The organism is Candidatus Competibacter phosphatis, assembly GCF_012939995.1.
Taxonomy (GTDB): domain Bacteria; phylum Pseudomonadota; class Gammaproteobacteria; order Competibacterales; family Competibacteraceae; genus Competibacter; species Competibacter phosphatis.
In genome coordinates this window covers 57,672-105,395 of the sequence record NZ_SPMZ01000036.1, presented here as the reverse complement: position 1 = coordinate 105,395, position 47,724 = coordinate 57,672, and the positions used below count along the sequence as shown (strand labels likewise).

Annotated in this window: 43 protein-coding genes and 3 pseudogenes (1 of these 46 cut by a window edge); 32 read left to right on the top strand and 14 right to left on the bottom strand. The window is 61.1% G+C overall.

Annotation, left to right across the window (positions count from 1 at the left end):
* Together E4P82_RS13100 and E4P82_RS22210 are read right to left on the bottom strand one after the other, a co-directional pair.
* On the bottom strand, nucleotides 1-575 hold a 575-nt coding region (locus E4P82_RS13100; protein WP_312915008.1), incomplete at its 3' end, for a PKD domain-containing protein.
* Nucleotides 557-1,321 carry a PKD domain-containing protein gene (locus tag E4P82_RS22210; protein WP_478219231.1) on the bottom strand — a complete coding sequence of 255 codons (765 nt, stop codon included), beginning with the start codon at nucleotides 1,319-1,321 and terminating at the stop codon, nucleotides 557-559. The genes E4P82_RS22210 and E4P82_RS13100, both read right to left, overlap by 19 nt.
* Before the next feature lie 671 nt (nucleotides 1,322-1,992).
* Here E4P82_RS22210 and E4P82_RS13090 point away from each other — a divergent pair.
* The gene (locus tag E4P82_RS13090; protein ID WP_211203142.1) at nucleotides 1,993-3,288 is read left to right on the top strand and encodes a type III PLP-dependent enzyme domain-containing protein; all 1,296 of its coding nucleotides are present in this window, start codon (nucleotides 1,993-1,995) and stop codon (nucleotides 3,286-3,288) included.
* 34 nt (nucleotides 3,289-3,322) lie between these two features.
* Here E4P82_RS13090 and E4P82_RS13085 read toward each other — a convergent pair whose 3' ends face one another.
* From E4P82_RS13085 to E4P82_RS13070, 4 genes are all read right to left on the bottom strand, one after another.
* Nucleotides 3,323-3,751 carry a universal stress protein gene (locus tag E4P82_RS13085; protein WP_169249298.1) on the bottom strand — a complete coding sequence of 143 codons (429 nt, stop codon included), beginning with the start codon at nucleotides 3,749-3,751 and terminating at the stop codon, nucleotides 3,323-3,325.
* 11 nt (nucleotides 3,752-3,762) lie between these two features.
* The gene (locus E4P82_RS13080; protein WP_169249297.1) at nucleotides 3,763-6,360 is read right to left on the bottom strand and encodes a TRAP transporter permease; all 2,598 of its coding nucleotides are present in this window, start codon (nucleotides 6,358-6,360) and stop codon (nucleotides 3,763-3,765) included.
* 117 nt (nucleotides 6,361-6,477) lie between these two features.
* Nucleotides 6,478-7,449: a TAXI family TRAP transporter solute-binding subunit gene (locus tag E4P82_RS13075; protein WP_169249296.1), complete on the bottom strand. Its 972-nt coding sequence runs from the start codon at nucleotides 7,447-7,449 to the stop codon at nucleotides 6,478-6,480.
* Nucleotides 7,450-7,698: 249 nt separating this feature from the next.
* On the bottom strand, nucleotides 7,699-8,670 hold the full coding sequence (locus tag E4P82_RS13070) for a TAXI family TRAP transporter solute-binding subunit (RefSeq protein WP_420887114.1): 972 nt from the start codon (nucleotides 8,668-8,670) through the stop codon (nucleotides 7,699-7,701).
* A 617-nt stretch (nucleotides 8,671-9,287) separates the two neighbouring features.
* Here E4P82_RS13070 and nifB point away from each other — a divergent pair.
* The 6 genes and pseudogenes from nifB to E4P82_RS13045 all read left to right on the top strand — a co-directional run bounded on the left by nifB (nucleotide 9,288) and on the right by E4P82_RS13045 (nucleotide 12,633).
* Nucleotides 9,288-10,715: a nitrogenase cofactor biosynthesis protein NifB gene (gene nifB / locus E4P82_RS13065; protein WP_169249294.1), complete on the top strand. Its 1,428-nt coding sequence runs from the start codon at nucleotides 9,288-9,290 to the stop codon at nucleotides 10,713-10,715.
* A 57-nt stretch (nucleotides 10,716-10,772) separates the two neighbouring features.
* Nucleotides 10,773-11,060 carry a 2Fe-2S iron-sulfur cluster binding domain-containing protein gene (locus tag E4P82_RS13060; protein ID WP_169249293.1) on the top strand — a complete coding sequence of 96 codons (288 nt, stop codon included), beginning with the start codon at nucleotides 10,773-10,775 and terminating at the stop codon, nucleotides 11,058-11,060.
* Between the two features lie 29 nt (nucleotides 11,061-11,089).
* Nucleotides 11,090-11,437 carry a 2Fe-2S iron-sulfur cluster-binding protein gene (locus tag E4P82_RS13055; RefSeq protein ID WP_169249292.1) on the top strand — a complete coding sequence of 116 codons (348 nt, stop codon included), beginning with the start codon at nucleotides 11,090-11,092 and terminating at the stop codon, nucleotides 11,435-11,437.
* 12 nt (nucleotides 11,438-11,449) lie between these two features.
* Nucleotides 11,450-11,860 (top strand): annotated as a pseudogene (locus E4P82_RS23235) (nitrogen fixation protein NifQ); the annotation flags it as partial.
* Between the two features lie 73 nt (nucleotides 11,861-11,933).
* Nucleotides 11,934-12,053: a nitrogen fixation protein NifQ gene (locus E4P82_RS22200; protein ID WP_246327570.1), complete on the top strand. Its 120-nt coding sequence runs from the start codon at nucleotides 11,934-11,936 to the stop codon at nucleotides 12,051-12,053.
* Nucleotides 12,054-12,138: 85 nt separating this feature from the next.
* On the top strand, nucleotides 12,139-12,633 hold the full coding sequence (locus E4P82_RS13045) for a universal stress protein (protein ID WP_169249291.1): 495 nt from the start codon (nucleotides 12,139-12,141) through the stop codon (nucleotides 12,631-12,633).
* 59 nt (nucleotides 12,634-12,692) lie between these two features.
* On the opposite strand, the gene E4P82_RS13040 is transcribed toward E4P82_RS13045, so the two are convergent.
* From E4P82_RS13040 to E4P82_RS13025, 4 genes are all read right to left on the bottom strand, one after another.
* Entirely contained in the window at nucleotides 12,693-14,033 is a 1,341-nt protein-coding gene (locus tag E4P82_RS13040) for a TRAP transporter large permease (protein WP_169249290.1), read from the bottom strand.
* Nucleotides 14,034-14,038: 5 nt separating this feature from the next.
* Nucleotides 14,039-14,548: a TRAP transporter small permease subunit gene (locus tag E4P82_RS13035; protein ID WP_169249289.1), complete on the bottom strand. Its 510-nt coding sequence runs from the start codon at nucleotides 14,546-14,548 to the stop codon at nucleotides 14,039-14,041.
* Between the two features lie 144 nt (nucleotides 14,549-14,692).
* Nucleotides 14,693-15,850: a TRAP transporter substrate-binding protein gene (locus E4P82_RS13030; protein WP_169249288.1), complete on the bottom strand. Its 1,158-nt coding sequence runs from the start codon at nucleotides 15,848-15,850 to the stop codon at nucleotides 14,693-14,695.
* A gap of 332 nt (nucleotides 15,851-16,182) precedes the next feature.
* A complete protein-coding gene (locus E4P82_RS13025; protein ID WP_169249287.1) occupies nucleotides 16,183-17,058 on the bottom strand; it encodes an NAD(+)--dinitrogen-reductase ADP-D-ribosyltransferase in 876 nt (291 codons plus the stop codon).
* A 143-nt stretch (nucleotides 17,059-17,201) separates the two neighbouring features.
* Between E4P82_RS13025 and nifH the strand changes: the two genes are divergently transcribed.
* The 12 genes from nifH (at nucleotide 17,202) to E4P82_RS12965 (ending at nucleotide 27,404) form a co-directional block, all read left to right on the top strand.
* On the top strand, nucleotides 17,202-18,089 hold the full coding sequence (gene nifH / locus E4P82_RS13020) for a nitrogenase iron protein (protein WP_169249286.1): 888 nt from the start codon (nucleotides 17,202-17,204) through the stop codon (nucleotides 18,087-18,089).
* Nucleotides 18,090-18,118: 29 nt separating this feature from the next.
* Nucleotides 18,119-19,588: a nitrogenase molybdenum-iron protein alpha chain gene (gene nifD, locus E4P82_RS13015; RefSeq protein ID WP_420887113.1), complete on the top strand. Its 1,470-nt coding sequence runs from the start codon at nucleotides 18,119-18,121 to the stop codon at nucleotides 19,586-19,588.
* 86 nt (nucleotides 19,589-19,674) lie between these two features.
* A complete protein-coding gene (nifK, locus tag E4P82_RS13010) occupies nucleotides 19,675-21,240 on the top strand; it encodes a nitrogenase molybdenum-iron protein subunit beta (RefSeq protein WP_169249285.1) in 1,566 nt (521 codons plus the stop codon).
* Between the two features lie 63 nt (nucleotides 21,241-21,303).
* Nucleotides 21,304-21,516 carry a putative nitrogen fixation protein NifT gene (gene nifT, locus E4P82_RS13005; RefSeq protein ID WP_169249284.1) on the top strand — a complete coding sequence of 71 codons (213 nt, stop codon included), beginning with the start codon at nucleotides 21,304-21,306 and terminating at the stop codon, nucleotides 21,514-21,516.
* Complete coding sequence (locus E4P82_RS13000) at nucleotides 21,513-22,226, top strand: dinitrogenase iron-molybdenum cofactor biosynthesis protein (protein ID WP_169249283.1); 714 nt, start codon at nucleotides 21,513-21,515, stop codon at nucleotides 22,224-22,226. The genes nifT and E4P82_RS13000 overlap by 4 nt, the downstream gene beginning before the upstream one ends.
* Nucleotides 22,223-22,495 carry a DUF6129 family protein gene (locus tag E4P82_RS12995; RefSeq protein ID WP_169249282.1) on the top strand — a complete coding sequence of 91 codons (273 nt, stop codon included), beginning with the start codon at nucleotides 22,223-22,225 and terminating at the stop codon, nucleotides 22,493-22,495. The genes E4P82_RS13000 and E4P82_RS12995 overlap by 4 nt, the downstream gene beginning before the upstream one ends.
* Nucleotides 22,496-22,528: 33 nt before the next feature.
* A complete protein-coding gene (locus tag E4P82_RS12990) occupies nucleotides 22,529-23,053 on the top strand; it encodes a flavodoxin (RefSeq protein ID WP_169249281.1) in 525 nt (174 codons plus the stop codon).
* A gap of 145 nt (nucleotides 23,054-23,198) precedes the next feature.
* On the top strand, nucleotides 23,199-24,596 hold the full coding sequence (gene nifE / locus E4P82_RS12985; protein WP_169249280.1) for a nitrogenase iron-molybdenum cofactor biosynthesis protein NifE: 1,398 nt from the start codon (nucleotides 23,199-23,201) through the stop codon (nucleotides 24,594-24,596).
* Entirely contained in the window at nucleotides 24,589-26,016 is a 1,428-nt protein-coding gene (gene nifN, locus E4P82_RS12980; RefSeq protein ID WP_169249279.1) for a nitrogenase iron-molybdenum cofactor biosynthesis protein NifN, read from the top strand. The genes nifE and nifN overlap by 8 nt, the downstream gene beginning before the upstream one ends.
* 10 nt (nucleotides 26,017-26,026) lie before the next feature.
* Nucleotides 26,027-26,458 (top strand): NifB/NifX family molybdenum-iron cluster-binding protein, encoded by a 432-nt coding sequence (locus tag E4P82_RS12975; RefSeq protein WP_312914991.1) that lies wholly within the window; start codon nucleotides 26,027-26,029, stop codon nucleotides 26,456-26,458.
* A gap of 74 nt (nucleotides 26,459-26,532) precedes the next feature.
* Nucleotides 26,533-26,847: a ferredoxin III, nif-specific gene (gene fdxB, locus E4P82_RS12970; RefSeq protein ID WP_169249277.1), complete on the top strand. Its 315-nt coding sequence runs from the start codon at nucleotides 26,533-26,535 to the stop codon at nucleotides 26,845-26,847.
* A 128-nt stretch (nucleotides 26,848-26,975) separates the two neighbouring features.
* Entirely contained in the window at nucleotides 26,976-27,404 is a 429-nt protein-coding gene (locus E4P82_RS12965; RefSeq protein WP_169249276.1) for a TOBE domain-containing protein, read from the top strand.
* Nucleotides 27,405-27,438: 34 nt separating this feature from the next.
* Here the strand turns inward: E4P82_RS12965 and E4P82_RS12960 are convergent, their stop codons facing one another.
* Nucleotides 27,439-27,810 (bottom strand): VanZ family protein, encoded by a 372-nt coding sequence (locus E4P82_RS12960; RefSeq protein ID WP_169249275.1) that lies wholly within the window; start codon nucleotides 27,808-27,810, stop codon nucleotides 27,439-27,441.
* Nucleotides 27,811-28,173: 363 nt separating this feature from the next.
* Here E4P82_RS12960 and nifV point away from each other — a divergent pair.
* The 7 genes and pseudogenes from nifV to E4P82_RS12930 form a co-directional block, all read left to right on the top strand.
* Nucleotides 28,174-29,298, top strand: a pseudogene (nifV, locus tag E4P82_RS12955) (homocitrate synthase); the annotation flags it as partial.
* 66 nt (nucleotides 29,299-29,364) lie between these two features.
* Nucleotides 29,365-29,526 (top strand): nitrogenase-stabilizing/protective protein NifW, encoded by a 162-nt coding sequence (locus E4P82_RS23230; RefSeq protein WP_312915016.1) that lies wholly within the window; start codon nucleotides 29,365-29,367, stop codon nucleotides 29,524-29,526.
* A 46-nt stretch (nucleotides 29,527-29,572) separates the two neighbouring features.
* Nucleotides 29,573-29,677 carry a nitrogenase-stabilizing/protective NifW family protein gene (locus E4P82_RS23225; RefSeq protein WP_312914987.1) on the top strand — a complete coding sequence of 35 codons (105 nt, stop codon included), beginning with the start codon at nucleotides 29,573-29,575 and terminating at the stop codon, nucleotides 29,675-29,677.
* On the top strand, nucleotides 29,674-30,126 hold the full coding sequence (locus tag E4P82_RS12945) for a nitrogen fixation protein NifZ (RefSeq protein ID WP_312914984.1): 453 nt from the start codon (nucleotides 29,674-29,676) through the stop codon (nucleotides 30,124-30,126). The genes E4P82_RS23225 and E4P82_RS12945 overlap by 4 nt, the downstream gene beginning before the upstream one ends.
* A gap of 81 nt (nucleotides 30,127-30,207) precedes the next feature.
* A complete protein-coding gene (argA, locus tag E4P82_RS12940; RefSeq protein WP_169249274.1) occupies nucleotides 30,208-31,518 on the top strand; it encodes an amino-acid N-acetyltransferase in 1,311 nt (436 codons plus the stop codon).
* A 34-nt stretch (nucleotides 31,519-31,552) separates the two neighbouring features.
* Nucleotides 31,553-32,353 (top strand): 3',5'-cyclic-AMP phosphodiesterase, encoded by an 801-nt coding sequence (gene cpdA, locus E4P82_RS12935; RefSeq protein WP_169249273.1) that lies wholly within the window; start codon nucleotides 31,553-31,555, stop codon nucleotides 32,351-32,353.
* 20 nt (nucleotides 32,354-32,373) lie between these two features.
* A complete protein-coding gene (locus E4P82_RS12930; RefSeq protein ID WP_169249272.1) occupies nucleotides 32,374-32,931 on the top strand; it encodes a class II aldolase/adducin family protein in 558 nt (185 codons plus the stop codon).
* 5 nt (nucleotides 32,932-32,936) lie between these two features.
* Here the strand turns inward: E4P82_RS12930 and E4P82_RS12925 are convergent.
* Nucleotides 32,937-34,080: pseudogene (locus E4P82_RS12925) on the bottom strand (MFS transporter).
* Between the two features lie 19 nt (nucleotides 34,081-34,099).
* Nucleotides 34,100-35,218, bottom strand: a complete 1,119-nt coding sequence (gene aroC / locus E4P82_RS12920; protein ID WP_169249271.1) for a chorismate synthase — start codon at nucleotides 35,216-35,218, stop codon at nucleotides 34,100-34,102.
* Nucleotides 35,219-35,503: 285 nt separating this feature from the next.
* Between aroC and E4P82_RS12915 the strand changes: the two genes are divergently transcribed.
* From E4P82_RS12915 to E4P82_RS12905, 3 genes are all read left to right on the top strand, one after another.
* On the top strand, nucleotides 35,504-38,500 hold the full coding sequence (locus E4P82_RS12915) for a protein kinase domain-containing protein (RefSeq protein WP_169249270.1): 2,997 nt from the start codon (nucleotides 35,504-35,506) through the stop codon (nucleotides 38,498-38,500).
* A gap of 658 nt (nucleotides 38,501-39,158) precedes the next feature.
* A complete protein-coding gene (locus tag E4P82_RS12910) occupies nucleotides 39,159-40,121 on the top strand; it encodes an endonuclease/exonuclease/phosphatase family protein (protein WP_169249269.1) in 963 nt (320 codons plus the stop codon).
* A gap of 49 nt (nucleotides 40,122-40,170) precedes the next feature.
* Complete coding sequence (locus E4P82_RS12905) at nucleotides 40,171-41,157, top strand: serine hydrolase (protein ID WP_169249268.1); 987 nt, start codon at nucleotides 40,171-40,173, stop codon at nucleotides 41,155-41,157.
* A gap of 18 nt (nucleotides 41,158-41,175) precedes the next feature.
* On the opposite strand, the gene E4P82_RS12900 is transcribed toward E4P82_RS12905, so the two are convergent.
* Entirely contained in the window at nucleotides 41,176-43,161 is a 1,986-nt protein-coding gene (locus E4P82_RS12900) for a CHASE2 domain-containing protein (RefSeq protein ID WP_169249267.1), read from the bottom strand.
* Between the two features lie 221 nt (nucleotides 43,162-43,382).
* On the opposite strand from E4P82_RS12900, the gene E4P82_RS12895 reads away from it, so the two are divergent.
* The 3 genes from E4P82_RS12895 to E4P82_RS12885 all read left to right on the top strand — a co-directional run.
* Nucleotides 43,383-45,590, top strand: a complete 2,208-nt coding sequence (locus tag E4P82_RS12895) for a CHAT domain-containing protein (protein ID WP_169249266.1) — start codon at nucleotides 43,383-43,385, stop codon at nucleotides 45,588-45,590.
* A 77-nt stretch (nucleotides 45,591-45,667) separates the two neighbouring features.
* Nucleotides 45,668-46,633: a filamentous hemagglutinin N-terminal domain-containing protein gene (locus tag E4P82_RS12890; protein ID WP_169249265.1), complete on the top strand. Its 966-nt coding sequence runs from the start codon at nucleotides 45,668-45,670 to the stop codon at nucleotides 46,631-46,633.
* A gap of 64 nt (nucleotides 46,634-46,697) precedes the next feature.
* A protein-coding gene (locus E4P82_RS12885; protein WP_169249264.1) for an S-layer family protein crosses the window boundary here: on the top strand, nucleotides 46,698-47,724 show its 5' portion. 110 nt of this gene lie beyond the right edge of the window; the window shows 1,027 of its 1,137 coding nt (coding positions 1-1,027); the start codon lies at nucleotides 46,698-46,700; its stop codon lies off the right edge, out of view.

Below are 47,724 nucleotides of genomic sequence, written 5' to 3'. Positions count from 1 at the left end.
AGGTCAGCGCATCGCCGTCCACATCGTGCGAGCCGTCTGCCGTCCAGGGTAATGGTCGTGCCCACCCGACCGCTCTGGTCGGGGCCGGCATTAGCCACTGGTGGCGAATTTTCGGTGGTAATGGTGACGGTGTCGCTGTGCTCGGCCATGCCGTCGCTGACCAGCAACTGGACGACGTAGACCCCTGGGCGATCCAACACCAGGGTCGGATGCACCACGCTCGGATCGGAGAGTGTCGCCGCGCTGCCGGACGGCACCTCCAGCAGCGACCATTCGAAGGTCAGCGGATCGCCGTCCGCGTCACTGGAAGCGCTGCCGTCCAGGGTGACGGTCGCGCCCACCCGCGCGGTTTGATCGGGACCGGCATCGGCCACCGGCGGGCTGTTTTCGGTGGACACCACGACGTCGTCAGACTCGCTGTCGGCCCGGCCGTCGTTGACCACCAATCGGGCGGTGTAGGTGCCGAGCTGATCGACGGTGAAGGTCGGCTTGACCGCGCTGGGGTCGGAGAGCGCGGCCCGGCTGCCAGCCGGCGCCGTCAACGACCAGTGGTAGGTCAAGGCATCGCCGTCCACGTCGCGCGAGCCACCGCCGTCGAGGGTGACGAAGGTNGCCGATCCGCGCGGATTTGATCGGGACCGGCGTCGGCCACCGGCGGGGCNCCGTTTTCCGTGGTGATCACCACCGCGTCGGGTCTACTGTTGAGCTGACCGTCATTCACCACCAGCCGCGCGGTGTAGGCGCCGGGTTGGTCGACGGTGAAGGTCGGTTGGACCGCGTGGGGGTCGGACAGCACGGCACCGCTGCCGCTGGGTCCCCGCAGGGTCCAGGTATAGCTCAGGGCGTCACCGTCGGCGTCGGTGGAGCCGGTGCCGTCGAGGGTGACGAGGTTGCCGATCCGCGTGGTTCGATCGGGACCGGCGTCGGCCACCGGGCGGGTGTTGCTCGGCGTGCAGCGCAGGGTCGTGACGAGAAAGACACCGGGTTGGCCGGCCACTGACACGGTCAAGCGGTTGCGCTTCCACAACCGGACCGATTTACGGATTTGCGGGATGGTTTTCTTGAATTCGGACGGCCCGACCACCAGTCGGCCATTAAGCAGGATCGTGCCGCTGGTGACCCGAGTGGCCGGCTTGTCGCCGTTGTCGACGATCAGCGTGCAATCCGGTGCCCGGCGCGGTAGTTCGAATGAGCGGACCCAGTGTTGTGGGGCACCGGTGTCCCGGACGAAGCGTTCCGGGCCAAAGACCGTCACCGGTTCGGCGGTGAACGAAACCGGGCTGACCAGCAGCAAAAGGCCAATGCCTAGGACCGCCAACATCCCCAACAGCACGGAGGCACGGTTTCGCATCTCATCTCCCCTCATTCGCCAAAATAAAAGCCGCCAGCCTGTTCCATAGGTCGGCGACTCTCCACCCTTCTCATGAGAAGTTTGGTTTTAGTGTTTAATATTCATGACGATAATTTAGCGATAGCTTATAGAGATTCCATTTTGTATTTCAACAGAGTAAGTTAATCAGAAACATTTTTTTAGCGCGACATGCCATATCCTGATTAAATAAAGTTACATCAATGACTCTTGAGTCCCTCAATACACGCTATCCATGATGACGTACTGGAAGTCACCCAAGGTGAACAGTACTTCTTGTGTCTCCTAGCGACTTGCCGAGCCAGCATCTCGTGCTCCGGCGGCCTGTGCCCTTAAAATTCTGGTCATTCCATCGGCGGTAGCGACAAAACTTGGATGAGGCCGAAGATCAGACGCACCGTTACGGCGCGGCTTTGCGAGAGCGCTACAGTTTGACCGATCTACATGTTTTGCCGTGGTCGCGCTGAGCCTGGGCGGGTAGTATGGCGCGTGGTCGGATAAGTGCTTTCCAGCCGACAACTGCTTGAGAGCCAAATCGGCACGGCGCGTATCTCTTTGTCGGTTTCCGCGCTGACCGTAATCACAGACCATGGCCATTGCCGCCCACCAACAAGGAACCCGCCATGAACGACGACATCTCTCCCCGCAAGGAAACCGTGATGCAGGCGGCCGCCGCATACGGGCTACTCGGTGAAAAACATCTGCTGGCGGCCTTCATCGACATGGACGGTATCGAAAAGACCGTGGCGAGCCTGCGGGCAGCATTCGACGATCATTTCACCCACGCCTTCGCCGCCAAGGCCAATTGTCTGCACCGGGTACTCGCGCTGCTACGCCAATGTGGAATGGGATGCGAGGTCGCCAGCCCCGGCGAGTTCGCCCAAGCCCGCCGAGCCGGTTTCTTGCCTCACGAGATCGTGCTCGACTCCCCCGCCAAGACGCTGGGGGAAATCGAACAGGCACTGCGGCTGGGCATCGCGTTGAACATCGACAACTTCCAGGAACTGGAACGGGTGACGGCGTTGATGGCCACCTCGTCGTCGAATTCCGAGATCGGCATTCGTATCAACCCACAGGTCGGGGTCGGCACCATCGCCGCCACCAGTACCGCCACCCGAACCTCGAAATTCGGCATCCCGCTGGAGGATGCGGGCCAGCGAACCCGGCTGATTCAAGCCTATATCGAACGGCCGTGGTTGACCGGCGTGCATACCCACGTCGGCTCGCAAGGCTGCTCGCTGGAACTGATCGCCAGTGGGGTCGCCAAGGTGGTGACCTTCGCGGAGGAGATCAACGCCGCCGTGGGACGCCAACAGGTGCAAGTTCTCGATATCGGTGGAGGTTTACCGGTCAATTTTGCCAGCGACGAGTTCACGCCAGGCTATGACGAATACGCCGCGCTGCTGCGTACCCACGCGCCGGCGTTGTTTTCGGGTGCCTATCGGGTGATAACCGAGTTCGGGCGGTCGGTCGTGGCCAAGAATGGCTTCATCGCCGCCCGCGTGGAGTACACCAAAACCAGCGGCGACCGGCATATCGCCATCACCCATGCCGGGGCGCAAGTCGCGGCGCGCACGGTATTCCTGCCGGAAATGTGGGCCATTCGCCTGAGCGCCTTCGACGCGCAAGGGCGGTTCAAGCGGGGCGAAAAAATCCCGCAGGACGTGGCGGGTCCGTGCTGCTTCGCCGGCGATATCCTCGCCCACGAACGCCCGCTACCGCTGCTCGAACCGGGGGATTTCATCCTGGCCCACGACACCGGCGCCTATTATTTTTCCACACCCTTCCAGTACAACAGCCTCCCCGACGCCGCCGTCTACGGCTTTCACATCGGAGACGACCACGAAGTGCGTTTCGAACTGCTCAGGGCGGAACAATCCATCGAGCATGTCGTGGAAACATCGGGGTTATTCAAATAAAGCCATACGTTCTTCTCTGGACTTGCCCTCTGCTTCAATTTCTGACCACCAATACGGATCGATTGAAATGCCGGACCACCCGTTCCGCATTCGGGCCGACTAAAAAATCCCCCAATTCCGGACGATGCGAGGCCATGATGATGAGATCGGCACCGATTTCATTGGCCATTCGGATGATTTCCTTATACACGACGCCCTCGGCGACAATGTGCTGCACATGGACCTCGGAAGGCACATGCTCCTTGATGAACGCGTGCAAACGTTTGTTGGTATCCTCCACCATCTTGTTGCCGAAATTCTCGGGAAAATAACTACCGACCAGCGGCATGCTGAAATCGGGCACTACGGTGACCACATGCAGGCGCGAATTGAATGCCTTGCAATACTCAATGACGGACGGCAATACATTGATCCAAGAACTGTCTTGATTCAAATCGATGGGAAACAGGATGTCTTTATACATGGCGTTCTCCTTCAAGCGGCGGCCGGCGCCGTTTCGCGACCAAGACGTGCCCGTTGTAGTTTGACGATCAGCGCCAGCACCAGGAACGCGGGAATCCACAGCCATTCCTTCCGAGGCTGATCCAGGGGCAACAACACCCCGTGGATGCTTTGGTCGAAAGCCAAACCCGCTTTCTGGGCGGCGCTGCCGAAAGCGACGTTATCGACCAGCAGCTTGCCATCCTCCTCCAGCACTTCAAGACCGGTGTTCGTCAAGCGCTCCTCGCCCGTGGCACCATCACCCATCGGCAACACGGCCACGAAACTACGCGGTTTGCCAACTTCATCGGTGCCATCGATATGCAAGCGAATCTCCGTGCCCGGCGCCAGCTTGTCAGCTTCCGCCATCAATTCCGTGGGCGCCAGTTCCTGGTAAGGCGGAGAAATCATGTCCATCCAGAAACCGGGACGGAACAGCGTGAAGGCGATCAGCATCAGCAAAATGGATTCATAGAATCGACTTCGGGCAAAGAAATAGCCCTGCATGGCGGCGGCGAACAACAGCATGGCAACGGTGGCCACGACGAAAATAACGATGCCGTGCACCCAATCCACGTTGATCAGCAACAAATCGGTGTTGTAGATGAACAGAAAAGGCAGGATCGCGGTGCGCAGACTGTAGACGAAGGCCACAACGCCGGTTCTGATCGGATCGCCACCGGAAATCGCGGCGGCGGCAAAGGATGCCAAGCCCACCGGCGGCGTCACATCGGCCATGATGCCGAAGAAGAAGACGAACAAATGGACGGCGATCAGCGGAACGATCAAGCCCGACTGTTCGCCCAGGGTGACGATGACCGGCGCCAGCAGCGACGACACCACGATGTAGTTGGCGGTGGTGGGCAACCCCATGCCTAGAATCAGGCTGAGCACCGCCGTCAGAATCAACATCAGCAGGATATTGCCGAGCGACAGGATCTCCACCAGATCGGCCAACACCAGACCGACGCCAGTCTGGGAAACGGCGCCGACGATGATGCCGGCCGTCGCCGTGGCGATGCCGATGCCGATCATGTTGCGAGCACCGGCGATCAGTCCTTCGACCAGATCGTCGTAGCCGTGGCGAATGGCCGCGCCGAAATGGCCTTCGCCGCGAAACAACGCGAACAATGGCCTTTGGGTGAGCAGGATGAACACCATCAGCATGGTGGCCCAGAAGGCAGACAGGCCTGGCGACAAGCGCTCCACCATCAAGCACCAAACCAGCACGATGACCGGCAGGATAAAGTGCAAGCCAGACATGACGGTCGGCTTGGTCTCGGGCAGTTGGACCACCGGCGCGTTGGGATCGTCCAACTCCAACACGGGATACCGCGAACCGACCCAAACCAGCGCCACATAGACCACCGCCAGCAGCAGCGAAATCACCCAGGTGGCGGCATCACCCAAAGCCGGCTTCAACCAGCCGATGCCGTAATAGACCGCCATGGCCAGAATGGCGGTGGCGATAAATCCGAACAAGGTGCCAATGATGCGCTGCAGCCAAGGCTTGATCACGCCGGGTTTCGGCAAACCCTGCATGTTGGCCTTCAAGGCTTCCAGGTGAACGATATAAACCAGAGCGATATAGGAAATGATGGCTGGAACGAAGGCATGTTTGATGACTTCGAGATAGGAGATACCCACATATTCCACCATCAGGAAGGCGGCCGCGCCCATCACCGGCGGCATGATCTGGCCGTTGACCGAGGAAGCCACTTCGACCGCGCCGGCCTTCTCCGCCGAAAAACCGACCCGTTTCATCATGGGAATGGTGAAGGTGCCGGTGGTCACCACATTGGCGATGGAGGAACCTGAGATCAGCCCGGTCAGACCCGACGCCACGACGGCCGCCTTGGCCGGACCGCCGCGCATGTGCCCCAACATGGAAAAAGCCACTTTGATGAAATAGTTGCCCGCGCCCGCCTTGTCCAGCAGCGCCCCGAACAGCACGAACAGGAACACGAAACTGGTGGAGACGCCGAGGGCGATGCCGAACACGCCTTCGGTGGTAATCCATTGGTGATTGACCACCGCGTTCAGGCTGGCGCCCTTGTGGGCGATGATCCCCGGCATGTAAGGACCGGCAAAGGTGTAGCCCAGAAACAGCATGGCCATCACCATCAGCGGTGGACCCAGCGCCCGTCGCGTCGCCTCCAACAACAGGACCATGCCGACGCAAGCCACGATCACATCCTGGGTGTTGGGCGCACCGGGCCGCTGCGACAGCTCGTTATAGAACAGGAACAGGTAGCCGGCGCAAAAGGCGCCCACCGCCGCCATGATCCAGTCTTGCAGGGGAATGTAATGTCGCGGCGAGCGCTTCAGCGCGGGATACCCCAGAAAGGCCAGGAACACCGCGAACGCCAGATGGATGGAACGGGTTTCGGTGTCGTTGAATACGCCAAAGCCGACCATGAAGGGTAAAGGTGACGCGATCCATAATTGGAACAAAGACCAGGCGGCGGCCACGCCGAGCAGAACCTTCCGTGGTATGCCTCCCGGCGATCGGGCACCGGTATCCGCCTCGGCCACCAGGTCCTGCAGTTCCTCCTCCGACATCGCCGATTTTTTATCAACTTGCTCACTCATCAAGGTCCCCTTTACCCAGCAGCGCGCGTGGGTCGGTGGTGGATCAATGGCTTGGGAAACGAACACGTCTCATCGCCCGGGAAAAGACGATACGGCTTTCGCGAGTTTGCCGCTGGTTTACAGCCAGCCTTTTTCTCGATAGTAGCGCAGCGCCCCGTCGTGCAATGGCGCCGAAAGCCCGTCCTTGATCATGTCCGCTGTTTCCAGATTGGCGAACGCCGGATGTTGCTTCTTGAAATCGTCCAGATTTTCGAACACCGTCTTGACCAAAAGGTAGGCGGTGTCGGGGCTCAGCCTAGTGGAGGCAACGACCGTGGCCTTGACGCCAAAGGTGCTGACCGGTTTCGGGTTGCCCTTATAAATGCCGCCAGGTACCTGGGTGCGGGCGTAATACGGGTTGTCGGCCAGCAGGCGGTCGACCACCGGTCCCGTTACGGGCACGATGAAGGCATCGCACAGGTTGACGGCCTGAGCCACGGATGCATTCGGGTGTCCCACGACGTAGACCATGGCCTGTACGCGATCATGGCAAAGCGCCAGGGATTGCTCGGAGGCCGACAGCTCGTTGGCCAGGGAAAAGACATTCTTGTCCCAACCCTTGGCCGCCATGAGCACCTCCAGGGTGGCACGCTGGCCGGAGCCGGGGTTGCCGATGTTGACTCGTTTGCCCTTAAGGTCATCGAAGGATTCGATGCCGGCGTCGCGGCGGGCCACCACCGTAAAGGATTCCCCGTGGACGGAAAACAACGCCCGCAGGTCGGTATCCGGTCCCGCCGCTTCGAATGTTCCAGTACCGTTGACGGCATGATATTGCCAGTCGGACTGTACGATGCCGAGTTGCCGCTTAGCGGCCCGAATTTGCCGCAAGTTATCAATGGAACCATCCGTGGGCAGCGCCTTGCAGACAACACCATGCTGAGCGGTTTCAGCATTCAACAGTCGACAGATGGCCTGCCCAACCTGAAAGTACACGCCAGCGCGGCTGGCGGTCCCGATGGCGATCTCTTCGGCCTGGATCGGCCGCGCGACACCGATCCCCAAAGCCATCGAGGCGATGACGATGATGCTGACCAACCGACTCGTTTTCATAGGGTCTCTCTCACGGCGGTATCGGAAGAACACGAGTCAAATACTTACTGTGTTTTAAAGAGGGATCGAACGAGCGGGCAGCCTTTCCGGTCGCCCATTCACCAGGCTTAAGTGATTTTCAATAAAACAACGCTCATACCCGCCATTCCTACCAGGGTGGACATGGCCCACCCTGTTCAAGGACGTCATGCACGGAACTCATGGTGAACGGCGCCCACCTCACGGGTATTTTTGTTCAAGGGAATCGCCTTACTTCAACCAGCCTTTTTCCTTGTAGTACTTCACGGCGCCGTCGTGCAAGGGCGCGGACAGGCCGTCCTTAAGCATGTTGGCCGGCTGCAGATTGGCAAAGGCCGGATGCAGTTTCTTGAAGCGATCGAAATTGTCGAATACGGCTTTGACGACCACATAGATCGTGTCATCGGGGGTCTTGGTGGACGACACGAAGGTTGCGGTCACGCCAAAGGTCTTGACGTCTTCGTCGCTACCTGGATACATCTTGCCGGGAATGATGGAGACGGCGTAGTAAGGATAGGCTTGCACCAGCTTGTCCACTTCCGGGCCAGTGACGGGCACTATGATCGCATCGCAAGAGGAAGCGGCTTCCTGGATGGAACCGTTCGGATGACCGACCACATAGACCATGGCGTCGATCTTGTTGTCGCACAGCGCCTGGGCCTGCTCCGCCGCCTTCAATTCGGAGGCCAGTTGAAATACGCTGGTATCCCAGCCCTTTTCCTTCATCAACGCATCCATGGTGGCACGCTGGCCGGAACCGGGATTGCCGATATTGACTCGCTTGCCCTTGAGGTCGTCAAAGGTCTTGATCCCGGAGTCCTTGCGCGCCACCACGGTGAAGGATTCGGGATGCACCGCGAATACCGCGCGCAATTCCTTGAAAGGTCCCGCCGCTTCGAAATCGCCCTCGCCTTTCAGCGCCTTGTATTGCTGATCGGACTGAGCCACGCCCATGTCCTGTTCTCCGGCCCTGATCGCATTCAGATTGGCGACCGAACCACCAGTGGACGGCGCCGTGCATTTGATGCCGTGTTTGCTCTGTTCACGATTGACCAGCTTGCAGATAGATTGGCCCACGACGTAGTAGACGCCGGTCTGACCGCCGGTACCGATAGTGACGTATTTCTCTTCGGCGGCATTCGCGCCACTCAAACTCAGCAACAGGATTGCGGATAAAGCCGCGATCGCGGATCTTTTCATGATGACCTCCTTCTTTGGGTAACAAGAACGAATTTATCGCCCGATTTGACCGCACTGGATAGTAGGGCCGATTAAATGAACCATTCGAGAAAGTGGAAAATCAAACTGGCTGACGGACCACTAATTTCTCAATCATAATAATAAGTTATAAATATATAGTAGAAGAGACCTGATTTGTCTAATATTTTTTGGCTTAATGTTTTTCGTTGTTTTTTGGAAAATTACAACGAAAAAAACAAACCTGCGAATCCATTAAAAAAATGACATGACTATGCTGATTTGATTCTCCGAGAACCGACAATCCCAGCAATCCGCCATACTTATTCACGCAATGATTCCCATTCGATCACACCGCGCCCATCTGGCGGAAACCGGGCGTGATAACCAATTCGGACCCCACCCAACGTCACCCTTGTTCCATAACTAACAATCGCTCTCTTCCTCCTGTGGCAAACACCACAGACCGTTCTACTATCTGCAATAAAAATATTTTAAATCAATTAGTTATCTGTTGCTCTTTATCAGGCACGGCGGTTGCTAGGAGACTTGCGCCGCCCGCTTCCGGGCGGTGGCGGGTTAACGCCCGCTTTTCGACGATTTCGCCGCTTCGGGGGATACCCATGGAATCGAACAGCCGACCAACAGCCGCAGGTGATACGCCGGCGCTCCATCCCTGCTACTCCCCAGCAGCGCACCGGCATTTCGCCCGCTTGCATCTGGCGGTCGCGCCGAAATGCAACATTCAGTGCAACTACTGCAATCGTAAGTATCATTGCAGCAACGAATCACGCCCAGGCGTGGTGGCGGAACTACTGGAACCGGATCAGGCAATTCGGAAAGCGCTGGCGGTGGGCGCGGCGATCCCTCATCTGGCGGTGATCGGCGTAGCTGGACCCGGCGATCCGCTGGCCAATCCCGAACCGGTGTTCGCCACCTTGCGGGAACTGCGGGAACAAGCACCCGACCTCTTGTTGTGTCTGTCCACCAACGGACTGGCGCTGCCTGAACACGCCGATACGTTGGCGGAGCACGGCATTCATCATGTGACCATTACGATCAATTGCGTCGACCCCGACATCGGCGCCCAGATCTATCCGTGGATCGTCTGGCAGGGCCGCCGGCTGCGAGGACGCGAAGCAGCCGCCACATTGATCGCGCAGCAACTACGCGGCCTGGATCTACTCGTGGCGCGCGGCGTGCAAGTCAAGATTAATTCGGTGCTGATTCCGGGCATCAACGATACCCACATCCCGGAAGTCAACCGCATCGTCCGGGAAAAGGGCGCAATCCTGCACAACATCATGCCGCTGATCGCTCGACCGGAACACGGCACCCATTTCGGGCTCACCGGCCAGCGCGAGCCGACCACCGAAGAATTGGAGGCGACCCGCGCCGCTTGCGAAAGCGATGAAGGCATGATGAGTCATTGCCAGCAATGTCGCGCCGACGCCACCGGTCAGTTGGGCACGGACCGTAGCGGCGAATTCACCATGGACAAGGTCGAGGCGATGACGGTGGATCCACAAGCGGCCATGGCCAAACGGGCTGCGGTGCGCGCGGCCATCGTCCGTCGGCTGGAACAACCGCCGCTACCGTCGGCTCCACCGATCCGATCGACGGTGGTCACCCCGATACGCCCCCAAACTCTCGGAGAAACGCTGCGTATCGCGGTGGGTAGTCTGAACGGCCACACGATCGACGCTCATTTCGGACACCTGCGAGAACTGCTGATTTACGAGGTCTCCGCCGTTGAAAGTCGCCTGATCGAACGCCGCGAAATTGCCCGTTACTGTCATGGCGCCACCACCTGCGGCGATTCGGAAGACGCCATGGCAGGGGCGATCCTCGCCCTGCACGATTGCGCGGCGATCCTGTGCTCGCGGGTCGGGTTTACGCCCTGGCGGGCGCTGGAAGACGCGGGCATCCAACCCAACAGCGAACACGGCGGCGAAGAGATCGAAGATGCGCTTCGGGCCATCCATCGAGAATGGCGGACCAGCGGGCGGCTGACCGCGCCGCCACGCGCGGCGCAATCCACAAGCGCGTGAGCAAACCCTTCAACCACTACGACCACTACGACGTCCTTTCTGGAGAGAGAGAAACGCATGGCCAAGGCACAACTAAGCTTCGCCGATATTGGAGTTACGATCACGGTACCAGCCGGCACTCGGGTCATCGAGATTTCGGACAAGCTGAATTCCGGCATCGTTTACGGCTGCCGCGAAGGCGATTGCGGAACCTGCCTGATGAAGGTAACGCAAGGCATGGAAAATTTAAGCGAACCTTCGGCGCTAGAAGCCAAGATACTGAAGGAACACTTCGCCGGCCGGGATACCCGCCTTGCCTGCCAAGCCCAAGTCCTGGGCGGTGAGATTGTGGTACGTCCAGCCTAAAACTTTTAGCGCTTCTGGGGGATTCAGCGATGCCATTGATTACTTTTTCACATCCCGAACATGGGCTCAAAACCGTTTACGCCGCAGCCGGCAGCCATACCGAGACGATTCTGAAAATTGCCAAGGACAATCAGATTCCGATTGCCTTCGATTGCCAGGATGGCGAATGTGGCACTTGCCTAGTGAAGGTGTCGAGTATCGATAAAAAACCCCGGATGAGCGGCCCACCCACGGAGAAGGAAAGGAATCTCCTGAAGGAATTGGGCAAACTAACCGACGAGGATATCAGCCGCATCCTGGTGGACGACATCCCGCCGCCCTGGCGGCTGGCCTGTCAGATGATCGTGCGGGACGAAGAAATCCTGGTCGAATATTGACGGTCACTGCCCATGGAATTGTCGTCGCGGCCGGAACCGCTTACCGCTCCCGTCAATCCCGATCCTCGGGGGGAGCTGTATCGCATCCTGATGAGCCATCGGTGTGGCTTGCCCAACGACGATACCTTGGCGCAGATGCTGGCAACACAAGCCGTGGGCGGCGGAGCGCTGCCCATGGGCCTAGGGCTGGAGCCCGTTGACTTCGACACCTTGCTGGCACGGCATTTTCCCGGCGCTTCCCGGCCAATCGTCCCACCGCGCCCGGCACCGCGCTGGGATTCTCGGTTAGTGGAAGAGCTGGGCGAACTAATCAACTTGCTGCAGCTGTATCGGGCCGGGCGGGATGAATCCGAGCGCTGGCTGAGCGTGATCGTCGCCACCGGCTGCATGAGCAACGATCACCTTTGGGAGGATCTGGGCTTGTGGTCGCGGCGAAACTTAAGCGAATTGATGCAACGCAACTTCCCGACACTGGCGGCGAAAAAACGACCACGACATGAAGTGGAAGAAGTTTCTTTACAAGCAACTGTGCATTCAGGAAGGCGTTTATCTCTGCCGCGCGCCCTCCTGCGCGGTTTGTTGCGACTATTCCCAGTGTTTTGGCCCGGAAGAGTGACGCCGGAGACCGAATCGCCATTGTGTTATCCTAAACCCAAATTCGCTGCTCTTCACCTACTCCGCAGTCTTTTGGGAGCGCCGCCATGGATTACACGATTCGTACGATCCTCTATGCCACCGACCTGGGTCCGCATGGCGTGGAGGTTTTCAATCATGCCTTCTCGCTCGCCAAGCAGTATGGCGCCAAGATTCATGTGGTCCATGCGCTGGAACCGATGAGCGACTATGCGCAATCCCTGGTCGAAACCATGGTACCGCCCGATGCCCTGAAAACCTTGCATCAAGAAGGTTTCGAGCAGGTCAACCGGGAAATGCGCCGGCGACTGGAAAAGTTCTGCGCGGACCACCTCCATCCCGACGCGCATACGGTGGTGGCCGAGATGCGCGTCGTGGAAGGACACCCGGCACAAGTCATCCTGGATGAAGCCAAGCGGGTCGGCGCGGATTTGATCGTGCTGGGCTCCCATGGCCAAACCACCTTGGGTGAAATATTCATGGGGTCGGTGGCCCACAAGGTACTCATGAAAGCCCGTAGTCCAAAAATCCCGGTTTTTCTGGTCCCCATCGAACGCGAATAACTGTTTGGGTGTGTTTCAATACTCCGAAGACACTTGGATTTTTACCCAAAAAATGCGTTTTAGTTGCCGAAAAATAATGCCGGCAGCCAAGTGATCAAACCGGGAAAAACCACCATCAGTATCAATCCGAGGATCTGGATCGCGACAAAGGGAACGATGCCCTTGTAGATATCGCCCATCGTGTAAGCGGGAGGCGCCACGCCTTTGAAATAGAACAGGGCATAACCGAAAGGCGGTGTCAGAAATGAAGTCTGTAAGTTGATGCAGACCAACATCGCGAACCAGAGTGGATTGAAATCCAGATCCATGGCGATGGGGGTAAAAATCGGCACGGTGACCAGCAGGATCGCCGCCCAGTCGATGAACATGCCCAGAAAGAACACCACGGCCATCATGATCGCCAGGACCACATAGGGACTGACATCCATGCCCAGCAACAGATCGGCGACCACGTCGCCGCCACCGATGCTGAGAAAGACCACGCTGAACAGTTTGCCACCAACAAACAACAGCATGATCATGCAAGTAATTCTCAGGGTAGACACACAAGATTGCGCGATGATCTCCCAAGAAAGCATGCGGTTGACCAATGCCAGAATCAATGCCCCAAGTCCCCCCATGGCAGCCGCTTCGGTGGGCGTGGCGACGCCAGCCAAGATGGTGCCCATCACCAGTAAGATCAAACTGAAGGGTGGCAGGAAGCTCTTGAGAATCATGGCGGCCTTTTGTCCCGCTGTCAGCGTGTCCTCTTCGGCGGGGATCGGTGGACCCAGGCTGGGATTGATACCGCAGCGGATGGCGACGTAGGCCAAATACAGCCCGGACAGCACCAGTCCCGGCAGGATCGCGCCGGCGAACAGGTTCCCCACCGACGTTTCCTTCAAGCCAGTCAGCCCCCCGTATACCACTAGCATGATGCTCGGTGGAATGAGAATGCCCAGCGTACCCGAAGAGCAGATGATGCCAGCCGACATGCCCCGATCATAGCCTCGCCGCAACAGAGCCGGCCCCGCCATCAGACCCATGGCTACCACGGAGGCGCCGATGATGCCGGTCGTGGCGGCGAACACGGTGCTGACCACGATCACCGCCAGACCCAGTCCGCCGCGCACCTTGCCCATCGATCGATAAAGCGCGTCGAACAGCGCCTCGGAGACTTTGGAGCGATCCAGAATCTGCGCCATGAAAATGAATAGGGGAATGGCCACCAAGGTGTAATTGAGGAAGATGCCCCAATTGTTGTTGACGAACAGATCCAACAACGCCGGTACATTGAAGCCATTGTCGATCAAGCCAAACAACATGGCGACCGCCGCCAAGGTAATGGCCAGTGGATGTCCTAGGGGAATGCAGAGAATCAGCGTGAGAAACATCAACAAGGTCAGCAACTCGGGACTCATGGTCGTTATTCTCCGAAGAAAGCTGGCTGATTCAGACTGTGGAAATCCTGGATCAATTTGGCGATGCCCTGTAGAAAGAGCAGCACGAAACCGATGGCCATCAGTGTCTTGAACGGATAAAGCGGCGGCGCCCAGGAACTGGAGGCGACTTCCCATTGCATCCAGGCCGTACTTGCATAGATCACCGACCAGATGGAGATCAGCCCTATCGTCGGAATAAAGATCAGCAAATTGACCACGATTCTGAGCAAGGTCCGGGTGCGACTGGCCAGTCTAGCTTCGAAGACATCGATGGCGACATGGCCGTTATGCTTGTGGGTATAGCCCAGACCCAGTACGAAATGGACACCATAAAGGAAGGTCGTCGCCTCAAATCCCCAAGTGGTGGGTGCGTTGAAGCCGTAACGCATGATGACTTCATAGCTAACGACAGCCAATAAGGGTAGAACCAGGAAGGAGCTGTAATAGCCGGTGTTTTCATTCAAAGCGTCGATTGCCTGAGCGATTTTGCGCATACGCCATCCCTCCATACAATTTCGGCGGTTTCTAAACGGGGAAACGCGGAGACAGCTTCCAGCCGATTCAATAAGCCGGAAGTCTGCCTCACATCCTTCGGTGAAGTGAAAGGTGCTAAAAACTTTGGGTGAGGAAACGAACGATTATTGAGTGCGCTTTCCAGCGATGTAATCGTCCAGAGGCCATGGCGTCACACCGCTGCGGATTTCGCGCCATTCGGCGAAATCCTTGCGGAATTTATCCTGGGAATCGAGCACCTTTTTCACGTCGGGATACTTGGCCTTGAGCGCATCCAGATATTCCTTGGTCCGCTTGGCGAAGCTGGTGATGGTCTCGTCGTCCATGCGCACGAACTCGACCTTGCCCTTGAAACGCTCGATCGCCTCGATATTGAGATTTTCCTGCCAGGCGGTGGACCAGAGCTGGGTTTCCTTGGCGGCCGTGTCGACGATCCATTTCAGGTCGGACGGCAGTTTGTTCCAGGCATCTTTGTTGATGAAGAACGCGCACTGAACAGAGGGCTGATGGACGCCGGGTTCGATGACATATTTGGTGATTTCATCGAAGCCCATGGGGTAATTCATGGCCGGGGTGCTGAATTCGGCCGCGTCGATGACGCCACGCTCCAGCGCCAGATAGACTTCGCCGCCGGGCAGCGGCGTCACGCTGGCACCCAAGCTGTTCATAATGTCCATGTACCAGCCCGGAGTACGCACCCTCAAGCCTTTGAAATCCGTCATTTTCGTGGCTTTCTTATTGGAGAACAGGCCCATCTCCTGACCACCGTTGCCACCGGGCAACGCGTACAAGTTATATTGCCCGTACAGGTCCTGCATCATCTTCAGGCCGCCGCGCTCGTACAGCCAGATGTTGTAGCCCTCGGTATCCAGACCAAAAGGCACCGAAGCAAAGGCCACGAACGCTTCGTTCTTGCCCTTCCAGTAACCGGGCCAGTCGTGGCCGATCTGGGCCGAGCCCTTGCTGACGGCATCGAAACTTTCCATGGCGCCAACCAGCGAGCCGGCCGGGAAAAGCTTGATTTCCAGTCGGCCGCCGGAAGCGAGTGCAACGGTATCGGCGAAGTGTTGGGCCATGTCGTAGAACAGGAGGCCCTCGGTCCAGGGCATGACCATCTTCCATTTGAATTCCTCCTTGGACGGCTTGATGGTCCGTAATTCCTTCTTGACCTCTTCGTGCCGCTGATCGGCACCGAACTTCTCACGAGCCGCCGCAAAAGCGGATGTTGTCAGTATCAACGACAACACGGCCAGACCGCCTAACAAGGTTTTGAGTTTTATCATAAGTATGATCCTCCTTTGTGGTTTTCGAGCAAGATCGAACCGAAGCTCGACCTTGTCTAAACCTTAGGCTAGAAACTGGAAATTTCTACAGGATCATCAATGGACTGTAAAAACTCGCCGGCGGCGTGGGAACCGGACAGGCAGGGATCGACGCTGACAAACACCGGCTTAAGCAACGGGTTCTTCCCGGCCACAACTCCAGCAGTGCTCAACATATCCGCCAGAACACGGGGCCACACCACCCCTCTGGGTGGAAATTCGTGGAGAGAAGCTGGCGGCTCAGAACGATCCGCCGGGCAATTCATTACGCGTCGCGGCCAGCAGGACAACACTCAACACAACCTTTCCACCTCGTAAACCCCGCCAACCACCACGTATTCATCTTCGCCCTTCAGCATCCCCGGCAACATCCGGTTATAGAAAAATACCTTGGCCAGCGGGACCTGCACCCGCAGCAGATGGTCGCCGAACTCCTCGGCACGCTCGCGGCGGACGCTGAAGGAACTGAGGTTGTTGAGCAACACGACCCAACGCCGACGGTCGGGTTTGGCCAGCACTTGGTCGTCGCTGAAGCGGTTAAAGCCGCGATACAGGCTCAGATGCACCGCCGTCGGTTGCTGACGCCGCTGTTCGTACTGGGCATAGGCGTACAGCAGGTCGAGCTGCGCTTCCAGCGCATTGGTGTTGTACAACCCCCGGCTGCACGCCTCCAGAAACTGCATGTAGGTATCGTCCCGAATGCGGTCGTCCAGCAATCCTCCGTGATAACGCGCCAGCAGGCCGAAACGCGATTCCACCCAAGCTTTCAGCACCGCGCCTTCCTGACTGTTGGGATCGAAAGCCCAGCCGCGCACCATGCGTAAGTAATCGGCCCGCCCACGCAATTTGCGCCGGCCCGGCATCAGGCCCACGTCCTCTAGCGCCTCCAGCCGGAAGTATACCGTCATGTAGTCCATGAACCGCTGCGCCCGTTCGCCCGGCTCGGCCAACAGATCCAACGACCGAAACAACCGGTGATGCAATTCCGCCACCCCGTCCAGCAATAACGGAGCCGGATGGCGCTGAAAAGTCAGGCCGCCCAGAATCATCGCCGGCAGATTACAGCGGTTGATCGGTAGGTAGGAGCCTTTCGGTAGGCGCGGCCCGACTTCCACGGCCGGCGCCGCAATCGCATTGTCATCAACCCGACAAACCGTCGCGTTTGTCATGTCTGGTTTCGATCCCTATCGTCTCTGACCATGATTTATGATTATCAAACAATGAGTTATTTGCAGATCACCTTTTGGCACGGCGTTTGAACCGGGAAAAGTGAAAGCAAGATTCACCATTCAGCGACCGGAGAGCAAAAGCAATGATACGTCAATGCGCAATTTACGGGAAAGGCGGCATCGGCAAGTCCACCACCACCCAGAACTTGGTGGCGGGTTTGGCCGCCGAGGGCAAGAAAGTCATGATCGTGGGTTGCGATCCGAAAGCCGATTCGACCCGACTGATCCTGCATGCCAAGGCCCAGAACACGATCATGCAGATGGCCGCCGATGCGGGCACCGTCGAAGATCTGGAACTGGACGACGTGTTGAAAGTGGGTTACGGCGGCGTGCGTTGCGTCGAGTCCGGCGGCCCGGAACCTGGCGTCGGTTGCGCCGGGCGTGGCGTCATCACCGCGATCAACTTCCTGGAGGAAGAAGGCGCCTACGAGGAAGAACTCGACTTCGTGTTCTACGACGTGCTGGGCGACGTGGTGTGCGGCGGCTTCGCCATGCCCATTCGCGAAAACAAGGCCCAGGAAATCTACATCGTCGTATCCGGCGAGATGATGGCGATGTATGCCGCCAACAACATCGCCAAGGGTATCTGCAAATATGCCAATTCCGGCAAGGTGCGCTTGGCCGGACTGATCTGCAACTCGCGCAAGACCGACAAGGAAGCCGAATTGATCGGAGCACTGGCCGAACGGCTGGGCACCCAAATGATTCATTTCGTGCCACGCGACAACGTGGTGCAGCGAGCGGAAATTCGCCGGATGACGGTGATCGAGTACGACCCCACCGCCAAGCAGGCCGATGAATATCGCGAACTGGCGCGCAAGATCGTGGAAAACAAGAAACTGGTCATTCCCACACCGCTGACCATGGACGAGCTGGAAGAACTGCTTCTGGAATTCGGCATCCTCGACGAGGAAGACGAATCCATCGTCGGCAAGACCGCTGCTGATGAAGCCGCGCTGGCCGCTGCCTGAGGCCCACTGGAGTACACCTAATTATGACCATGAACCGCCAAGAAACCGAACAACTGATTCAGGAAGTGCTGGAAGTTTACCCGGAAGCCACCGGTAAGCAACGCGCCAAGCATCTGATGGCCAACGATCCCACTCTGGAAAAATCCAACAAGTGCATCGTTGCCAACAAGAAGGCGCTGCCCGGCGTGATGACCGCGCGCGGCTGCGCCTATGCCGGCGCCAAGGGCGTGGTGTGGGGACCGGTCAAGGATGTGGTCAACATCTCGCACGGCCCGGTCGGCTGCGGGCAATTTTCCCGCGCGGGCCGCCGTAACTACATCACCGGCCACAGTGGCGTCAACGTGTTCGGCGATATGAACTTCACCTCGGATTTCCAGGAGAAGGATGTGGTGTTCGGGGGCGACAAGAAGCTGGCCAAGTTGATCAGCGAGATCGATACCCTGTTCCCGCTGGCCAAGGGTGTCACCGTGCAGTCGGAATGCCCCATCGGCCTGATCGGCGACGACATCGAAGCCGTGGCCAAGAAATCGGCCCGGGAAATCGGTAAGGCGGTGGTGCCGGTACGCTGCGAAGGTTTCCGGGGCGTCTCCCAGTCCCTCGGCCACCATGTCGCCAACGACTCGTTGCGCGACTGGGTGCTGCATAACCGCGATGAAGACAACAGCTTCGAGTCCACGCCTTACGATGTGGCCATCACCGGCGACTACAACATCGGCGGTGACGCCTGGAGTTCGCGGGTATTGATGGAGGAGATCGGCCTGCGAGTGATCGCGCAATGGTCCGGCGATGGCTCGATCCCGGAAATGGAATCGACCCGCCACGCCAAGCTGAATCTGCTGCACTGCTACCGCTCGATGAATTACATCAGCCGGCATCTGGAAGAGAAGTACGGTATTCCCTACATGGAATACAACTTCTTCGGACCGACCAAGATCGCCGAGAGCCTGCGCAAGATCGCCTCGTTCTTCGACGACACCATCAAGGAAAACGCCGAACGAGTCATCGCCAGACATCAACCGGTCATGGACGCCATCATCGCCAAATACCGCCCCCGGTTGGAAGGCAAGCGGGTGATGCTGTTCGTCGGCGGCCTGCGGCCCCGTCACGTCATCGGCGCCTATGAAGATTTGGGGATGGAAATCATCGGCGCGGGCTACGAGTTCGCCCACAACGACGATTACGACCGCACCTTCAAGGAAGTGCAGGACGGCGCGCTGATCTACGACGACGCCACCAGCTTCGAGCTGGAATCCTTCGTGGAACGGCTGAAGCCCGATCTGATCGGTTCCGGCATCAAGGAAAAGTATGTGTTCCACAAGATGGGCATTCCGTTCCGGCAGATGCACTCCTGGGATTACTCCGGCCCCTATCACGGCTACGACGGTTTTGCCATCTTCGCCCGCGATATGGACATGACGATCAACAATCCCTGCTGGAAGAACTTACAGGCTCCCTGGAAACGCGGCGGCACTGAAGCGTTGGAATCGGCGGCCGCCTGAAACCCGTCGCTTGGGTGAGGCTACAGGCCATAACCCAACACTCTCACCGGTTGGGTTATGCGCTTCGCGCTAACGAGGATTTAGTCATGCAAGACGTTGAAACGATCAAACCAGGCTTTCCGCTGTTCAATACCGACGAATACCAAGAAGCCTTTGCCCGCAAGCGGGTGTTCGAGGAAGCGCCTCCACGCGAAAAATTGGAAGAAGTGTTCCAGTGGACGACCACCGAGGCTTACAAGGAACTGAATTTCCAGCGTGAAGCGCTGACCATCAACCCGGCCAAAGCCTGTCAGCCGTTGGGTGCGGTGTTATGCGCGCTGGGATTTTACAAGACGCTGCCTTATGTCCACGGTTCGCAGGGCTGCGTTGCCTATTTCCGCACCTACTTCAACCGCCATTTCCGCGAACCGATCGCCGCCGTCTCCGACTCGATGACCGAAGACGCGGCGGTATTCGGCGGACAGAAGAACATGTTCGAGGGGTTGGAGAACTCCAAGGTCATGTATCAGCCGGAAATGATCGCGGTGTCGACCACCTGCATGGCGGAAGTCATCGGCGACGACCTGAACGCCTTCATCACCAACGCCAAGAAGGACGGGCGGGTGCCGATGGATTTCCCCACCCCGTTCGCCCATACCCCGAGCTTTGTCGGCAGCCATACCACCGGCTGGGACAACATGATGGAAGGCATCCTGCGCTACTTCACCCTGAATTCGATGGAGGGTAAGACGGTCGGCAGCAACGGCAAGATCAACATCGTGGCCGGTTTCGAGACCTATCTCGGCAACCTCCGGGTGATCAAGCGGATGCTGAAGGAGATGGACGTCGATTACACCTTCCTGTCCGATCCCGAGGAAGTTCTCGACACCCCGACCGACGGCGAATTCCGCATGTACGCGGGCGGCACCACGCAAGACGAGCTCAAGGACGCGCCCAACGCCATCGATACGCTGTTGCTGCAACCGTGGCAGTTGCCCAAGACCAAGAAATATATCGAGGACACCTGGAAGCAACCCGCCAGCTCGATTCGCATCCCCATGGGACTGAGTTGGACCGACGATTTCCTGATGAAAGTATCGGAACTCACCGGCAAGCCGATCCCCGAGTCGTTGGCTCTGGAGCGCGGTCGGCTGCTGGACATGATGACCGACTCCCATACCTGGTTGCACGGCAAGCGTTTCTCGGTCTATGGCGATCCCGACTTCGTGACCGGCATGTGCCAATTCCTGTTGGAACTGGGCGCCGAACCCCTGCATGTGCTGTGCCACAACGCCAACAAACGCTGGACCAAGGACATCACCAAATTGCTCAAGGACTCGCCCTACGGTCAGGAAGCCGAAGTCTACGTCGGCAAGGATCTCTGGCATCTGCGTTCGCTGGTGTTCAGCAACAAGCCCGATTTCCTGATTGGCAACTCCTACGGCAAGTTCATTCAGCGCGACACCCTGCACAAGGGCAAGGAACACGAAGTGCCGCTGATTCGGATTGGTTTCCCGCTGTTCGACCGTCACCACCTGCACCGTGACACCACCCTGGGCTATGAAGGCGCAATGCACATGCTCAAGACCCTGGTGAATGCGGTAATGGAAAAACTCGATCAGGACACCATGACCCTGGGCGAAACCGATTACGCCTTCGATTTGATTCGTTGACGACCGACCGCACGGTGGAGACGGGTTGCCAAACCCGCTTCCACCGTGCTGGAGAACTCAGCCATGCCCAATGTCATGTTGCGGAACAATGCAGCCGGTCAACTGGTGTTATACATCACCAAGAAGGATCACGAGGAAACCGTGGTGGCGCTGGAACACTCGGGGCCCGGCGCTTGGGGTGGTGAAATGCAGTTGTCCGATGGTTCGCGATTCTATCTGGAACCCTTGGAACAAACGCCCAAGTTGCCATTGACCGTCAGAGTGAAGCGGCTATGACCGTCGACAATTCGCTACCGCGTTGCGTCGCGCTACGCATTGCCCTGGCGGCACGGCAACTCCCCGATACTAGTTCGGGCCAACTGCTGCGCATTCTGCTGGCGGCGTTGGACGAACCTCTGACCGAAATCAAGCTGAATGGCCTGACGGTCAAGGATCTCAAGAACGCCGCCGACGGTTCCCTGCGCGAAATCGACGGCGCCTTGTTGCGACAGGCGCTGAGCACCCTGAAAGGCGAAAACGAGGAGGATGCCTCGGCCCAAATCCCGCAACCCCAGCCTTATCGCGAGGGCGAGATGCCCCATTCCATCCGGCTGGCCTGCACGTCGAACAGCGGCGAGCGGTTGGATGGTCATTTCGGCTCCTGCGCCCGGTTTTTGATCTATCAGGTTTCGGCGACCGAAGCGCGGTTGATCGCGGTGCGCCCGGCACCCAACATCGCCCGGCTCAGTGTGGATCACAGCGCGGAGCGGGTGGCGCTGATCGGCGACTGCGACTTGCTGTGTGTGCTGTCCATCGGCGGACCGGCCGCCGCCCGGGTGGTGAACAGCGGCATCCACCCGATCAAGCGCGGCGCGATCGGCGACATCCAACCGCTGCTGACCGAATTGCAACAAGTGCTGGCCGGCGATCCGCCACCCTGGCTGGCCAAGCTCCGCGCACGGGCCGCCGCCGAACAACGGTCGGCGCGGGCGGAAACCACGTCATGATCACCCAACGCCAGCTCGCCGACATCGCCCGCCTGACCGCGGATCGCGGCTTGGACCACACCACCGCTTCTCATCTGCGTCAAGTGTACCCAGGAACCTACTTCACCTACTGCCTGGACGACGACATCAACGACATGGAACCCGCGTTGGAAGGCACCGGCTTCAACCTTTATCTGGTGGATGGACGCCAGCACTGCCTGCGCCTGACCAGCGATTTGCAGGTGGCCACCGGCATCGTACTGGCAGCGGTACTGGAAGAATCGAATTAACCCATTTATTCATGAAGCAAGAGGATATCGCCCATGGCCAAGATCGGATTGTTCTACGCCACCGACACCGGCAATACCCGCAAGATCGCCAAGCGGATCAAGAAGCAGTTCGAGGAAGGGGAAATCGAGCTGTTCGATGTCGCCAAGGCCACCCCGGACGCAATGAAGGATTGCGAGGCCCTGATCGTCGGCACCCCGACCCTGGGCGATGGCGAGTTGCCCGACACCTTGGCGGCATTCCTCGAACAAATGGATAGCAGCCACGTAAGCGGCAAGACCATCGCCATGTTCGGTCTGGGCGATCAGGTCGGCTACCCGACCGAATTCGTGGACGCGCTCGGCATTACCTACAAAAAGCTCAAGAAATTGGGTGCTAATTTGATCGGCGGATGGTCGGCGGAAGGTTACGAGTTCGAGAAATCCAAGGCTCTGCGCGACGGCGAGTTCGTTGGGTTGGTGCTCGATCAGGATAACCAAGCGGACCAGACCAACGAACGTCTGGAAGAATGGCTTGAACAAGTCAAGCCCGAGTTGCTGGGCGCGACGGTGACGGGTTGAGATCGATCGCGGGGAGCCGGGGGCAAGGGGACGGATCGATTTCCGTCCCCCACGCCCCGCCCTCTTGTTTCGCGCACCCTGCTCCCCCACTCCCTGAACGCTCCGCAACCCCGCGCCCGTTTGAGGACACTCCGAGGATCATCCGATGAAGCCCAGCGATCTCGCCGCACTGATCGACGAACCGGCTTGCACCCACAACCTGAAAAGCAAGTCCGGCTGCGCTCGCCCCAAACCGGGAGCCGCCGCCGGCGGCTGTGCCTTCGATGGCGCGCAGATCGCCCTACTACCCATTGCCGACGTTGCGCATATCGTGCATGGACCGATTTCCTGCGCCGGCAACTCCTGGGACAATCGCGGCGCCCGTTCCACCGGCCCCGCCCTGTACCGACTCGGCCTGACCACCGATCTCAGCGAGCAGGACGTGATCATGGGGCGTGGTGAAAAGCGCCTGTTTCACGCCATCAAGCAGGTGGTCGACAGCCATGCCCCGGCGGCGGTGTTCGTGTACAGCACCTGCGTGACGGCGCTGATCGGCGACGATCTGGAAGCGGTCTGCAAGGCGGCGGCGCGGCGCTGGGGCGTACCCGTCATTCCGATCGACTCGGCCGGTTTCTTCGGCAGCAAGAATCTGGGCAACCGGATTGCCGGCGAGGCAATGCTCAAGTACGTGATCGGCGGCCGCGAACCGGAACCGCCGCCGGTGGACTCCGCGCGACCGGAATTGCGGGTCCACGACATCAATCTGATCGGCGAATACAACATCGCCGGGGAACTGTGGCATACCCTGCCGCTGTTCGACGAATTGGGATTGCGGGTGTTGTGCTCCCTGTCCGGCGACGCCCGCTTCCAGGAAATCCAGACCATGCATCGGGCCGAGGTCAATATGGTGGTCTGTTCCCGCGCCATGCTGAATGTTGCCCGCAAGCTGAAGGAGCGCTATGGCGCACCCTGGTTCGAGGGCAGTTTTTACGGTGTGCGTGACGTATCCGCCGCCCTGCGCGATTTCGCCCGCCTGCTCGACGACCCGGATCTCCACACCCGCACCGAGGCACTGATCGCCCGTGAAGAAGCGCGGATCGATGCCGAACTGGCCCCGTGGCGGGAACGGCTGCGCGGCAAACGGGCGCTGCTGTACACCGGCGGGGTCAAATCCTGGTCCATCGTCGCCGCCCTGCAGGATCTGGGACTGACGGTGGTCGCCACCGGCACCAAGAAATCCACCGAGGAAGACAAGGAACGGATTCGGGAGTTGATGGGCGAGGATGCCCAAATGATCGACGATGGCAATCCGCGCGGTCTGCTCGATCTGGCCCGCGCCAACCAGGCCGACATCCTGATCGCCGGCGGCCGCAACATGTACACCGCCATCAAGGCCCGCCTGCCGTTTTTGGATGTCAATCAGGAACGGGAACACGGCTATGCCGGCTATCAGGGCATGGTGACGCTGGCGCGGCAACTGGTTCGCGCCCTGGAAAACCCGGTGTGGGACGCCGTGCGCCATCCCGCGCCCTGGACCACGCTCCCGGAGGCGGCTCATGGCTGAAATCGTTCGCCGCAACAAACCCCTGTCCGTCAGCCCGCTGAAAACCAGCCAACCGCTGGGCGCCAGCCTGGCGATACTTGGCCTCGATCGCGCCATCCCGCTGCTGCACGGTGCCCAGGGCTGCGCCGCCTTCGCCAAGGTGTTCTTCGTGCGTCATTTCCGCGAACCGATCCCGCTGCAAACCACCGCGCTGGACCAGATCAGCAGCATCATGGGCGCGGACGACAGCCTGCTCGAAGGGTTGAGCACCGTTTGCGAAAAGCACCGGCCGGCGGCGGTGGGCCTGTTGACCACCGGACTGACCGAAACGCAAGGCACCGATATCCATCGGGTGCTCAAAATCTTCCGCGAACGCCATCCGGAATTTCGGGCGATCCGTATCGTGCCGGTGAACACCCCGGACTTCAGCGGCGGCCTGGAATCCGGTTTCGCCGCGGCGGTACAGGCGATGATCGATCATTGGACCCCATCCGTCGCGGCCAGCGGCGTCCGACCCGGCCGCCGGCCCCGGCAAATCAACGTGCTGTGCGGACCCTCCCTGACGCCGGGTGATCTGGAAGCGCTGAAGGAGCTGATCGAGAGCTTCGATCTGCATCCGTTGCTGCTACCCGACCTGAGCGATTCCCTGGACGGTCATCTGGCCATCGACGAATTCTCGCCGCTCACCACCGGCGGTACCCCGGTCGCCGCCTTCGCCGCCCTGGGCGATGCCGCCGCCACCCTGGTCATCGGCGCGTCGCTGTATCCCGCCGCCGAACGACTGGCTCAGCGCACCGGTACGCCGCTGCATCGCTTTGACCACTTGTGGGGACTGGAGGCGAACGACCGTCTGATCATGACGCTGGCGGGGATCGCCGGCTGCCCGGTACCGGCGCGGCTGGAGCGGCAACGCGCGCAATTACAGGACGCCATGCTCGACACTCATTTTCTGCTTGGCCAAGCGCGACTGGCCATCGCCGCCGACGCCGATCTACTGCACGCCGCCTGCACGCTGGGCGTCGAGATCGGCGCGGAAATCGTGGCGGCGGTCACTTCCTGCCGCGCGACGGTGCTGGAGCGCATTCCGGTGGCCCAGGTGCATATCGGCGACCTGGAGGATGTGGAGCAATTGGCGCAACGGAACGAGGCGGAACTGCTGCTGGGCAACTCCCACATGGCGGATGTGGCCCAGCGCCTAGCCCTGCCGCTGCTGCGGATGGGCTTTCCGCTGTACGACCAGATCGGCGCTTACCGGCGCACCTGGATCGGTTATCGCGGTAGCCGGCAGACTCTGTTCGATCTAGCCAACGGCCTGCTCGGCGCGCATCAGCAACCGGTGATGCCTTACCACTCCCTGTATTCCCCAAAACCCGATCATCGGCCGGAGGAGCATGGACATGAAACTGCGACGGCATCTATGGATCGTCACGGGTGGCACTGAGGGAGCGGCGATGACAACGACAACCGTGAGACTGGCTTTCGCCAGTAGTGACCGCAAGCGGGTGGACCAGCATTTTGGCTCCGCTTGCGGCTTAGCCATTTACGCGGTGAACGAGCAGCAGGCCACCCTGCTGGAGTTCGCTCAATTCGGCGACCTGGAGCAAGACGGCCACGAAGACAAGCTGACCACCAAGCTGGCGCTGGTCCGAGACTGCGCGGCGGTGTACTGCCAAGCGATCGGCGGTTCCGCCATCCGGCAATTGCTGGCCGTCGGGGTGCAACCGATCCGAGTCGAGGAAAACGTGCCGGTCGAGCGCCTGCTGAATGAGGCGCAGGCCGCGCTCAGGGCTGGAACAGCACCTTGGTTACCTGGCGTGCGCCGGCAGCGGAACGATGATCCCCACCGCTTCGAGGCGATGGAAGCGGAAGGCTGGCAGGAATAAACGGTTCCCTAACCGTTCCCGGTCCGGCCATCCGTCCGTGCCGGGACATCATGTGTAAATCAGAGAGGTCATTTATGGGCGCAGAACCCAATATCACCGGCATCACTCGCGGAGGAACCGCCTGGATTCCTCAATTCGCGGTCGCGCTGGACGAAGGCAAGTGCATCGGTTGCGGCCGCTGCTACAAGGTTTGCCCGCGCGATGTGCTGACCATCGTGCAGCGGGCGGTGGACGATGTGGACTTTGACGATGATGACGATGACGATGACGACAGCGACAATTCGTTCATGACGCTGACCAATCCCATGGATTGCATCGGCTGCGAAGCGTGTTCACGAGTCTGTCCCAAGGCCTGCTTTACCCACGAAGCGCTGCCGGTGGCGGCGTAAGGCATCGCCCCGCTTCAAACGCGTCATTTCCGTGGATTGCTCGTCGTCCGGTAAACCATCGGGCGTACGGGCTGTCCGCCGGCAGACGCGCCGGCTGTCAACCCACCTAGCTTACGCGGAGATCGACGATGCGCATCAGCACCAGAAACCAGTTCAAAGGTCAGGCGACCGTCCTTCGCATCGGCCCGGTCAACGCCGATGTCAGCGTCGACATCGGCGGCGGTGACCAAATCGACGCCATCGTCACCACCAAGAGTCTGGAAAGTCTGGGCATCCGCGACGGCGTCGAAGTGTACGCGCTGGTCAAGGCATCGTCGGTCATGATCATGAGCGGATCCGCGCCGCTGAAGCTCAGCGCCCGCAACCAGTTGCGGGGCAGCGTGATCCACTGCAAGAAAGGCGTGATCAACGGCGAGGTGACGATCCAGTTACCGGGCGGCGGAACCGTCACCGCCATCGTCACCAACGAGAGCTTCGACGGCCTGGAACTCAAGGAAGGCGTCGAGGCGATCGCCGTGTTCAAATCCACCAGCGTCATGCTCGGCGTGGAGTCGTAAACGCGCCTTTTGCCGAGAATGTGTCATCGTCCGCCTACTCTTCGACAGGCTGGATCCATACGACCATTAACTGACGCACGGCACCATAAATCGCGATGCCGATACCATCGGCCGCCACATCCAACAGACTGGCCTCCCGGTCCGGCGTAAACCACTGGGCGATTTCTATCCCTACCCCGAAGGCTAGCAGGCCCAGGGCCAGGCCGCGCCAGAACGACCATCCGGGAAAAGCCTGCTCGGCGAGCAGGGCCAAGGTGAAAAACGCCAAGACATGATCCAACTTGTCCCACGCGGTAGTCACCGGTACGGCGGTCATCGGCATCAGGGCCAACACCATGATCGCGATCACCGCGAGGGCCAGGGCCAAACGGGCCACGGGTAGCGGGAGCCAAGAAAGTCGCGGCATCTCTATTGACCTGTATGGCGGGAGTGAAGGGAATTACGGGTTTCCAAATGCGCGGACGGATTCCGGCGCGACGCGACGGTGGGAAATCAGGCGCGGCCATTTTGCCCATCAGGTTTGATTGACTCAATCATCTTCTGCATCCACTGAAATTCAAAGTAGTCGAACTGAGCGGGCGGGCGAGTGGCGCGGCCAGGGTAGCGGCGACCCCTCGATTGTCCGCTTCCCGACAAACAACTCGTTCAGTCCTGTAAGAAACCGCTCGCGCCAGTCAGGATTACACAATCAACCGATTGTTTTACCTGCCTTAATGAATTGGCATGGTTATCGCTAAGTCCCTTGTAACAACTTTCGGCGAGCTTTGCCATGAACGCAGCAACACCTCGCACTCTGGTCATCGACGATACCACCCTGCGCGACGGCGAACAGTCGGCGGGCGTGGCCTTTTCCCAAGACGAGAAACGGGCGATCGCCAGCGAACTGGCGGCACTCGGGGTCCCGGAACTGGAAATCGGCATTCCAGCGATGGGCATGGAGGAATGCGACAGTATTCGCGATCTGGTCATGCTGGGCCTGAACGCCCGGTTGCTGGTGTGGAGCCGGATGTGCGAGGCCGACTTGCGACAATGCCGCGATCTGGGCGTGTGGGCCATCGATCTATCGGTGCCGCTGTCCGATCAGCAACTGCGACACAAGCTGGGCTGGCGACGCGAACAGGCGCTGGACGCGATCCGCCGTCTGGTCCCGCAAGCACGCGAACTGGGGTTGGAGGTGATCGTCGGCGGCGAGGATGCCTCGCGGGCCAATCACGATTTTCTGCTGTTCGCCGCCGAGACCGCCCAGGCCAGCGGCGCCCGGCGATTCCGCTTCGCCGACACGCTGGGCATCATGGAACCGTTCGGCGTGCTGGCGATTTTCCAGCGCCTGCGGGCGGCGGTCGATCTCGAACTGGAAATGCACGCCCACGACGATCTGGGACTGGCCACCGCCAACACCCTGGCCGCCGCGCTGGGTGGCGCCACCCACGCCAACACCACGGTCAACGGTCTGGGCGAACGGGCCGGCAACGCCGCCCTGGAAGAGGTGGTGCTCGGCCTGCGCAAGCTGTACGGCTTCCAGGTGGAGGTGGACCTGTCGCGCTTCCCGGCGCTGTCGCAACGGGTCGCCGCCGCCGCCAACCGCCCGCTGTCCTGGCACAAGAGTCTGGTCGGCGAAGGCGCGTTCACCCACGAGGCCGGCATCCATGTGGACGGTTTGCTCAAGAACCCGCTCAATTATCAAGGCGTGGATCCGGCGGAACTGGGCCGTAGCCACCGCTTGGTGCTCGGCAAGCATTCCGGCACGCGGGCGGTGGTCCAGTTTTACCGCGATCTCGGCATCGCGCTGAGCCCGCGCCAAGCCGGCGCCGTGCTCCAGCGCATCCGTGCTTTCGTCGGCCAGCACAAACGCTTGCCGGAATCCGCCGAGCTGGAAACGTTTTACCGCGAACTCAGCGCCGATCCACACCCCCCTGCCCCTCACCCTTCCTCAACGTTCCACCCACGCCGAGGTGTCACCATGACCGAGACTACCCTGCAACAGGATCTGGCCGAGATGAGCTCGGCCGAGGATTTTCTGCTCTACTTCGGGATCGACTTCGACCCCAACGTGGTGGAAGTGAGCCGTCTGCATATCCTGCAACGCTTCCACGATTATCTGCAGAAAGGGGAGGGCCCGTGACCGAGCGGGTTACACCCAATGCCTGCAACGGGCCTATCAGGATTTCGTGGACTCCGATCCCCTGACCGAAAAGGTTTTCCAAGTGTTCCATCGGCAGGCCGCGGCACGCGAGACGCGGATTCCGTTGTCGGACATCGGTCGCCGGCCGTGATCCTGCAACCGCGCTTTGCCTGCGACGACGAGGTCCGCGTCATCCGCAACCTCCGCAACGACGGTACCTATCCGGGTTACGCCACCGGCACGCTGTTGGTGCGGCGCGGCAGCGTGGGGTTCGTCCGCCACATCGGCGTGTTCCTGCAGGATCAGATCATCTACAGCGTTCATTTCCTGGAAGCCGGCAACCGCATCGTCGGCTGCCGGGAAACCGAACTGATCCCGGCGGACGCCCCCTGGGTTCCCAACCGCTTCGAACGCGGCGACCAGGTCACCGCCAAATTGGCGCTGTCGATCGACGGCGCGGTGGCGGTCAACCCGGGAATGTCCGGCGCGGTGCTGGCGGTGCTTCGCGAACCGGACACGACGGCGGACTACCACGTTCTGTTCGGTCAGCGTCTGCTGTGCGTGCCGGAAAGCGCGCTGGATGCCGCCACGCCGGATTGAAGCGCCGCCCACGAGGATGATGAGGTCTTGGCGCCGCTCTGTCATAATCGCCAGCCTTTTCGAGACTCGTGGAGATGACCGATGGACTCGGACCCGTTCGTGCAATGGTTCCGACAGGCTGGCCCCTACATCAACGCCCATCGCGGCCGGACCTTCGTGGTGCTGTTCGGCGGTGAAGCAGTCGAGGCCGACTCTTTTTCCAGCCTGATTCATGATCTCGCCCTGCTGCACAGCCTGGGCGTGCGCCTGGTGCTGGTGCATGGCGCCCGTACCCAGATCGAGGCCCGCCTACGCGAAGCCGGTCGCGCGCCGCGCTACGTCGATGGCCTGCGGGTAACCGAGACCGAAGACCTGACTCTCGTCAAACAAGCGGTCGGTCGACTGCGCATCCGCATCGAGGCACGGTTGTCGATGGGGCTGGCCAACTCGCCGATGCACGGCGCCCGGCTGCGGGTGGTGTCGGGCAACCTGATCACCGCCCGGCCGCTGGGGGTGCGCGACGGGGTGGATTACGGCTTCACCGGCGAGGTGCGGCGCATCGACGACCGCGCCATTCGCCTGTGGCTGGAGCAGGACGCCATCGTGCTACTGTCGCCGCTGGGTTATTCGCCGACCGGGGAAATTTTCAACCTGCGCGCCGAGGAGGTGGCCACCGCCGCCGCCATGGCCTTGCGCGCCGACAAACTGTTGGTACTGGGCGAAGGACCGGAACTCCGCGACCCCGCTGGTCAAGCGATCCGCCAGCTCAGCCTCGGCGACGCCAACCGGCTGCTGGTCGAGCATCCCACCCTGTCCGAAGACTCCAACCGCCACCTGCGCCAGGCATTGCGCGCCGGACAGGCCGGGGTGCGCCGGATTCACCTGCTCAGCCGCCAGGTCGACGGCGCGCTGCTGCTGGAGCTGTTCACCCGCGACGGGGTGGGCACCCTGATCGCCAGCGATATTTACGAAGGGCTGCGGCCCGCCGCCATCGACGATGTGGGCGGCATCCTGGAGCTGATCCGACCGCTGGAGGAAGACGGCACTCTGGTGCGGCGCTCGCGCGAGCGGCTGGAAATGGAGATCGAACGCTTCGTTCTGCTGGAACGCGATGGCGCCATCATCGGCTGCGCCGCGCTCTACCCGCTCCCCGAGGAGGGCGTGGGCGAACTGGCCTGCGTCGCCGTACATCCGAGCTACCGCAACAGCGGCCGCGCCGACACCTTGCTGCGCCATATCGAACACCGCGCCCGCGAGCAGCGCCTGCAACGGCTGTTCGTGCTGACCACTCGCGCCGCGCACTGGTTTCGCGAGCGAGGATTCGAACCCGCCGAGGTGACCAACCTGCCGGTGCAAAAACAAACCCTGTACAACTGGCAGCGTCGTTCCAAAGTCTTCATCAAAACCTTGTAAACTGCTCGGCGTTGTCATTCCCGAGGACGCCTCCATGCCCATTGCCGCTACTCCGTTGCGAGTCCTGCAAGTCACCGACCTGCACCTGAAAACCCAGCCCGGCAGCCGGGTCTGGGGCGTGGACGTGGACGCTGGGCTGAGCGCGGTGCTGGCGCGCATCCGGGAGCGGCACCCCGTGGTGGATTTCATCCTCGTGACCGGCGATTTGGTCGGCGACGAACCGGACGCCTACGAACGGGTGCGCCAAGCATTGGAACCGCTGGGCGCCCCGGTCCATTGCCTGCCGGGCAACCACGATTTCCCCGCAGCCCTGGGGCAGCGCCTGCGTGATGGCCTGGTCCGGTGGCAACGACATGTCATCGTCGGCAACTGGCAGTTCGTGCTCCTGGATTCCAGCTTCCCCGGCACGCCTAGCGGTCATCTGGCCCCCAGCGAACTGGGGCTGCTGGACACCGCGCTGGCCATGCATCCCGAACTGCATGCCATGGTCTGCCTGCACCATAACCCGATTCCAACTGACACTCCCTGGCTCGACACCATGACGGTCGGCAACGGCGAAGCGCTGTTCGCGGTGCTGGACCGGTATCCCCAGGTTCGGGCGGTGGTGTGGGGACACATCCACGCCGAATTCAGCGCCCGGCGCGGCGATATTCACCTGCTGGCCACTCCCGCGACCTGCGTGCAGTTCAAGCCCGGCACCGCCGAACCGCAAGTCGACGAACTGCCGCCCGGTTACCGCTGGTTCGAACTCCACCCGGACGGCCGCTTGGAAACCGGTGTGGAACGGGTCGAACCGGCGCGGATGCCCGCCTCGGCCCGGCGTGCCCCAACATGATTCATGTATAATCCGCCGCCATGAACCTCAAAGACGATCTCGTTCGACACTACCACTGGCTGCGCCAGTACGGCCTCAACGACTCCCACAGCGGCAACGCCTCGGTGCGAAACGGAGAGACGTTCTGGATCACCCCCACCGGCTGCTGCGCCGATACCCTCAGCAGCGGCGACCTGGTCGAATGCCGCCTGGACGGCGTGATCGGCCAAGGCGCCTCGATGGACGCCCGCCTGCATCTGGCGGTCTATCAGTCCAACTCCGAAACGCGCGCCGTGCTGCACAGCCATGGCCCCTACTCCGTGGCAATGACCATGGATAACGAAGAATTCCTGCCGGCCGATTTCGAAGGGCAGTTGTACTTCAACCGGGTGCCGGTGCTGACCATTCCCTACGACCAATACGTGGCCAGCGCGCCGCGGCTGGTCGCTGAAATCCTGGCGGAATACCCCATCGCCGTGGTGCGTGGCCATGGTGTTTATGCCAGCGCCGACAGTCTCAACCTGGCCTATAAATGGACCTGCTCGCTGGAACTATCGGCCAAGACCGCCTTCATCGCTCAGCAAGCGGGGAAGATTTGAATCGCTCACGGTCGCAATCCCCGCCACGCCACCCACCAGCTCAGCACACCCAACACCATCGCCAGATCGTACATGGCCACTGGCCCCACCCCCTGCCACAAATAACCGGCGGCGAGGCTGCCCAACGCGTTGCCGGCCCCGAAGGTCAGACTGCTGTACAACGCCTGCCCGCGTCCCTGCAACGAGCCGGGGAAGAATTGATGGATCAGATGGATGGCCACCGCATGAAACACTCCGAAACTGAAAGCGTGCAAGGTCTGCGCGAACAGCAACACCGGCAACTCGCGGGCAAAATGGCCGATCAGCACCCAGCGTAGCGCCGCCAGCGCCAACGCCGTCAACAGCAAGCGGCGTGGCCCGAAACGCGGCAGCAACCGGTGCATCGCCAGAAACAGTCCGACCTCCGCCGCCACGCCCAAACCCCACAGCAAGCCGATCGACTCGCGCGAATAGCCGATTGTCTCCAGATACAACGAAAAAAACCCGTAGTACGATCCGTGGGCGGCCTGGTTGAGAAAACAGGCGATGAAAAAAGCGATCACCGCTGGCCGGCGCAACACGCTCCCCAACGGCGGGGATTCATGAACCATCGGCGGCGCGGCCTGTTCCGGCACCAGCAGGCTGTTCAGCCATAACACAGCAAACAACCCCCACAATAACGCCGGCACCATGCCGATTCCCCAATCCTCCACCAGCAAACCCGCGCCGATCGCCGCGCCGATGAATCCCATCGACCCCCAGAGCCGAATCTGGCTGTAACGATGGATCTGCTCACCCAGATGATTGAGGGTGACCGCCTCGAACTGAGGCAACGCCGCGTTCCAGAAAAAGCTGAACGACAGCATCACCAGCGCCAACCCGATATAGGAATCGCCCACTGGATAGACCCCGGCAAACGTCAGCAACGCCGCCAGGCAGGCCCCGCGCACCACCCACATTCGCCGACCGCTGCGATCGGCCAGCCATCCCCACAGATTGGGCGCCACCATCTTGGTGGCTTGCGGGATCGCCATCAGCTCGCCGATCCGGGCCGGATCGAAACCCAGCGCCAGCAGATACAACCCCCCAATACGGCAGCAACACGCCCAGGATGGCGAAATAAAACAGATAGAAACCGGATAGGCGCAGGTAGAGACGCAACGAGAGCACGGAATTCCAGCGCGCCCGTTCAGTCGGCGGGATCGCGGCGCGGGACGGCGGCGGCGATCATCGGCGTATCGGTGCGCACATCCAGGTTCTGGCCCCGGTGGCGCAAGGCGTGATCCATCAGCACCAGCGCCAGCATCGCCTCGGCGATGGGCGTGGCGCGAATGCCGACGCAGGGATCGTGACGGCCCTGGGTCACCACTTCCACCGGTTCGCCGCGAACATCGATGGTACGCCCCGGCAGGCGGAGGCTGGAGGTCGGTTTCAAGGCGATGCTGGCAACGACCTCCTGCCCGCTGGAAATTCCGCCCAACACGCCGCCGGCATGGTTGCTGAGAAACCCCTCGGGAGTCAGTTCGTCGCGATGCTCGGTGCCGCGCTGCTCCACGCTGGCGAAACCGGCGCCGATCTCCACCCCCTTGACCGCGTTGATGCTCATCAGCGCGTGCGCGATATCGGCGTCCAGACGATCGAACACCGGCTCGCCCCAACCCGCCGGCACCCCGCTGGCCACCACCGTCACCCGAGCGCCAATGGAATCACCGGACTTGCGCAGCGCATCCATGAACCGCTCCAGTTCGGGCACTCGGTCAGGGTCCGGGCAGAAAAACGGGTTGTTGTCCACTTCTTCCCAGACCAGCCTGGCCGGACGGATCGGGCCAAGCTGAGCCAGATAACCGCGAATGTTCACCTTGTAACGCTCGCGCAGATATTTGCGGGCGACCGCGCCCGCCGCCACCCGCAGCGCGGTTTCCCGCGCCGAGGAACGGCCGCCGCCACGATAATCCCGGACGCCATATTTCTGGTGATAGGTGTAATCGGCGTGGCCCGGCCGGAAACGATCCATGATCTCACCGTAATCCTTCGAACGCTGGTCCACATTCTCGATCAGCAGGCCGATCGGCGTGCCGGTGGTCCGCCCCTCGAACACGCCGGACAGGATACGCACCTGATCCGGTTCGCGGCGCTGGGTGGTATGCCGGCTCCGACCGGGCCGGCGCCGGTCCAGATCGTGTTGCAAATCGGCCTCGGCCAGTTCCAGACCGGGCGGGCACCCATCCACGACCGCGCCCAGCGCTGGACCGTGGCTTTCACCGAAGGTAGTGACAGTGAACAACTTGCCAAACGTGTTGCCAGACATGCGGAAACAATCCTTGGGTACGACACGCCGTTTCCCCATCTTGGATTAACGGCGCGGAATTTGCTTAAAGGTCTTTCGACACGGGTGTCGCCAACGGTTAATTTTGGCCGAGAACCGGGCGATTACCTACAATTGAAAGGCATATCATACCGCGTCGACCCGCGGCCTTGTCCGCGTCGCTCGCGCATCGCCACGACGCACCAACTCCTCTGACCGCGACGGCCGGCGCGGAAAACACGAAACCCGCCGCCGGACCGCGGCGCCGGCAATAAAACAGGATCAAACATGTATATTCCAGGCTATCAAATCGAGCGCGAACTCGGCCAGGGCGGCATGGCGATCGTCTACCTTGCCATGCAGGAGTCACTGCATCGCCACGTTGCCTTGAAAGTCATCAAACCCGTGCTGACCACGGATGAGGAGTTCGCCGCGCGCTTCCTGCGGGAGGGCCGCATCATCGCCCAGCTCAGCGATCCGCACATCGTCACTGTCTACGACATCGCCTCGCACGAGGGTACCTATTATCTGTCCATGGAATACCTCGGGGGCGGCACCTTGCAGCAACGCATCCGCGAGGGGTTGTCGCCGTCGGAAACCCTGATCATCGCCCGCGCCATCGTCGGCGCCCTGCACTACGCTCATAGCCGCGGCATCATCCACCGAGATATCAAGCCGCAGAACATCCTGTTCCGCGAAAACGGCACCTCGGTGCTAACCGATTTCGGTATCGCCAAGACGCTCGGCAGCAGCACCATCATGACCCGCACCGGCCTGTCGATCGGCACGCCGCGCTACATGAGCCCGGAACAGATTCGCGGCCAGGGGGTGGATGCCCGCGCCGATCTGTACAGCTTCGGCGTGCTGTTCTACGAGATGCTCACCGGCAACGTGCCCTATGCCGCCGAGGACAGCTTCGCGCTGGCCATGATGCATGTGACGGCGCCGACCCCGGAACTGCCGCCGCGATTGAGCGCCTATCAACCGCTGCTGAACAAACTGCTGGACAAGGACCCCGAGCGGCGCTTTCAAAGCGGTCAGGAGTTCATCGCCGCGCTGGACGCCCTGGAAGCGGGCCACATCGACGATCTGCTGAACATCACCAGCCTCAACCAACCCACCGTCAGCTCCCCCACGCGCGCCAAGCGCCGGTTCGGTCGGAAAGCCGGCACCCTGGCCGCCGCCGCAGCGCTGGCCGGCGCGGTCGCCGGCGGTGGTTACCTGTACCTGCATCGACCCGTGCCGCCCGCGCCGCCGTCGGCCGGGCCGGCTTCGCCGTCGGAGACGCCCACCGTCGACAGCGGCGTACAGCGGCGCGAACAAGCCGAGCAACTACTGTCCGAGGCTCGCCGGCAACAACAGGCCGGTGCCCTGGAAGACGCCATGGCCAGTACCAAGCAAGGCTTGCAACTGGCGCCCGACCATCCCGATCTGCTGGGTTTACGCGAGGAAATCGACCGGCAACTGGCCGACGTTCGCGCCGGGGAAGAACGACGACAGCAGGCGGAATTGCAGGCGGAGCAGTTCTTCGAACAGGCGCAACGCGCCCGACAGGAAGGGGCATTGGATATCAGCCTGGCCCACATCGAACAAGGCTTGCGGGCCATGCCCGAACATAACGGCCTGCTGGCGCTCAAGCAGGAAGTGCTGGCGCGCAAGACCGAACTCCAAAATCAGGAGGAAGCCGCCCGTCGACAAGCCGAAGCCGAGCAGCACCAACGGAAGGCCGAGGAATTTCTGGCGCAAGCGCTGGACGACCAACGCAACCGGGCTTACGAAAGCAGCCTGCTGCAAATCGAACAAGGTTTGCGGCAAGTTCCCGACCACCGGCGCCTGCTGGCGTTGCGCGCCGAAGTCCGCGACCAGTTGCGCGCGGCCAAGACTCCGCCGCCGGCACCGCCGGCACCGGCACCGGTCGAAGACACCGCCACTCGGGTGACCGCCCTGCTCGGGGAATGCGACGCGCACCTGCGGGCCAAGCGGCTGACGGTGGGTCGTGGCGGCAACGCCGCCGACTGCTATACCGAAGTGCTCAAGCTGGATCGCGGCAACGCCAGGGCGCTGGCCGGACTCGACAGCATCGCCGATCGTTATCTCGATCTGGTTACCTCCGCCATCCAGGGCAAGGACCTCGGTCGAGCCAAGAGCTTGCTCGAACGGTTGGAGTCGCTCAACCCGAACTATGCCCGTCTGCCCGGCCTGCGCGAACAACTGGCCCGCGCGCAAGCCCCCGCCGAACCGGTCAGTCCGCCGCCACCCCGACAGCCGGAACCCAAGCCAACCCAGCCGGAACCGCTCTCGCCACCGCCGATCAATCTGGTTTCGGTGCCACAACCCTCCAAACCCGCTCCAACGGCGGCCGAATCCAAAACTCAGGTCATCGCCGGAGACAGCCACACCCGATTGGCCAAAACCGAAACCGACGACAACGTCAGTCTGCATATGACGGTCTCTCCGCAAGGCATGCTCGACGACGCCAGCAGAAAAACCCTCAAACCGCAAACCGCGCCGGCCCAACTGTTCGTGCGCGCCGACGTGGATGACGCCGAGGTCTGGATCAACAACCGCAAAGTCGGCACGACGCCACTGGCTCTAGACTTGCCGCCCGGCGTCTATCGGGTGCGGGTCCGACAGGAAGGCCATACCGACTGGAACGGTCGGGTCGAACTCGCCGCCGGCGATGAAAGCACCTTGACGGCCATCCTGCCCCAAAAGCTGGAGGTGGCCGTCGCCGCTCAGCCACCGGAGCCAAAACCGGAACCGGAACCGCCGCGCTCCAGCACTCAGGACACCCGGACGGCGTCGGTAACTCCGGCATCCTCCGGTTGCCTGAGCGGCAACTGCGAGAGCGGTCAAGGCGCCTACCGTTATCCGAATGGCAGCGAGTACACCGGCCAGTTCCGCAGCGCCAAGATGCATGGTCAAGGCACCTACGTCTACGCCGACCGGGGCGAAAAATATGTCGGGGAATGGCGCAACGGTTCGATCAACGGCCAAGGCACGTATTACTACCGCAGTGGCAACCGCTACGAAGGCGAGTGGCGCAGCGGCCGCAAGAATGGCCAGGGCACCTATTACTACACGAGTGGCGACAAGTACGTCGGCGACTTCGCCAACGACCAACCCAACGGGCAGGGCACGTACTACTACAGCAACGGCAACCGCTACGAAGGCGAATGGCGCAACGGCCGCAAGAACGGTCAGGGAACGCTTTACGAGAGCGATCGCAAAATCGTGGGCGAATGGCAAAACGACCAGATGACTCGGGTCAGGGTAGAGCAGTGAGCGCCAAATGACCAGAGGCGGTAACGCCGGGTTGTTCCGGCTTTACCGCCTCTGGTTTTGCGGACCGACCTCAAAGCCGTTACCACGCTGATGTTGGCTTGGCCAGTAGCCGCCTTGGACGTGTTACCGCTGCCTGATTGGGTAAGCCGGGCGACGCGGCAATTTCATCCAGTTGTACAGCACAAAATCGGCGTTATTCTCTTCCAAGCAGCGAACGGTATGCAGTTGGGTGCCTCTAACGGGCACATCCCCGCCATAACCGCCGCAGTAGCTGCCTCCACTGGGGCTCACGCACGACGCTTCCCCACGATACGGACAACTATGCTTATCCACAGGGACCAGACCTTCGCTTCCGCTGCGCTTGGCCTTCACCTGTCGGGTGATGTCGCTTTTCATTAGCCTTGGATTCCTCGAATTTGGTGGTTGGGTAATGCCACGCCTCTCCCCGCGTGGCCACGATCGCGAACCGTTCTTGATTTTTTTGGTGTAATTTTATACGCTTAATCCTTAAATTCAACATGGCTAATATTACGATCTGGCCTAGGGGAGTAAATAAGGGATTTCGTGGGAAACATCATGGTTTTCCCTAATGCCGGCAAGCTCGGGAACCGATCTGGCGCCGGCTTGCACTCCCCGACGGAGTGCGAGGAATTCAAGCATGCAAACCACCGGCCGCATCACCTTGACGGGATTGTTAACCACTTCGGGCGCACTGATCTGCGCCGCCAGCCTGATCGGGTTCGGCGGACAGATCTGGTGGGTCTTCGAACTGGCTTCCCATTTCCGGCCTCAGTACGCGCTCACCTTGGGGTTGTGCCTGCCGTTGTTGCTGTACCGGCGCCGCTATCGGTGGGCAGCGGTCTTTGGTGCGTTTGCCGTGTTGAACGCGATGTGCCTTGCACCGCGTCTGCTACCCCTGGCCGAAGCCGCCGTTCATCCCGGCGCCGACCAAGCCACTTTTCGGGTACTACTGGCCAACGTCAACGCCGCCAACCGCGATTACCCGAAAATGCGCCGCGCCATCCTCAAGTACGAACCCGATTTCATCGTACTGCTGGAAGTCACGCCCTGGCTGCTCGAACGACTGACCGAATTCGACGGCCGCTACCCGCATCGTGCCGTTGCGCCTCGGGAAGACAATTTCGGGATCGCCCTGCTCGGCCGGCAACCGTTCTTGCGGACCGAAATCATGCAATTCGGCGTGGCGGGACTGCCTTCGATCACCGCCGAGATTGCGGTTGGCGAACGCCGTCTTATCCTGGTGGGCACCCATCCGTTGCCTCCCGTCAGCGCCGAGGCCGCCCAAAACCGCAACGAGCAACTGGCGGCCCTGGCGCTGTTCGCCCGGCAAGCCCGACACCCGCTGCTGCTGCTGGGCGATCTGAACGTTTCCCCGTGGTCGCCCTATTTCGCACGACTGCTGACCGACTCCGGCCTGCGCGACAGCGCGGACGGTCGTGGTATCCTGCCGTCTTGGCCGGTCGGTCTGGCACCGCTCTGGATTCCGATCGACCACGCGTTGTACTCCGACGGCGTCGAAATCCTGCGCCGGGAAACCGGCCCAACCCTCGGCTCCGATCATTACCCGGTCATCGTTGATTTTCATCTCGCCCGCTCATAGATTTTTCCGCTAGCCCTCGCGCCAGCCTTGCCTGACTGGAGTTCGTCTTATGTTATTCACCGAACCCTCCCTCTCGGACGCTTCCATCGATTCCAGTTCGGTCGCCGATCCCTCGAAACGCGTGTTTCTGGCCAAAATAACGGCTCTACTCGCGGCCGCCACCTGCGGCGGACTGGTCTCGCCAACCGGCGAAGCAGCCCAGCGCCGCTATCCACCCACGACCCATCCCTCGGCCATGAGTGCATTGACCGCAGCGATTGACAATCACATCAAATACTTGCGCCTGTCTGGCCGGATCGCGGCCAATGAACGTACCGCTTGGCTGGTCTACGACTTCACCAGCCGGCAGTACCTGACCGCCATCAACGCCAATATCCCCTACCAAAGCGCCAGCATGATCAAACCCTTCATTGCGCTGGCCTTCTTCTACAAGGTGCTGGAGGGCAAGCTACGCTACACTCCCTACCACCGCATGCGCATGGAAGCGATGATCCAGTACAGCGACAACAGCGCCACCAATTACTTCATTCGCTTGCTGAATCAAACCAGCCGTCGCAGCGGCCCGGTCGAAGCGGAGCACACGCTCAAGCGCTACCATCCCGGTATTTTCCGGAATACCCGTATCGTCGAGCGTATTCCCACCGGCGGCCGCAGTTACCGCAACAAGGCTTCCGCGCTCGATTACCATCGCTTTCTGTACGCGCTCTGGTACAACCAGCTCCCGTTCTCCAACGAACTGAAGCGGCTGATGAATCTACCCAACCGCGACCGGGTGTACACCGGCGCGGACGAGGTGGCGCGGCAAACCTGGGTATTCGACAAGACCGGAACCACCGCGCGGCTATGCGGCAACATGGGTATCCTGGTCGCGCAGGGGCGCAACGGCGGCCGTTACCCCTACACCTTCATCGGCATCATCGAGAAGGCCCGACCGACCAAACACTACCGGGCCTGGAAGGACAATCGTGGCGATGTCATCCGCGATGTGTCCGGCATCGCCTATCAACACATGAGTCGGCTGCATAATCTGGTGTAAATCGAGCAAACCGAAGCATCATTCAGAGAGATCGCCATCCACACGATAGACGGCGATCTCTTGCTTTTTGCCCTTGAACCTGACCTGGCCCAACCCGGTCACCTGGAACCGACCGCCTAGATAACGCAAGGTGGCGTCACCAACCAGCACACGACAGAAGCCATCGACGGGGTGATGCGCGTCCTTATCGAAGTTCTCCAGGCGCGAGGCGATGTTGACGGTGTCGCCGACCACGGCATATTCAAAACGCTGGCTGTCCCCCAGACTGCCCGCCACCAGCGGTCCGGTGTAAATACCGATCCGCACGGCGGCGACCGGCAATCCGTGTTGCGCCCAATCCGCGTTCAATTGCCGCAGACGCTCGCCCATCGCCAAGGCACACTCAACCGCCCGCGCCGCATCCCTGGCGACCTCCGCCTCGACCCGACGCGGGGCAGGCACTCCGAATAAGGCCATGACTTCATCGCCGACGTATTGCCTGACCATCCCGCCATGCGCCATGACCGCTTGCGTCATCGCCGCCATGTAAACGTTCAACCAATCCATGAGTTGGGCCGGCTCCAGGTTTTCGGCGATCGAGGCGAACCCCCGGATATCGGCAAACAACACAGTGGCGGTCAAGTGTTGGGGCAGCAGTCGTCCGCCCGCAACCAGCCGAGCACGTTCCCGCCAAAGCATATCCGCCACCTCCGGCGCGGCCTGGCGAGCGAACAGGCTCATCAACAAGCGACGCTCGACATGATCGTGCACCGAGAGATAGGCGGCGGACAGGGCGACGGCGGCGGTCAGCCCCAATACCGGCGCGGCCAGTGGCAACCAGATTTGATGCAGGAAAACGATCCACCAAATTCCCGCCAACAGGATCAGCGCACCCGCCATCAACGTCAGCAGGCCCCAGAAACGGACTCGACTCAAAGCCAACCCGGCTCCGGCCAGGCACCACAGCCACAACCAGCCGGCCTCGGCACAGTCCGGCAGGCCACGGATGGGGGAATCGCCCGCCAAGGCGAACCGCAGTAACTGATCGACCTGCAGGGCGTGGAGCACGACCCCGGCGATCCGTCCGTTGGCGCCGCCCGCTGGTATTGGAAACGACAACGCATCGGCCAAAAAACGACGGGTGGGGATCTGAAAATCGTCGCGCAGGCTCTCCGCCATTCCGCCCAGCAACACGATCTTATCGGCGAGTTGCACCGCTGGCAGCCGCCCTTGCAGCAGGTCGGTCAGAGTGTAAATCCGCGCGGCGCTCAATCGGCTCCGATAGTCCAGCAGGTATTGATAGCCGGCGGTATCGGCACGAACGTAGGCCCCCGCGTCCGTCTCCAGCGGCGGAATCGTGGTCGCGCCCAGCCGCAGATGGTCGGAATATTGGGAGTCACCCTGGGGAACGATGCGCTCCGGCCGCAGATAACGCAGAGCCATGACCAGGGCGAAGGCGGTGGAAACCTGCCGACCATCATCGAGAAACAGCAGCCCGCGTCGGGTCAGGCCGTCCTCGTCGATGGGAATATCGCTGAAGCCCGTCCGATCGGTGTCCGCCAGAGCGGGGGGCGGAGCCACGGCGGGATCGTGAGCGGCGAAATTGCCGAATTTCGTCACCCAGACGATCTCCGGATGGCGGCGGAGCACCTGGTCCAAGCGCTCGCTGCCCGGAGGCACCGGGATATCGCGGTATTTATCGACACCGATCACGCGCGGTCGCCCTTGCGCCAAACGTTCCAGTGCTTCGGCCAAAACGCCATCCGGCAGTGGATATCCCCAACGATGGATGTCGGCTTCCGTCTCGCCGATCAGCACGATCCGCTCGTCGAGCGGCGCCGGCGCCTGCCAGCGCAAGCCCTGATCGTAGCCAAGCAGTTCCAGAGCTTGCAGCATGCCAGCCTGCCACAGACCCACCATACCGGCGAACACCAGGTGGCCAAGCAACAAGCACACGACCGGTGCACGCCAGCGGGTCAGTCGCTCCGGAAGCCATCGCCACCGTGCCTTATCGACCCGGATCATGGGTTTCTCACAACAGCTTACCATTTTGAAAAAGAGACAAATTTCGCATCAGTCTCTTAATCGTTGTTGCCTCCCGAGACACACGCATCAACCGTATGGGCCTGTCGATGCATTGACCAATTAACATTAATCAACTATTTGTTTTTATTGATCTTATAAACATCGCTTGACTATTATATTTAAATGAGATTTATCGGGAGCGCGAGAGCGAGCATTCCATCATGAACCATCGCGCACATCGATTTTTGCCACTTCCGCCATTGGTCGCGCCGGTTGCTCTGCTGGTTTTCTGGCTGCTGGCCGCAGTCGCCGCATCACCATCAGCCACCGAGACCGAAGCGCGCACCGAACGAATCGATGCCCTGTTGCAACAGGCTGACGCCTATCGGGCCTCGGGTCAGTCCCGCAACGCCCTCGCTGCGCTGCGCGCCGCGCAACCGCTGGCCGAATCTCTGGACGACCCGGCCCGTCGCGCCGTCGTGCTAGGTGAATTGGGCGAGACCCTGCGGCTGACCGGCGCGAGCGAGGACGCCCGCCGGATACTGGAAAACAGCGTGGCTCTGGCCCGGCAAGCCAACGCACCGCGCATCGCGGCCACGAGCCTTAACCACTTGGGCAATCTGGCTACCGGGCAAGGCGACGACCGCGCCGCTCGCACCGCCTATGAGGACAGCTTGACCCTGGCCCGACAGGTGCAAGACGGGCCACTGATCGTCGCCGTGCTGATCAACAACGCCCGCCAGGCCGCGCGGGACGGGGAGAACCGCCGCGTCGGCACCTTGTTGGCCGAAGCCGCCCGGCTGCTGCCAACCCTGCCCGCCAGTCACGACAAGGTGTATCACCTGCTCGCCATCGGCCAACTGCGCCGCACGCTGCCCGGCGCGTCCGCTCCGCAACGAACCCAGTCCCTCCAGGATTTCACCGCCGCCGCCATCATGGCCCGTACGCTGGACGACCAGCCCGGCCTGTCGTACGCCTTGGGCTATCAGGCGTGGTTGCAACAGGATGAGGGTCATCCCGCCGAGGCGCTGATGCTGTATCGGCAAGCCGCGTTCGTCGCCCAGCAAGCCGACGCCCCGGAACTACTGTACCGCTGGCAATGGCAAATCGGCCGCCTGCTCAAAACCCAGGGCGACCGTGACGGCGCCATTCTGGCCTACCGGCAGGCAGTCGCGAACCTACAATCCATCCGCCAGGACTTGATCCCGGCATGGGCGAGTGAGGCCGTTTCCTTCCGGGCCAGCGTCGGCGATGCGTTCCTGGAACTGGCCGACCTCCTGTTGCAACGCGCCGCCGGCCAGCCGGCCGCCGCCCGCGAAGCGGATCTTCGGGCCGCGCGCGATACCATGGAGGCGCTGAAAACCGCCGAGGTGCGCGACTACTTCCGGGACGAATGCGTGACCGCGCTGCAATCGCGCACCGTCGCCCTGGAACGGCCGCCACCGCGCACCGCCGTGCTGTATCCGATCTTGCTGCCCGACCGACTGGAAGTGCTGTTGAACACCGCGGACGGCATTCAGCAGGTTACAGTGCGGGTGGACCGCGACACTTTTACCAATACCGTGCACGAATTCCGGCGTACTCTGGAGAAACGCACCAGTCGCGAATATCTGCCGCTCGCCCAACGCTTGCACGGCTGGCTGATCGGCCCGTTGCAAGACGAACTAGACGCCCGGCGAGTCGAAACGCTGGTCATCGTGCCGGATGGGCCGTTGCGCACCGTGCCGCTGGCGGCCCTGCACGACGGTCAGGGCTTTCTGATCAGCCGCTACGCGATCGCCACCACGCCCGGCCTGACCCTGACCGATCTGCGTCCGATCCCGCGTCAGAAAATTCGGCCCTTACTCAACGGCCTGACCGAAACGGTGCAGGGTTTCCCGCCACTGAACTACGTGCAAGGAGAGCTGGACGCCATTCACGCCGCTTACGGTGGCACCGTGTTGGAAAATGAGGATTTTGACTTGGCGACCGTCCAGCGGGAATTGCGGGAAACACCCTATTCCATCGTTCACATCGCCTCGCACGGCGAGTTTGCCGGCGACGTGCGCAATACTTTCCTATTGACCTTTGACGACAAGCTGACCCTGGACCGGCTGGAGCGCTTCATGGCGCTCAGCCAATACCGGGACCAACCGGTGGAACTGCTAACGCTGAGCGCCTGCCAGACCGCAGCCGGCGACGACCGCGCCGCGCTGGGGCTGGCGGGCGTCGCGGTCAAGGCTGGCGCTCGTAGTGCGTTGGCAACTCTGTGGTTCATCAACGATCAAGCATCGTCGTTGCTGGTGACTGAGTTCTACCGGCAGTTGCGAAACCCGGACTTGTCCAAGGCTAAGGCATTGCAACGGGCGCAAGTCCGATTGCTGGCCGACCAGCGCTACCAGCACCCTGGCTATTGGTCGCCGTTCCTGTTGATCGGCAACTGGCTGTGAGGTCATCTCCCATGAACACATCCCGTTTTACCGACACCCGGCGGTGTCTTATCGGTATAGCCGCAACCGCATTCACCATGACCCTCGCGCTTCCCACCCACGCTGGAGTAACCACGGACGGCACGCTGGGCCAGGGCGGGGCGCTGCCAGGGCCGAATTATCAGATTCCCGCCGATCTGGGCCAGCAGGTAGGCGGCAACCTGTTCCACAGCTTCGGCCAGTTCTCCATCGATACCGGCGAATCCGCCACCTTCAGCGGTCCCAATTCGGTGAACAACATCATCGGCCGGGTCACCGGCGGTGAAGCCTCGTTCATTGACGGGATGATCCGCTCGACCATTCCGGGGGCGAATCTGTACCTGCTCAATCCAGCGGGGCTGCTGTTCGGGGAGAATGCCACGCTGGATGTGTCCGGTTCGGTGCATGTCAGTACCGCCGATTATCTGCGCCTGGGCGACGGCGGGCGATTCGATGCCCATACTCCCGGCAACAGCGTGCTGACGGTCGCGCCAGTGGCGGCGTTTGGTTTTCTCGACCCGCCCGCGCCGATCACCGTCAACGGTGGTTTCCTGCGCGTGCCGGACGGACAAACCCTGTCTCTGATCGGTGGGGACATCACGCTGAACAATGCCACACTGTACGCCCCGGCGGGGCGGATCGACCTGGCGACGGTCGGTTCGGCCGGGGAGGTGCTGCCCACGGACCATGATTTGGTGATGCAGGGCTTTGGTACGCTGGGGGCATTGACAATAGAGCGCGATCCGGTAGTGGCGCGGGTGACGGTCGATATTGGCGAACCGCTTGGCGAAATACCCTTGGGCGATCTCGACACCAGCGGCGAAGGCGGTGGAGCCATCTTCATTCGCGGTGGACGGTGGGTCAATCGAGGGGGGAGGGGTATTCGCCGATACCCATGGGGCGCGGGCTGGACGGGATGTGGATGTCGCAATAGCCGGAAATGTCCGGTTCGATCAAGGCGCCTGGCTTGGCGCCGGTGTGCGGGGCTCGGGGACAGGCGGCTCAATCAGTTTTTCCGCCCATGACCTGAATATACTCAATGGCAGCGGGATCACCACCGGGACCTCTAGTTCAGGTCAGGCCGGGGATGTGACGATCACGGCGCGGAATGTGCTCGTCGACGGCCAGAATGTTCATCATGTCCTTACCGGTATCGGCAGCCTCACTGGGTCCGGCTCCACGGGTGACGGGGGCGCGGTCAAACTGACTGTCGCCGATAACATCACGGTGCAAAACGGCGGGCGAGTCGGCGCCTCCACCTCCGGCGCGGGCGACGCTGGGGACGTAACGATCACGGCGCGGAATCTGCTCATCGACGGCCAGAATGCCGATGATCCCTCTACCGGCATCGGCAGCCGCACTGAGCGCTACTCCACGGGTAATGGGGGCGCGGTCAAACTGAACATCGCCGAAAACATCACGGTGCAAAACGGCGGCGCCATCAGCGCCGTCACCTTCGGCGACGGCAATGCTGGCGACGTGGCAATCACCGCGCGGAATCTGCTCATCGATGGCCGGAATACTTCATTCTTTACCGGTATCGCCAGTAGCGCCGAATCTGACTCCGCGGGTGATGGGGGCACAATCAATCTGACCATCGCCGACACCCTCACGGTGCGAAACGGTGGGCAGATCAGCGCCGCCTCGGCGACGACCAGTGGCGGCAACATCACCCTCGACGTCGCTCGTCTCAGGCTGTTCAACGGCGGTGCAATCAGCGCCACCGTCTACGGCGGCTTCGACACCGAAGGCGGCAACGTCACCATCAACAGCGGCAACATCGTCGCCCTAAATGGCAGCACTATTACTGCCCAAGCCAACCAGGGTCGGGGCGGCAACATCCTCATCAACGCCGAGGTGTTCCTACACGACGCCGCCAGCACCGATCAAGTGCTGAATGCCTCCTCGCGCATCACCGGCAACGACGGCACCGTACAAAACAACACCCCCAACACTGACCTCAGCGGCAGTCTAACCGTACTACCAACCAACTACCTGAGTGCCGCCGACCAGCTCGGCGACCGCTGCGGGACCAGCGATCCAGACAGCCGCAGCCGCTTCATCGTGCAGGGGCGCGGCGGGCTGCTACCCGGTCCGGATGATCCAGCGACCGCCC

What these genes read in the sequence shown, in the direction of transcription:
- E4P82_RS13090 (WP_211203142.1), top strand. Translation starts at nt 1,993, where the DNA reads ATGAACGACGACATCTCTCCCCGCAAGGAAACCGTGATGCAGGCGGCC.
- E4P82_RS13085 (WP_169249298.1), bottom strand. Translation starts at nt 3,751, where the DNA reads ATGTATAAAGACATCCTGTTTCCCATCGATTTGAATCAAGACAGTTCT.
- E4P82_RS13080 (WP_169249297.1), bottom strand. Translation starts at nt 6,360, where the DNA reads ATGAGTGAGCAAGTTGATAAAAAATCGGCGATGTCGGAGGAGGAACTG.
- E4P82_RS13075 (WP_169249296.1), bottom strand. Translation starts at nt 7,449, where the DNA reads ATGAAAACGAGTCGGTTGGTCAGCATCATCGTCATCGCCTCGATGGCT.
- nifB (WP_169249294.1), top strand. Translation starts at nt 9,288, where the DNA reads ATGGAATCGAACAGCCGACCAACAGCCGCAGGTGATACGCCGGCGCTC.
- E4P82_RS13060 (WP_169249293.1), top strand. Translation starts at nt 10,773, where the DNA reads ATGGCCAAGGCACAACTAAGCTTCGCCGATATTGGAGTTACGATCACG.
- E4P82_RS13055 (WP_169249292.1), top strand. Translation starts at nt 11,090, where the DNA reads ATGCCATTGATTACTTTTTCACATCCCGAACATGGGCTCAAAACCGTT.
- E4P82_RS22200 (WP_246327570.1), top strand. Translation starts at nt 11,934, where the DNA reads ATGAAGTGGAAGAAGTTTCTTTACAAGCAACTGTGCATTCAGGAAGGC.
- E4P82_RS13045 (WP_169249291.1), top strand. Translation starts at nt 12,139, where the DNA reads ATGGATTACACGATTCGTACGATCCTCTATGCCACCGACCTGGGTCCG.
- E4P82_RS13040 (WP_169249290.1), bottom strand. Translation starts at nt 14,033, where the DNA reads ATGAGTCCCGAGTTGCTGACCTTGTTGATGTTTCTCACGCTGATTCTC.
- E4P82_RS13035 (WP_169249289.1), bottom strand. Translation starts at nt 14,548, where the DNA reads ATGCGCAAAATCGCTCAGGCAATCGACGCTTTGAATGAAAACACCGGC.
- E4P82_RS13030 (WP_169249288.1), bottom strand. Translation starts at nt 15,850, where the DNA reads ATGATAAAACTCAAAACCTTGTTAGGCGGTCTGGCCGTGTTGTCGTTG.
- E4P82_RS13025 (WP_169249287.1), bottom strand. Translation starts at nt 17,058, where the DNA reads ATGACAAACGCGACGGTTTGTCGGGTTGATGACAATGCGATTGCGGCG.
- nifH (WP_169249286.1), top strand. Translation starts at nt 17,202, where the DNA reads ATGATACGTCAATGCGCAATTTACGGGAAAGGCGGCATCGGCAAGTCC.
- nifD (WP_420887113.1), top strand. Translation starts at nt 18,119, where the DNA reads ATGAACCGCCAAGAAACCGAACAACTGATTCAGGAAGTGCTGGAAGTT.
- nifK (WP_169249285.1), top strand. Translation starts at nt 19,675, where the DNA reads ATGCAAGACGTTGAAACGATCAAACCAGGCTTTCCGCTGTTCAATACC.
- nifT (WP_169249284.1), top strand. Translation starts at nt 21,304, where the DNA reads ATGCCCAATGTCATGTTGCGGAACAATGCAGCCGGTCAACTGGTGTTA.
- E4P82_RS13000 (WP_169249283.1), top strand. Translation starts at nt 21,513, where the DNA reads ATGACCGTCGACAATTCGCTACCGCGTTGCGTCGCGCTACGCATTGCC.
- E4P82_RS12995 (WP_169249282.1), top strand. Translation starts at nt 22,223, where the DNA reads ATGATCACCCAACGCCAGCTCGCCGACATCGCCCGCCTGACCGCGGAT.
- E4P82_RS12990 (WP_169249281.1), top strand. Translation starts at nt 22,529, where the DNA reads ATGGCCAAGATCGGATTGTTCTACGCCACCGACACCGGCAATACCCGC.
- nifE (WP_169249280.1), top strand. Translation starts at nt 23,199, where the DNA reads ATGAAGCCCAGCGATCTCGCCGCACTGATCGACGAACCGGCTTGCACC.
- nifN (WP_169249279.1), top strand. Translation starts at nt 24,589, where the DNA reads ATGGCTGAAATCGTTCGCCGCAACAAACCCCTGTCCGTCAGCCCGCTG.
- E4P82_RS12975 (WP_312914991.1), top strand. Translation starts at nt 26,027, where the DNA reads ATGACAACGACAACCGTGAGACTGGCTTTCGCCAGTAGTGACCGCAAG.
- fdxB (WP_169249277.1), top strand. Translation starts at nt 26,533, where the DNA reads ATGGGCGCAGAACCCAATATCACCGGCATCACTCGCGGAGGAACCGCC.
- E4P82_RS12965 (WP_169249276.1), top strand. Translation starts at nt 26,976, where the DNA reads ATGCGCATCAGCACCAGAAACCAGTTCAAAGGTCAGGCGACCGTCCTT.
- E4P82_RS12960 (WP_169249275.1), bottom strand. Translation starts at nt 27,810, where the DNA reads ATGCCGCGACTTTCTTGGCTCCCGCTACCCGTGGCCCGTTTGGCCCTG.
- E4P82_RS23230 (WP_312915016.1), top strand. Translation starts at nt 29,365, where the DNA reads ATGACCGAGACTACCCTGCAACAGGATCTGGCCGAGATGAGCTCGGCC.
- argA (WP_169249274.1), top strand. Translation starts at nt 30,208, where the DNA reads ATGGACTCGGACCCGTTCGTGCAATGGTTCCGACAGGCTGGCCCCTAC.
- cpdA (WP_169249273.1), top strand. Translation starts at nt 31,553, where the DNA reads ATGCCCATTGCCGCTACTCCGTTGCGAGTCCTGCAAGTCACCGACCTG.
- E4P82_RS12930 (WP_169249272.1), top strand. Translation starts at nt 32,374, where the DNA reads ATGAACCTCAAAGACGATCTCGTTCGACACTACCACTGGCTGCGCCAG.
- aroC (WP_169249271.1), bottom strand. Translation starts at nt 35,218, where the DNA reads ATGTCTGGCAACACGTTTGGCAAGTTGTTCACTGTCACTACCTTCGGT.
- E4P82_RS12915 (WP_169249270.1), top strand. Translation starts at nt 35,504, where the DNA reads ATGTATATTCCAGGCTATCAAATCGAGCGCGAACTCGGCCAGGGCGGC.
- E4P82_RS12910 (WP_169249269.1), top strand. Translation starts at nt 39,159, where the DNA reads ATGCAAACCACCGGCCGCATCACCTTGACGGGATTGTTAACCACTTCG.
- E4P82_RS12905 (WP_169249268.1), top strand. Translation starts at nt 40,171, where the DNA reads ATGTTATTCACCGAACCCTCCCTCTCGGACGCTTCCATCGATTCCAGT.
- E4P82_RS12900 (WP_169249267.1), bottom strand. Translation starts at nt 43,161, where the DNA reads ATGATCCGGGTCGATAAGGCACGGTGGCGATGGCTTCCGGAGCGACTG.
- E4P82_RS12895 (WP_169249266.1), top strand. Translation starts at nt 43,383, where the DNA reads ATGAACCATCGCGCACATCGATTTTTGCCACTTCCGCCATTGGTCGCG.
- E4P82_RS12890 (WP_169249265.1), top strand. Translation starts at nt 45,668, where the DNA reads ATGACCCTCGCGCTTCCCACCCACGCTGGAGTAACCACGGACGGCACG.